We start from the raw sequence: 57,671 nt of genomic DNA on the forward strand, positions 1-57,671 counted from the left end.
CCGCAGAGCGCAACATCGCACTGCCCGCCGACCTGGCCGTCGACATCGAAGTGGACCTGGGCCAGACGGGTTCGGCCTACTTCCTTCAGGCCCGACTGACTCTGCGCGTACCGGGGCTGGCACACGATATCGCGACCGAACTGGCTCACATCGCCGATTCCATCTGCCCGTACTCCAAAGCGACACGCGGCAATATCGACGTTGCCCTGAACGTGATCACGGCCTAACGCATCGTATGCGATGCTAACGCACACGAACTACACACTCGAATAACCTGAGGAAATCATCATGAGCAAAATTGAAAAAGTACTGGCCAGCGGCAAAACCCACACCACCCTGAGCAGCGCCGGTAAAACTTCGCGCGGTCATAACGGCAACCTCGACATTGAACTGTCGTCGCCCGGCAGCGCCACACCGGCACACGTTTTCTCCGGCGTGCAGCCGCACCCGAAAGCCGAGCAACTGTTCGCCGGGGCGTGGTCGGCCTGCTACATCGCCGCCGTGGGTCTGGCCGCCCAGCAGTTAAAGGTGACACTGCCGGACGATACCGCCGTGGACATCGAAGTCGATCTGGGCCAAACCGGCGCGGCTTACTTCCTCCAGGCCCGACTGACCCTGCGTGTGCCCGGCCTGTCACACGAAATCGCGACCGAACTGGCGCACAACGCCGATGCGATCTGCCCGTACTCCAAGGCAACACGCGGCAACATTGATGTCGCCATCAACGTCCAGACCGCATAACGCAGTCCACGGCCGGTTCACCAGGGGTTACCTGATGAGCCGGCCGTCGGCTTTACCGGCCGAACATAGGTGGACATTGAGAGACCAAGGTCTGTGCCCTTCCGACACCATCGCATGCGATGTATAGTCCGGACTTGCAATCCATCCATCCTTGCCCAGAGAGAATGCGCATGAAAGCCACTGACAAGACATCCGCCCTCGACCTGAAGCTTGCAGATTTCCTGTGTTTTGCGGTCTATTCCTCCAACCTCGCCTTCGGCAAGGCTTACAAGCCAATGCTCGAACGACTCGGCCTGACCTACACGCAGTACATCACGCTCGTCGTGCTGTGGGAGCAGGATGATCAGACCGTAGGCAGCCTCGGCGAAAAGCTCTTCCTTGAATCCAACACCCTTACGCCGATCCTGAAGAAACTGGAAGCGATGGGGTATCTACGGCGCCAACGCGACCCGGAAGATGAACGCCAGGTGCGGATCAGCCTGACGAAAGAAGGACGAAAACTGCGCGAAGAATTGACCGAAGAAGGCTTCCCGCAAACCGGTCTTGATCCGGACGAATTCGTGCAAATGCAGCACGCCATTGTAAAACTGCGCGACAACCTCATTCGCTCGACGAAAGACCGTCACGACGCCGAGTAACCTGAGCTTTACCCGAACAGCTTCAACTCAAGAGAAAGTCGCTCAAATCGATCGACACCATGAGCCGCTCCCGTAGCGGCTGTCGTTTTTCGTCCCGCAGATAAGCTCTGCGCCGCGTCGGAAAACGAAGGCCCTGGGCCTCGACGTATTCACTCACGTACTGCGCCGCGGCAAACCCGCCGGCGATATCGACGTGGTAGTCATGTCGGCGCAATAGCCCGTCGTCGCCGAAATAGAAATCCTGCAAGCGGCTGTGGCTGGCAATGTCATCCGCAAACTCGACGCGCAAACCGCCCCAGGCTTCGGAGCCTTCTTGCCAAGGTGCGATTTCAGTGACTTTGAAACCCGGCATGGACATGAAAAACGGTGTCGTGAGATAGGTCCACATCGCGTATCCGCTGAAGTAAGCGCGGTGCAATGGGTCCCAGGGTGTATCCATGTCATGCCCGGCGAAGGCCTCGCGAGGGTTCAACCTTTCACGCACGATTGCACCTTGCGTGGTTTCGATAGCGATGTAGTCAGCCCTGAATGCCGTGCGCCAATCCGGGTTGCCGAACGGCGTTACCGAAGCGCGTTGCTGGTGAAGACTGACGGTCATCTCGCGGGGCGTCGCGTCCTGCACCACTCCCTTTATCCCCCACAGCTCACCGCCCGAAACGATAGTGGCCTTGACCGTATTGAAGCGATTCCAGCGCTCCACACCGCCATGGGCGTCTAGCACTTTGTCCAGCAGATCGCTCATGGGTACTGGCTCCCTAAAGGTTGGCATTCATCAAAGAATAGGCCTTGGTGTCCATTTCGTTGCTGTAGCCGACGGCAGACTCCTGGCCCTCAAAAAAAGGCACTGACGGTGATCGTCAGTGCCTTTTTTGTGCTGCAAGGAATATCAGCGCGACAACATGAACGTGTCGTACTCAAGGTCTTCCAGCGCTGTGGACAGTCGATGCAGCCCCAGCAACACGCACACCAGCAACGACAGGGTGAAGCCGTAGCCGAAGAAGCTCGGGCCAAGGTGCATGCTGAGAAGCGTCAACCCGGCGTTCAGCACCGCGAAGATCACGCAGAGTTCCAGCACCACAGCGCGCTTGTCGAGGTAGAAAAACACGTTGAGCAGCGCCATGAACACCACCTGGATGCTCACGCCGATCAGGTCGATGTAGAACAGTGGCAGGTAGTAACTGGAGATGCCCAGCCAGTCCAGCAAGCGCGGGGCGAACAGGAACAACAGGACCACGGTCAGCCCCTGCACTTTGCAGATTTCCAACAGACCCTGACGGATCGACAAAGTCATCTCGGTCTTCAGCGAACTGATGTGCTGCAACGTCTCGCCTTCGCGGATGGCCCGGAACAGTCGGTCATACCACTCGGCAAAATCGGTTTCGATACGCACCAGAAACACCGCCATGCCGGGGATGATCGCCAGGTACGCGAGGAAGATCGGCAAGTCGTACAGGATCGAGGCGCGCAATGGGCCGATGACGTTGTTCGAAGTGCCGGGGTTGAACCAGAACAGGAACTTGTCGACCCAGATGCCAAAGTTGTAGAAGAACCCGGTCACCAACAGGCTGACGAACACTTGCCGGCGCTCAAGGAAATCGAAGGCCACCAGTTTCTCGGCACGGTACTCGCGCAGGATGTCGTAGAGAAACAGGAACAGCAGCGTGCTGTGCCCGATCAACAGCGCCAGCAACAGGCCCGCAATCCCCAGGAAGCTCAGCAGATAAGCGCTGATGACCATCAGCGAGTAGCCCACCAGCATCACCAGCAGGATGCGGTTATAGGCCTTCATCCCCGAGAGGAAGATGATCACCATCCACAGGTTGCACAGCACCACGAAGTTCGACAGCACCAGCAACCGGTACATCAGCGGCTGATCGAACAACACGCTCAGCACGACGATACCCAGCAACCCGGCACCGATGGTGACCAACAGCAACACACCCACCAGGTTGGGCAGGATCTGATCGTACTTGTGCTCGAACAGCCGGTCGGATACGAACCGGGTGAAGAACAGCTGCAAGCCGCCCGTGAGGATCAGCGAGCTGGCCATCAGGTAGGTTACCGTCACCAGGAACTGCCCCACCAGCGTGTTGGGCACGACACGGCTCAGGCTGATGATACCCACCAGCATCACGCTGATGATCGACAACACCCACGGCCCGGAGCTGATCAGCCCGGCGTACACGTAGGCGTGCAAGGTTGAGGTGTAGGAATCGCGAGACAGGATCTTGCGAAGTTCGAAGCCAATACCGGCCATTTAACTGTTCTCCATGGCGGCTTGATACAAGTCGCGATAACGCTGCAGCATCAAGGCTTCGGTGTAGTAACGATTGACCCGCAACAGGCCGCTGGCCTGAGCCGCTTGCCAGCGTTGCGGGCTGCGCAGCAGTTCGAGGATCGCCACACTGGTGGCCTGCGGGTCGGCAATGGCCACGACTTTACCGGCCAGGCCGAGGTCACGGTCTTCAGGGCTGCCGCCCTCGATCATCTCGCGGCACGAGCCCACGTCACTGCTGACCACCGGCGTACCGGCGGCCCAGGCCTCAAGGATCACCAGCGGCTGCGCCTCACTGATCGAGGTCAGTACCATCAGGCCGAGCTTGGGCAGGATGTCTTGAATGCGTTGGAAGCCAAGAAAATGCACCTTGCCCTCCAGCCCCAGGCTGGCCATCAGGCTGCGGCATTCACTGACGTATTCCGGGTCTTCTTCTTCAGGGCCGACGATCCAGCCTTCGGCCTCGGGCATGGCGCTGATCACACCGCGCATGGCCCGCAGGAACGTCTTCACGTCCTTGATCGGCACCACACGGCCGATCAACCCCACCACCGGCGCAATGCCCGGCGCGCGGGATTCGAGCGCGGAAGTCCACTGCGGCAAGTCGATGCCGTTAGGGATGACCTGGGTACGCACTGAGTCGGCGCCGTCTTTGATTTGCCGCTGACGGTTGCCGTCATACAGCGAAATGATGTTGTCGGCGCTGTTGTAAGTCAGCTGCCCGATGCGCTCGAAAAAACGCACCCACAACGTCCGGATGTAACCCGAGCCGGCATCAAGGCTGCGGTTGAGCGCCTGGCCGGAACTCTCGGCGATCCAGCTGGCCTGGGCCAGGTCGATCTTGCGTTCCTTGGTGTAGATGCCGTGCTCGCTGAGCAGGTAGGTGCAGTTCCAACGTTGCTTGAGGATGCAGCCCAACAGCCCGGCATAACCAGTGGAAATCGAATGCAGTACCCGCGCCCGCGGCATACGGAGCGACGACTCGGCGAGCATCAGCAACGGCGACTGCATCGAGCGCAGCGTCCAGAAATAGTTGATGAACGACGGGTCGGCGCAATGCAGGCGATAACCTTCACTCAAGGCCTCCCAACTGGCGCGGCTGCGCAGCACGTCGTCGAGGGTCAGGCGGCCTTGCGCGATGCATTCGAGCAGGTTTTCACCCAATGCAGGCTCTGGCGCGTCCGGGTGATGCAGGAAGCGATAGAGGTCCTGCAACTGTTGCAGGTCGGCCTCGCGCGGAGTGCCCCGGGAGTCAGTGGTGTGGGTCGCGTCTTCGAGGAACACCTCTTCGATGTGCAACACGTTCGGCGGCACTTGATAGCGACGTTCGGCATAGGCCGAACGCTGCCCGCCAATGAACATCACCGAGAATGTCAGCTCCGGCAGGCCGAGGATCATCTGGTGAATCCAGCTCGACACGCCGCCACGCACGTACGGCCAGGTGCCTTCGAGCAGCAGACAGATATCGGCTATCGGCGCCTCTTCCTTGTGACTCATGTCCAGCTCCTCACCAGATCAGCGAAGGGTGGTCGCTGGCGGGTTTTCTCGGGAAGGCTTGCGAGCAACCCTGGAATTTCGTGGTAACGACCGGCCTCGAACGCCAGCTCAGCATGGAACGGCAGAATCTGCGCCGCGCCCATGCCGTTTTCCTGGGCCTGAGTCAGCAGCATTTCGGCGCGTTCGACGTCGCCGCGTTCCAGGGCAATGCGCCCGGCCAACAGAAACAGCTCACCGCCCTCGCCCGCTAGCAGGCCTTGCTCGGCATGTTCGTTGGCTTGATTGAGTACGTGATCAAGCACACTGCCCTGCGCCAGGCCCAGATACGCCAGCTCCCAGTACCAGCGCGCCAGCGTGCCATGCAGCCCACCGGCAACCTTGGCCGTGGCGCCGTGCAATTGGCCGAGGGCAATCTGGATGCGCAGGTTGATGTCGCTTTCCTGCTTGTCGAGCATCGAATACGCCAGCAGTCGTACATCGTCGCTCGGGTCGCCCAGCGCCAGTTTGAGAATCGGCACCGCTTCCTTGCCGGGCATACGCTTGGTGGCCAGCAACGCGGCCAGGCGCTGATCCGGATCCGGTGCGTGGCGCAACACATCCTGCAAGCCGCCATCGGCGAAGATCGGCGAATGCAGATTTGTCTGCGCACGATACGGCAGGCTCGGAATGCCCACCGCTTGCCACGCTTGCTTGTCGCGTTTGCGAGGCAGGTACAGCGCCGGGAAAATCGCCGCAACCACACCCACTGCACCGAGCACCGGCACAAAGAACGCCAGGCTGAAAATGAACAGCGGGCTCCACGGCAACGGCGAGCGGTAGCGCGCCGGCAACAACAGCCAGACTGCGCCACACAACATCACACAAGCCAGGCCATGAGTGAGGCTGAACACCAGCAATTGGTGCACCTCGGGGGCGTCGACCCACAAACTGGCCCAACTGCCCGCCTCTAACAACAAGGCTCCGCTAAACAGCCACTTGCTGATCATTCAGGCCACACTCGTTGAACAGGAAGTTACGCAGCCCGTTGTGTTCACCAGGCTCCAGGTTGAATGGCATGACCCGCACACCAAGGCTGTCCATGTCACTTTCAATGCCGAAGTGCTCATGCACCAGCAGGTTGATACGCGACAGATAGCCTTCGGTGCCTTGCGGGCTGGTCAACGGCAACAGCACCAACAGCAGCTGATGGTCGCGGTTGTTGCGCAGCGGCAAGTGCAAGTCCAGACCGCGCTGACTGCGTTCCAGCAGGCGCGTCAGCTCTTCGTTGGAACGGGTCATTTCGAAGGCGAACAGACCGGCCGACAACTGGTGCCGCTCTACGTCGACCAGCGAGCGCTTGAGTTGCAGGGTGAAGTGTTGCGCGTCGGCATCGGCCAGTTGCAGCACTTGCACGTCTCGCAACAGCAGGTCGGCGATGTGCCCGGCCAACAGCGCCAGCAGGCTCAGAGTTCGATCCTGGAAGGCAAAGAACGGCATCTGCCGCACGGCCAGTACCGCGAGCAGACGCCCTTCGGCATCGATCAACGGAATGCACGCCTGCAACGACGAGAATTGCGCCGAGCCGCCCGCATCGATCAGTTCCTGACGCACGCTCACCAGCTCACCGCGCGCCAGGCATAACTTGACCAGACCGTCGTCGGTGTCCAGCGACCCCATGACGCCGATGGTCGCCAATGGCGTCGGCAACACACGCTCACCACGATCGTCGACCCGGTACAACCCGGCTACACGCAATGCACCGTATTGCCCGAGCACTGCAACGATCGGGTCGGCCAAGGCCGCCAGTGCATCGCCATGCTCCGGCAACACCCGCAACTTATCGCGCAGGCCCAGCAGGGAGCTGCGCAAGCTTTGGTCGCTACCGGCTACACGCTGTTCGAGACGGTCGTGGGAGACCCGCAGAATCTGATGCGCGCGGGTGAATTCATCGAGACGATACTGGCGATAATCGTTGGCCATCTGCAGACGCTCCAGGCGTCGTTCCCACAGATCGCGAACCTCACCCACCAGCATGCCGCAGACCAAAACGCCGACAATCCACGACGGCTCAAGCTGCGCGTAGCCGGCATGGCCGCTGTAGCGCAGGGCGAATACCGCCAGGACCAACAACGCAGCGCTCAGCAGGCCGCGCACAAAACCGTAACGCACACCCAACAGCAGCGGCGCCAGAATCGGCCAGGGGAACCCACCGTGCATTTGCAACGGATCCTGCGGGGTCAGCCACATGCCGAGTCCAATGACCAGGCCGGTCACCAGGAACGTTTCCAGCCAAGACACCAGGCCGCTGGCGCGAGGCGCCAGGCTGTAATCCATGTGTGGAGAATTCATTGCGATCACTCGAACCGAAGGGCGCCAACAAGTTTGTCGAGCACCTTTTGCGCGGTGCCCGCGAGGCTTTCACGGGACCAACCGGCGCGCGCGCCACTTTTGCTCCAGAGTACCTGGCCACTGCTGGCGTCGAGCACGCGCAGGCTGATGCCCACTGCCGGCTCGCCATCCAGGCCATTCTTGTACTGCCACTCTTCAACGCTGCCGGCCACGACGTAATCGAGTTTCTGCTCACGCGCCCAATCCAGGGCACCGGCCAGACGCTCGTTGTCGTCCATCAGCGCTTGCTCACCCTGGGCGCTGGCCGGGTAAACCCGTGGCTGCAAACCGTGGCTGCTGAGGACGCTGAGCAGGATTTGCTCGCTGCGTTCACCGGCCTGAGGCGTCTGCGAATAGTTGACGATCGGCACGATGCCCCACTGCGCAGTGCGCGGCAGGCTCGGGCTGCTTTCGTCGGTGAAGCTGGCACAACCGGCGACGAACAGGACCGCCAGCGCCAGGCTCAGATTACGAATTGCTTGCATACGTTTTTCTCCCGTAGAAAATTCCATGATCAGCGTCCGAAACGCACGCCGTAGCTCACGCCCAGTGTTCCGCCAGCCTTGCCGTCCCCGCCTTGTGGCGCGGATTGGTAGCCGAAGGTCAGGGCCAGTTCGTCATCACCCAGCACCTCAACGCCGATCCCGGTGTTGATGCCGTAGTTAAAGGTTTGATCGGTCCATTGCCAGCCTGCCGTCAAATCCACCAGCCAGGTGTATTGCGGCTTGGTCCGCACTAGCGCGCCGGGTAAACCACGGCGCCAGGAACTGCCGAAATACAGTTGGCCATAGCGGCTTTGCAGCAAGTCGTCAGCGGTGACGGTCTCGATGTCCAATGGATTGATCGGATCGGGCGCACCGGTATCTGGATCGAACGTCTGCACAGGCGCCGCCCGGGTGACCGGCCCGCCAAAGTTGCTGGACAGGTAATCCAGATTTTTGTCCTTGACCCGGTTCTTCTGATAATCGACACCGCTGCGTACGGTCCAATTGGGACCGGCGAATTCCAGCGTGTGGTTGTACTCCATTTTCAGCGCGTGGCCATCGCCCAGATCGTCACCGGCACGGGTGGAAAACGACCGCTGTGCGACTTCCCAACTGAATTGATCGCGGGCCGTGAGGCTGTGGCGACCACCCAGGTACACACGGTCCTGCTGGCCGAAGGCGCGCATCAAACCGCTGTCTTCGTTTTTGCGATGCCAATCAACACCGGTCTCCAGTTCATCGCTGACGCCCAGCTGCCAGGTCCGGGACAGGCCCAGGCCGTTGCGGTCGTCATCGTCGCGCTGGCTGGTGTCTGCGAAGAGTTTGTAGCTGCCGTTATCCACTGCACGTTGCAGGGTCAGGGCCGCGTTGCGCTCCGTACCGATGCGCGATGATTCGATGTCGTCACCGCTGTAGTCGCCCTGTTCCAGCTCAAGATCGGCGTACCACTTGTCACCCAGGTTGTGTGCAATCTCCAGGCGCGGCGCGTTGAACTCAAGGCCGCCGAAGTCCTGCTCATGCCACGACAATTGCGCACCTTGCGGCGTGCGTTCGTGGATTTCCACGGCCTGGCGACGCAGCTGTTCGCGCACCGCTTCGGGCTGATCATCACCGAGCGCCGTCAGGCTGGTGTCGAGGGCTTCGTTCAAACGTCCCAGACGGCTGAGCGCCTGGGCACGCTGCGCCGGGTTCAGGTCACTGCTGGCCAACAGCGTTTCGACCTGCGCTTTGTTACGGCTGCGCAAGGCTTGCTGAATTTGCTCATAACGCTCGACCTTCAAACCCTGACTGCGTGCCCAATCGAGCCATTGGTCTTTTTGCGTTTCCTGATTGGTCGCGTCAAGACGCGCCAGCAAACGCTCAAACCACAGTTGCAGCATTGCCGGCGAACCGTCCTTCCACTTCAAGACTTCCTGCTGCGCCTTTTTCGGCGAATAGCTGCTCGCCATCAAACGCAGCCAGGTGCCATAGCGCTGGGACGACGGTTGCAGGTTTTCGCCTTCCGGGCTGCGCAACAACTTCAGGCGCAAACGCTGGGCCGCATCTTGATAACCGGCGCTGTCCAGCGCATCGGCGTAGGCGGCTTGCACCAACCAATCATTAGGACTGGACTTGAGGTACATGCGATACCAGGCCAAGGCCTCGCTGTCGCGACCTAGCATCTGGCTGGCACTGGCGAACGGCAGCCACAAGATCCGGTCTTCACGCGCCTGGGCTTTCCACTTGGTCAGCAACGGCTTGAGTTCAGCCGTGTTGCCTTGATCGACGTAAAGCCACATCAAGCGCTCACGGAACAAGTTGTCGTCAGGGAAGCGCTCCAGGCCTTCCTTGTACAAACGCTGCGCTTCGTCGGTCTGGCCTTTTTGCACTGCCACCGCACCGCGCACGGCCAATACCTGAGCTTGCCCATAGGCGTTCGGGTATTGCTCGGCGTCCTTGAGCAGCGACTCCACTTGCTTCCAGTCCTGCAATTCCTGCGCTTGTTGCAAAGCCTCGACCAAACGCTGCTGGTCATGGGTGCGCTGCCAACTGCCCACCATCAACTGCAAGGAACGCTGCGGATTGCTGGTGCGATACAGGGTGATCAACTGACTCTCATCGCCGCTGTTGAGCGACCCCTTGAGCGCCAGCATTTTCTCCAGCGACTCTTGCAGTTCATCGTCCAGTTCCAGGTCCCAGGCCAGTGCGGCTCGGGAGCGCCAGTAGTTCGGATCGACGATCTTGCGGTTGTCGACCTGCAACACCTGCCAGGCAGACTTGTTATCAAACAGCTTGAGGTAGGTGTCGACCCAATCGACGCGCTCGGTGGTGGTCAGCGCAAAGCGCTTGGAGTAGTCCTTGTAGACGTTGGCCTTGGCAGCGTATTGCCCGGTGTTTTCCAGGTTTTGCAGCAGGCGCGTCCACGCCAGGCGATGCTGGGGGTACTTGCGCAAATACGTGTGCAGCCAGGCTTCGGCCTGTTTCGGCGTGCCTCGTGATTCGTGGCCGTAGATCAACGCATCGAGTTCGATATCGGTCAGCGCACGCTGGTCCATGATCTCGGCGAGCAACGGAATCGAGCGATCAAAGTCGAACTGCTGGCTGGCCAGGCGCCAGGCGTGCTCACGGGTTTCCGCGGTTTCGCGCAGCTTCAACAGACGAATCCAGTAGCCGAGTGCCGCTTCGGTTTCACCGCGCCATTCGCCGAGCTGGGCCATTTGCTCCAGCAGGTGCAAGTCTTCCGGATGTTCAGCGAGCAGTTGCTGGCCGCTGTCCCAGGCACCCGTCAAATCGCCGAGGGCCAAGCGCATGCTGAAATCCTTCTTGAGGATTTCCGGGTTGTCGGGTTGCAGGACGCGCCACTGTTGCAGGAAGCGTTGCGCCAGGTCGAAGCGCTTGCTTGCGATGGCTACATCGACGCCCTGCTGCACCCACGCCGTATCGGTTTGCGGATTGATCAGCGAGTCGATCTCATCGTCGAGCACTTGCGCCGCCTGATCGCCCTGCCCGGACGCCAGCAGACTGTTGAATGCCAGTTGCGCATACTCACGACGCTCGCCCGCCTGATCGGTGTCCTTTTTCAGCTCCAGGTAAATCTCGGCAGCGCGAGCCGGGTTCTCACCCGCCAGGTACCACTGCGCAGCAGACTTGAGCGCTGCGGTGTGCTGCTGAGGATCACGGGCAGCAATTTCTTCATAGACGCTGGCGGCAAACGCCGGCGCCTGCAAGGTCAGTGCGAGCTTGGCCAGGTTCTGCAATTGCGGCAGCGGCAACATCCGATGATCAAAGCTTTTCAGACGCTCGACCAACGCCTGCTGAGTGATCAGGTCGCTGTTCTTGGCCGCTTCCAGCGCATCCAGCTCAAGCCGGTAATAGGCTTGCAATTGCACGTTCGGCTTGGGCCAGTTTTCCAAGTGCTGACGCGCCTTGGTGTAATCACCGAGGCGAATCAACAGGTCAACCAATTGCAGCCGCAGGTGATCGTCTTCCGGGTGGGCGGTCAGCAACAATTCGGCATAGTTGGCCGACACTGCATCCGGCTCGCGGCCATCGGGCTGGAACACTTCTTCACGCTGGAAGGTCGCCCACAGCAGACCTCCCACAGCAACCGCCACCACCGCCAATGCCCAAGGGTTGAGCAGACGGCTGCTTTTAGTTGCAGAGGAGCTGACCATTACTCACCTGCTTCATTGGTAATTGAAAAATCCACAGACCGGCAGATGCCTTGCCTGCAAAACGCTGTCCATCGACTTCAACCCGGCAAGCGCTCGCCGAGCGCACCGAGAAAGTCAGGTCGACTTGACCTGCAAAGGAAAAATTCACGCGCTGGTCATCCAGGTAACGCCATTCCAGCAACGGCAAATTGGCTTCTTCCAGCGCCGGGCGCGGGTCGCGATCCGGGCGCAAGACCAGCAAGGCGCGGTCACTGCTCAAGTGCACGTAACGCCCCTGCTTCAAATCACGCACACCGGCAATCCCCTGCGAACGCAGCAAGTCCGGCCAACCCATCTGCGGGTCGAGGCGCACGGTGCGTAATGCATCCATGCCGCGGATCTGCCAGTCGCCGTCGGCAGTACGCGCCAGGCTGGCCTGATACAGACCGTGCAGACGATCGAGATAGTCGCTCATCCACAACGACATCGGCTGCTGGTCGCGCATGTAGCCGTAGATCTCGTTCATGGCCTTGATCGAGGCCTGCTTGGTGCTCGAATAGAAGTGGTAATACAGGTGCAGGCCACGCAGACGGCGCGGGCTGTCGGTCAGCTCGAAAGTGTCGATCACGTCGCGGAAACCGTAATACGGACCTTTCCAGAGGTTGGTGTAGAGGTTCTCGTTGATGATCGGCGCGTAGTATTGCAGGCCACCGGCGGTAGGTCGCAGCAACGGGTTCAATCCGGTCAGCGACGGGTTGGCCTTGGTCAGCATGGTTTCGGCGCCGTTGACGTTTTTCAGGCCGGCGTCGTAGGCCAGTTTGATCGTCGCCGCCGATGGCAAGGCGTCGCCCGGCCAGAAGATCAGCTTCACCGGTTTTTCCGGAGTGGTCAGCTGCGAATTGATGTAGTCACGCGAGCCGAAAACCTCACGACGGAAATCCAGTTTGTCGTAGTTGGGAATAGCCATTTTCAGACCGTATTCCGCGTTGAAGCCTTCACGTTTCTGCGCCACTTCAGGCTGCATGAAAAACGGGTGACTGAAAGTATGCGTGGCCACTTCGACTTTCGGGTTGGCGAACAACTCGCGAGCGATGGGCTCCAGCTCGCGGGCCAGAAACGGAAACATCCCGCGCGGGGAAATTTCACCTTCGACGATCGATACCGAGGTCAGGAACGGATTGGGCCGAATGAAATCGTCGAGCACCTGCTTGCCCGCATAGGGCGTGCCGCGCACTTCCGCGCGGGACGGAAAACCGTCGCCATCGATGTGCACCGTGGCGATGCGGCGACCGTTTTCCGTGGTGGTGTCCGGACGCGGTTGTACCGGCAGGCGCAGGCTGGCCTGGAGGAACGCGAACGGGTCGAGAATCCAGCGGCTGCGCTCGTTGTTGGTTTCGAGAATGTACGGTGCGAGGGCCAGACCACCCCAGTTGCCGACGACCACCGGAGCAAACGTTTGACCACCTTCGCCAGTTAGAAGCAACGCAGGCTTTGGCCCGTCCGGCAGGACAGATACAGCGGTCAGGTCACGGGATCGGGGCTGCACCGGTGCTTCGAACGCCCCGAGCAGCGCCTTGTCCTGATAAGTGATGGTCAGTGCTTGAGTGGCTGGCGGTGCGCCGCGACTCAGACCCAGACGCTTGAGCAGCAACTTGTCTTCCACCGGCAGACCGGCAAAGAACACCAGCGGCACCTGCTCGTCCAGGCGCTTGCCCAACCAACGGTTGAACGCTGGAGCGTCCTGCGGCGGGCCGCTGGTCATCCAGGTCAGGACGCCGGCGTACAAACCGCTGAAACGGTGGTCGGGCAATGTCTCATCAGCAGGCAGGTAATCAACCCGATAGCCCAGGTATTCAAGCAAACCACCCAGCAACGTGTGCCCGGCGTTGCGGATCACATCGCCTTCGCGTGGGTCGTAGACCAGCGCGATTCGACGTGGCTGGACCTCGATGCTGCTAATGCCCATCGAGTCCAGATCCGGAGTACCGATGTATGGAATGAACCCTTCTTCGCGCAGACGCTTGGCCAGTTTGCGCGCTTCATCGCGGCGCTCCGGCGGCAAGTAGTCGATGGCTACCAGCGGGATGCCTTTGGCGCGCAGGGGTTGCATCTGGGTTTCCAGCCACTGGCGATCGGCTTCCGGCACCGGGCGATAACGCTTGGCGGAAGCATCCCAACCGGCGTGGATGGATTCCACAGCCACGGCGGCGGCCACGCCATCAAGCTCTGGCAGCACTTCAAAACCACGGTTGAAAAACAGCTTCAGGTTCGGCTGGGTCTTGTGCAGCTCACGCAGGAAACTGGCCAGAGCCAGGCGCTGTTTTTCGCGCTCGCCTTGCGGCAACAACTGGAAGCTGTCGAGGGTGTCGAGGAACAGGCCGGCATAGCCTTGCGCCTGAAACGCTTTGGCCTGTCCCAGCAAATGTTCACGCCACGCGGGCGAGGAAAGGTCCATGACCTGGCTGTCCCAGGCGCCGTTGCGCACCGGGCTGACAGCCTTGGCCAGACCTGCCTTGGTGATGGCCGCCTTGTTGCCGCTGAACTCGCCAACCGACAGGTAAGCGAACGGCTGGCTGCCCAACTTGCGCAGGGTTTTGACGTCGCCGTTGGTGAGATGTCCAGGCTCTACAACCGCCCAGTCAAACTGGGCCAGTTCAGAGATTGGCGGCTCATCGGCATACCAAAAAGTCACGCTGGAGGGAGGTGTCAATGCCGCGGCTTGCACGGCGGGTCCACTCACACACAACGCCAGAGCGGCGAGCAGTCGCTTGGCGACCGAGCGGACACGCGTCCTGCGAAAAACGATTTCCATAACTCACTCTTGAAATGACTTGATCAGTACTGCTTGTGCGTCGGACAGTAAAGCAGACCGAGTTACAAACTGCGGATGAGTTGCGCTAAACCGTTGCCGATTGAAGTCGGTTCCGGAAGTTTGAAGCGCTCAAGCAAGCGGGCATTGTTGGCGCGCGAATGGCGAATGTCGCCCTGACGTGGCGCTTGATGATTCACCGTCAAGGGATTGCCGGTGGCGGTCCCCAGTTCAGCGATCAGATCATTGAGGCTGGTGGAGCGGCTGAGGCCGATGTTCACTGCCCCGGCACGCGGCTCGCGGGTCTCCACGGCCTGGAGCAAAATGCTCACCAGGTCCAGCACATAGACGAAGTCGCGGGTTTGCTCGCCGTCACCGAAAATCGACACGGGCTGCTGTTTCAGCGCTCGCTCGGTGAAAATGCTGATCACACCGGAGTACGGCGAAGACGGATCCTGGCGTGGGCCGAAGATATTGAAGAAGCGCAGGATCACCGGCTCAAGATCGTGCTCACGACGATAGAAATCCAGGTAGTGCTCACTGGACAACTTGTCGCTGGCATACGGTGTGAGCGGCGATTTTGGCGTGTCTTCGTCGATGGCCGAACCTTCGCCATTGTTGCCGTAGATGGCCGCGCTGGAGGCGAACACGACGCGCTTGATCCCGGCCTTCAACATGTTTTCACAGACGTTGAGAGTGCCGACGAAGTTGCTTTGATGCGTACCGACCGGATCATCCACCGACGCTTGCACCGAAGCCACTGCCGCCAAATGAACGACGGCACTGCAATCGCGCATGGCCTGGGCCACGACAGCACTGTCGGCGACATCGCCAATGACCAGATTCAGATTGGCGTTATCCATGGGCAAATTGCTGACTTTGCCGGTGGACAGGTTATCCAGCACGCGGACTTTATAACCCTTGGCCAGCAACGCTTCTACCAGGTGCGACCCAATGAATCCCGCCCCGCCAGTGACCAATACGCGCTCAACGAACATGAAATTTCTTCCTGAATATTCAAGCGGATACCGATACTCGAAGTCCGCTGACGGTGTGGGCTTTGTCATCGTGTTGCGGTTGCGAACCATGGGAAACTGCCCAGTCACCACCGACATTTTTATGGCGCAAAGCCATCAAAACGCGGCCGATAATGGGAGATCAAACTGATACTGTCAATAGGTTGTCTATTTTGCCGCCGTACGGCAATTCACCTGCACCAATCGTCATTTTATTGACGACGATAATCGGATCCATTCTGAGCCGAAACATGCGCCAAGCCTGCTGATCATTGACGTACAACCCAGCTTCGTCCCGCCTCAGCGGTTCATCCATGGGATCAGCGATTCACCGAAACGCTACCCAGCGTAGCCACTGTAGAACGCCATGATGAAACTAAAACGCCTTTCCAGCGACAACTTGGCTGACACCCTGCGGCGGACGACAAACAGCATGATTGCAGCCGACCGTATTTTTTATCAAATACGGTTACGTTTCGGATACTCATAAAAATGGCTGACTCTCCACGCACACGTCGATAACTAGCCGAACGTCTGCGCAAAAGGTGCTGCGGCCTGTTCAATGGCACTGACGACATGAGGCGCCTGCTCACGATGTTGGGGATAACGTGCAATCACCACTTCAACTGCAGCAAGCATCTTCTGAATACGGTCTCTCGGCTTTTCAATATCACAGCTTTGCGCAAATTCCAGCAAACCTTGCCGTGAGGCAAACATCGACTTGTTGCCGGCCAGATCCAGAGCCAGCACATCGTCTGGAATGTACGCGGTGGTGTTAACAATGTCGTAAGTCGGCGCGAGGCGCGCATCGCGTTGTGTCGGCTCCGAATAGAGCAACCCGAAATTCTTCAAATGCGCATCGCCATTTCCGACGATGCAGCTCAGGGTAACGCTATCGAATAGTTGTTCAAGGGAGGAGCGCAGGTGCTTCGCCGGGCAGAACAAGCGGATGGCCTTGGCCATTGCCGCATAGCTTTTGCTGTACTTCTGATACGCGGAAAGTCCCATCAGAGAGGCCATATCTTCAAAGCCAATAGGGTTGAGCTGCTCGTCGCGATCAAAGCGCCGCATGACAAACAGCTTCGCATTATCAGACAGGTAAAACTGCGGGACAGGCAGCCCGGCTTCCTGGGCAGCCGACATGCAAAGGAACTCATTGATCGCCAGCCCCGGAAACTCGTCACGACCACTTTTAATGATCAACTCCGAGGTCTTCGATGTCACCCGTGGCAAGTCAGCTGCTTGCTGCTCTGGTACCAACACCTTGGGTTGAACACCTGAAATACCGGCCCGCAGGATATAGCGGTCGAGAAGTCCGGCAAAGATATCTTCCGTGCCGTCCCAGGTCAGAATCTCTTCGAGTTTTTCTCCCGGAAACTGCTGCTCCCGCAACAAGGCGTCGACCGCCTCGGAGCGCACATGAACCCGACCAATCGGTGAGCTGCTACCGGAAAGCGCCAGCAATAACATGGGATCGACGTTGACCGTTTTAGCCAGGCGATTTCGCAGTTGCTCCAGCACATAGCCTTCTGGCAGGTTCATCTGAAAAACAGGGTGCAGATCGCGTCGGCGAAATTCGTCAGCCCGCACCGGCATCGACAGGCTGATAGCCATACCGGGCAACGCCTTTTCGTGGTAACGAAAAATGTAATCGTCAGCGCTGGTGAGGATCCTGCCACTGCGCCCTTCGGGTGTAGTGACTGCAAGAGAAGTCATTTTCATTCGAACAGCTCCCCAAGCTCTTCAAGGGTTGGCATCGCCGCTGGAATAACCGCCAACTCACAATCCAGCGCGCCCAGGACGCGCGCGTAGGCAACCATGGCCACCGATTGCTTGCCTTGCTCTACCGCAATGATTTTCTGTCGAGTCAGTCCCGCAAGCTCGGCAAGCTGCGCTTGCGTAAGGCCGCGATTTATACGCTTATCGCGTATTTGTTTTCCAAGTCGGGCAATCAGCAGTGAATGATCCATGTTCTGTTACCGTTACATCGTTCAATCAATGTTTCGCATACATAACATATTAATCACGATGGCGCCGCGAGTTTTCGACGCATAGCATTTACGCTGCCTTATCCAGACAAAATCGTACTCGCCTGAAGTGCGGATTGATCGCTGTACAAACTCGTCTTATCGAGGTCAAAAGCCCTTCTACACTCAATCGGCAAACGCCCCTCTCCACCCGCCGAACGAGCCCCCATGACCTCCCTCAAAGATCGCCTCAAACAAGGCCGCGATGCGCGCAAGAAGTGTCCCCGCAGTTCCCACGCGGCACTAGGTAAAACCAACCGCGACCCGATTCCGCTGATCAAGGCGTCGAGTGAGGGGCGTGTCAAGTCGCTGGTCGAGTTGCGTTATGGCCGCATGCTGGTGTCGCCGTTCACCTTTTACCGTGGCAACGCGCTGCTGCAGGCGCATGACCTGGCTGGCACGCCGAACATGGGGCTGGTGTCGCCGGTCTGTGGTGATTGCCACCTGATGAACTTCGGCGGCTTTGCCACGCCCGAACGCAATCTGCTGTTCAGCGTCAACGACTTCGACGAGGTCCATCCCGGCCCCTGGGAGTGGGATATGAAACGGCTGGTGGCAAGTTTCCTGGTCGCCGCCCGTGATCTGCGCCATGGCAGTTCGGTGGAGGAAACGGTCTGCCATCAATTGGTGGGCGCCTATCAGGAGACCATGCTCGAATGCGCCGAACAAAGCACGCTGGAGACCTGGTACGAGTCCATCACCTACGACGATTTGCGCGCGCAGGCCAGTAAAAGCACCTTGGAGCATGTGCAACGCGCAATCGAAAAAGCCGAGCGTCGTACCCATGCCGAACTGCTGCCGAAAATCAGCGAACGTGACAAGCACGGTCGCCTGATCATTCGCGATGACTTGCCGGAAATTTTCCATCTGCACAACAACACCACTTTGCTGGACGCTGACGATGACTGGCTGCGTCTATCGGACTGGCGACCGTTGTTCGACACGTTCATGCGCGACTACCGCGCAACACTGCAAGCCGACCGTCGCGAATTGCTGTCGCGCTTCAACGTGCAAGACCTAGCATTCAAAGTGGTGGGTGTTGGCAGTGTCGGCACCCGCTGCCTGGTGGCGCTGCTGACCGACAAACAGGAATTCCCGCTGTTCCTGCAATTCAAGGAAGCACGCCGCTCCGTTCTCGCCGGGTATGTGAAGGCCAAGTCACGGGCACGGCATGAAGGCCAGCGCGTGGTCGACGGGCAACGCTTGATGCAATCGGCCAGCGATCTGTTCCTCGGCTGGACCACCGGCCCCAGCGGTCGTCACTTTTACGTACGCCAGTTGCGCGACATGAAAGTGTCGGCCGAACTCGAAACCTTTGATGGCGAAGCATTCGCCGCCTACGGTCGGCTCTGTGGTCGCGCCCTCGCCCGTGCCCACGCTAAATCTTCCGGATACGCCGCACAGATCAGCGGCTACATCGGCAAAGGTGACGCACTGGCCGATGCGCTCTACAAATATGCCCAAGGCTACACCGAGCAGAACGAACGCGACTTCGAGCGCTTCCAACTGGCTTGCCGCAAGGGCCGTTTGCGGGCGCGTTCGGAAGCCGATTTTGCGGCGGATCATTTGCCTTGATAGCCGTTGGCAACACATGACTCCTGACTCTGCCGGCCCTCGTCCGTCGGCAGAGTCGACGCATTGCATGCAAATCACCGCACACTCTTCTTGCAGCCACGCCCAGCCGATCTATATGATAAGTATTATCATTTGTGATATTTACTCATTCGGCGCCTTCCCACAATGCTCCCATCCTCCCAAACCAGCTTCTGCGACGTGGCCATGCTTTACCGCCAACAGCACAGCTGGCTACAGAACTGGCTAAGGCGCCGGCTGAACTGTTCGCAAAGCGCGGCGGACCTGGCTCAGGACACGTTCATGCGTCTGCTGACCAAGGATCAGGTCCCGGAGCTTCACGCCCCGCGCACTTTCCTGGCAAAAGTGGCGCAGAGCGTTTTATCCAATCACTACCGTCGGCAAAAACTTGAACGCGCCTACCTTGAGGCGCTCGCCGCGATGCCTGAGCAGGTAGCGCCGAGCCTGGAAACCCAGGCAATTCTGCTGGAAACCCTGATCGCCCTCGATGCCGCTCTGGAAAGCCTGGAGCGTCCGGTGCGCGAGGCATTTCTCTGGTCTCAGGTCGATGGCCTGGGCCACGGGGAAATCGCCGAGCGTCTCAACGTGTCCATCACCACGGTCAAGCGCTACATCATCAAGGCCGGCGCGATGTGCATCATGCTTGATGAAAGTCTGGACTCACTGTGAACGGCAACGACAGGCCATCGATCTCGGGCGACATCGCTGAGCAGGCCATGCATTGGCATCTGGAGCTACAGGAGCACGACATCAGCGAAGCGACGCTGGCGGCCTGGATGAACTGGCGTCAAGCGCATCCTTTGCACGAGCGCGCCTGGCAACGGGCCGAAGCGTTCGCCCAACGCATGAGTGACATCCGCAGCCCAAGCCAACGTGCGCTCGCACAGGCAACGTTGCGACCGACGCTGTCGCGGCGCGCGGTCATCAAGCAACTCAGTGTTTTGCTGGCGGCCGGTGCCGGTGCCTGGACTCTGAAAGATACTGCGCTGGTGCAAGACATGACCGCCGATTACCACAGCCGGATCGGCGAACAACGGCGTATCGCGCTGGCCGATGACACGCAGGTTCAACTCAACACCGACAGCGTCATCAACGTCGTCTTCGAGCGCGAAAGCCGGCGGATCAAACTGCTGCGTGGCGAAATACTGATCACCCGCGACCACAGTGCCGATGGCCGTCTGCTGTCGATTGATACCGCCGACGGTCGCCTAGAGGCCGCACTGGCGCAGTTCAGCGTCAGGCAACGTGTGGGGTTCACGCAAGTGAGCGTTTATCAGGGCACGCTGCTGCTCAGCCCCTCGCTGCAACGCCGTGAGCCGGTTGTGCTGAAGGCTGGCGAGCAGGTCAGCTTCAACGACCAGGGCTTGATGCTGCGGCAAACCGTGGCGTTGGCTGCACCGGCCTGGACACAAGGCATGCTCGTTGCCCAAGGCCAACGGCTGGCGGATTTCCTCGATGACTTGAGCCGCTACCGGCGTGGGCATCTGGCTTGCGACCCGACGATCGCCGATGTTCGCGTGTCCGGTACGTTCCCCCTGGCCGATACCGAACGAATCCTCTTCGCCGTCGCCGACACCCTGCAGCTCGACGTTCAGCAGTTCACCCGCTACTGGGTCACGCTGAAACCCCGAATGGCCTGATGCTCAAATTATTTTGCGCTTGGGTGGTCCGTTTTCGATTCTCGCGAGACTTAAACCCCAGACACTCAATTCAATGGGGAACAACTCGTGGACTTCACCGCACGCAAACGCCAGGGCTGGCATTTTTCACTCAAGCAAAACCTGGCTGGCGCAGTGGTTCAAGGCATCGCCTGCATGACGGCAACCGCTCCGATGCTGATGCTGCCGAACTGGGCAGTCGCCGCCGAACAAACGCAGCAGGACTTCGACATTCCCGCCGGACCGCTCGCACCGGCACTGGCCCGTTTTGGCCAGACCGCGCACATCCTGCTTTCCTACTCCACGTCACTGACCGACGGGCGTACGACGTCGGGGCTCAAGGGGCGTTACGCAACGGATCATGGCCTGGCGATCCTGCTTGCCGGCACCGGGCTGGAGAGCAGCCAAGGTGACAATGGCAACTACTCGCTGCACGCCAGTGTCGGCGATGCATTGCAGCTGGGCGCGGTGTCGATTTCCGGTAAGGCGCCGGGTTCGATTACCGAAGGCACCGGCCTTTACACCACCTACTCGTCCAGTAGCTCGACGCGCCTGAACCTCACCCCGCGGGAAACCCCGCAATCGCTGACCGTCATGACTCGCCAGCGTCTGGACGACCAGCGCCTGACCAACCTCACCGATGCCATGGAAGCCACGCCCGGCATCACGGTCGTGCGCGATGGCCTGGGGTCCGAGACCGACGCCTACTGGTCGCGCGGCTTTGCGATCCAGAACTATGAAATCGATGGCGTTCCCACCAATACCCGCCTGGACAACTATGCGCAAAGCATGGCGATGTACGACCGCATCGAAGTGGTACGCGGCGCCACCGGCTTGATCAGCGGCATGGGCAACCCGAGCGCGACCATCAACCTGATCCGCAAACGCCCGACCGCCGAAGCGCAGGCCAGCATCACGGGCGAGGCCGGCAATTGGGATCGCTACGGCACGGGGTTCGACGTGTCCGGGCCGCTGACCGAAACGGGCAACGTTCGCGGACGATTCGTCGCCGACTACAAAACCGAAAAAGCCTGGATCGACCGCTACAACCTGCAATCGCAATTGATCTACGGCATCACCGAGTTCGATCTGACCGAAGACACGTTGTTGACCATGGGTTTCAGCTATCAACGCACCGACGTCGACTCGCCGTTGCGCTCCGGCCTGCCCACGCGTTTCAGTACCGGCGAACGCACCAACCTCAAACGCTCGATCAACGCAGCACCGGACTGGTCGTATAACGATCACGAGCAGACCAGTTTCTTCACCTCCATCGAGCAGCAATTGGGCAATGGCTGGAGCGGCAAGATTGAACTGACCCACGCCGAAAACAAATTCGACGAGCTGTTCAACTTCGCCATGGGCGATCTCAACAAGGATGGCAGCGGTCTTTCGCAATTGCCGGTGCGCTTCTCCGGCACGCCGCGCCAGGACAACCTCGACCTATACGTCACCGGCCCGTTCGGCCTGTTCGGCCGCGAGCACGAACTGATCACCGGCATGACCTTGTCCAAGTACAAGGAGAACGTACCGGGCTGGGGTGGCTGGCGTTACGACTACGCCGGGTCCCCGGCAGGTGCCATCGACAACCTCTACAACTGGGACGGCAACTCTGCCAAACCGGCCTTCACCGAGAGCGGCAAATCGTCGATCGACGAAGACCAGTACGCCGCTTACCTGACCTCGCGTTTCAGCGTCATGGATGACCTGAGCCTGATCCTCGGCAGCCGCGTGATCAACTGGAAGCGCGACACTTCGGACCGCCCTTACGGCGGCGAGGAAACCGAGGTCAATCGTGAAGAAAACGGTGTGTTCATTCCCTACGCCGGTGTGGTCTATGACCTGAACGACACCTGGTCGGTGTACGCCAGCTACACCAAGATCTTCAACCCGCAAGCCTCGTGGGTCACCGACGAAGACAACAAACCCCTCGACCCGATGGAAGGCAAAGGCTACGAGATCGGCATCAAGGGCACACACCTGGACGGCAAGCTCAACTCCAGCCTGGCGCTGTTCAAACTGGAGCAGGACAACCTGGCGATCTGGCAACACGACAACGTCTACAGCGCCGAACAGGACACCACCTCCAAAGGCATCGAAATGGAGCTGAACGGCGAACTGGCCGAAGGCTGGCAGGCGTCTGCCGGGTATGCGTACTCGGTCACCACCGATGCCGACGACCAGCGCATCAGCACCAACCTGCCGCGCAATAGCGTGAAGACCTTCAGCACCTATCGCCTGCATGGGCCGCTGGACAAAATCACCCTGGGTGGCGGCGTGAACTGGCAGAGCAAAGTGGGCGCCGACCTGCACACCTTCAGCCAGGGCAGCTACGCGGTCGCCAACCTGTTGGCGCGCTATGACATCAGCCACAACCTCAGTGCGTCGGTGAATCTGAACAACGTATTCGACCGCGAGTATTACAGCCAGTCCGGCCTGTACGGTGTCTACGGCGCCCCGCGCAATGTGATGACAAGTTTCAAGTACAACTTCTGATATCCGGTGGATTCGCTGGGTGCACGCAGCGCTTCTGGCTTGCGCCGCCCATCGGCAGGCAGATGAACTTTTCTTCACCCCACCGCCGCGCGCCAACCTGTACATTTGCCTCGCTCATTCAAGAAACTACGGTTTGCCCGCCCTCCCGCGGGCTTTTTTTTGCCTGTAGATTGCTCGTCATTCGCAACCTGATCCGGAGCGCCGAATGACGATCTTCACCCTACCCTGCAAACGCCTGAACCTGGCCGTCCTCAGTCCGAGCCAGGCTTCGCTGGAAGGCGACTTCTACCTGCGAAACCAGGCACACCTCGCGCCGTGGTCACCGATCCGTGCAGACGATTACTACACACCGGAAAAAATCCGCTCACGCCTCGCGCAGCAAGCCATGGCGTTTGAAGAGGGCTATGCGGTGCACTTCGCTGTGCTCGATCGCGACAGCGGCCAGATGATCGGCGCGTGCAATTTCAGCGGTATCGTTCGCGGGGCGTTCCAGTCCTGTTATCTGGGCTATCACATCGACCATGGCCATCAAGGCCAAGGCCTGATGCACGAAGCCGTGGACGCGGGCATTCGCTACATGTTCGAAACGCTGAACCTTCACCGGATCATGGCCAACTACATCCCCGGCAACGAACGCAGTGCGCGGTTGCTGGAGCGTCTGGGATTTGCACGTGAAGGCTATGCCAAGGCGTATCTGAACATCGATGGACGATGGCAGGATCACGTGCTGACGGCGCGGGTCAGCACGGTGTGGGAAGACCCGGACCGGCAATGGTCGCGCAGCCTGGGTTGATTCATCTGTGTGCCGGGGCGCCCTACTGTAGGAGCGAGCCTGCTCGCGATGGCGTCGGCTCAGTCGATAAAGACCTCGCCTGAATCACCGGCGTCTCCAGCCGCGTCCGTCCATAAAACGCCAGCGCTGTCAGCAAGCATGCCAGCCAGACGACGATGCCGGCCCAGAACGTGTGGGACATGTAGTGCCAACCCTGCAGCACCCGCGTAGTGCCGTAGACGAATCCCAGCGCCAGCGAGCCGTAAAGGACGGCCTTGGAATAACGCCAGCGATAACGCCGCGCCACGAAGTACAGCGCCAACATGGTGAAACCACCCGACGCATGCCCACCCGGCCAGCAACGGCCGTCACCGGCGACCTTCAGCAAATCAAAGTTTTCGTACCATTCCTTATGTTCGATCTTGCCGCCGTACTGGGTCGTTTCAATCGGGCAGTACACGCTGGTGTGGCCCTTGAGGTAGTGGATCACCCCAGTGCTGATGGAAAACGCGAACACCACGTAGAGAAAATCCCGCCGATGCTTGCTGGCGAACCGCAGCACGGGTGCCACTTTGATTCGCTCCAGAAACGCGATGATTTTCGGATGTTTTTCCGCCTTCAGGCGTGGCCAGAGAAACGACAGCAAAGCGCCAAGGATTGCGATCTCGCCGGTCCAGTTCGGAATGATCCTGGCCCATTTGTGCGTGATCTTCTCGAACAGGTGCACATGGTCCAGCGGGAACGTTTGCGTCACCGGGTCAAAAAAAAGATTGTTGAAGGCGATGTCGATTCTGGTCAGATCGAACATCAGGAACACCACCACCGCACAGGCCAACGGGATGCCGAAATTGACCGCATAAAAGTCAACACGCGAGCGTGAATTCATAGGATCCTCACCGATCGCCAGTCCGAAGCTTCGATCAGGCCGAGCATGCGCGGCGCTTGCTCCTGCGCCGCCGTGATGAACATCGCTGCGCCATAGCCCGGTGTCGAGTTCGACAGCTTGAGGTCTTTTTCCAATTGCCCCATGCATTCGCTGTGGGTCACCAGAATCAGGTTGCGCCCGGCGACCTTGTGCGCCAGCGCATCACGCAACATCGTGCCCTTGCAATTGACCAGCCAGTCGTCACCGCTGCCGACCTTGTTGAACATGTACCCGGCCGTTTGCGCCGTACGCATCACCGGGCTGTTGTAAATATCGGCATGGTCGAGCCCCAGTTGTTCGAATCGAGCACCGACGGCCACCGCTACGCTGCGCGAACGGTCGGTGATGCCATCGTGGCCGACCAGGCAAGCGGCACGGGAGTGATCACAGCGCTCGACGTGGCGCACCAGCACAATCACGTCGCCCTTGGCCCATTCCGACAGCATGGCGCGGGCACCCGCGACATTGCCGTGGGCCAGGTCCGGCACGCCGGCTGGCCGCAACAGAAACACCGTGAGCGGGACCACCAACAGCGCCGAGGCCAGTACCACCGCCGCATTGCGATAACGGGCAAAACGGCTCAGATCGATCGAGCGGCTTACACCGAACAGACTCAGTCTCAATTCCACATCAAGCCGCCTCACCGGCATGCAACCTTTGATTCAATGCCACGAGGGTAAAGAGGCCGACGTCGGTAGCCAGTGAAACGCATGTGAAAAAAACCTTGTTACACAACCCCGCCGACAAAATCCTTTCAGCTCTCGCGATTGCTGCCGATACAGACCGTCTACACCGCATGCTGGCCCCCAAAAACAACAATCTTCCAGCCAACCGACGATCAAGAAGCACACGTTCCTGGAGGAATTTTGATGAATAGCTGGTTCGGCAATATCAGCGTGAACCTGAAACTGGGCCTGGGGTTTGGCCTGGTACTGGCCTTGACCTGCGTGCTCGCCCTGACCGGCTGGACCAGCCTGGGCAGCCTGATCGACCGTAGCAACTGGATGAGTGACATCACCCAGCTCAACGCCGGCCTGACCAAGCTGCGTGTGGTGCGCCTGCAATACATGCTGGCCAACGGCGACGAAACCATCGCACAGAACGTGCAAACCACTCTCGAAGCGTTTTCGGCTCAGCAGCAAGCGTTGCTGGTGAAGTTCAAGAGCCCGGAAAACCTCAAGCTGCTCAGGGAGCAAGGCACCGTCATCGATGCCTACAAAACATCCCTGAACAAAATGCGCGGCGCCTACCGCGCCGGCAACAGCGCGCGCGACGTCATGACCGACAATGCCGAAACGGCCAATACGCTGATCAACGACATCAACACCCGCGTACAGCAAATGCCGCTGAGCGACCAACGCTTCGAACAGTTCCAGGCCATCACTGCTGCCAAGGAAGCTTTTCTGCTGGCACGCTACGAAGTGCGTGGCTATACCGCCACCACCAACGCCGAGACTGAACAAAAAGCTGTCGCGCAACTCGACCGGGCGATTGCCAGCGTGAAATCCCTCAACGCCCAGTTCGCTGATGTGCAGCCAGACGCCTTGCGTCAATTGGAAAGCGCCTTGGCCAGTTACCGCAGCGCGTTGCAGGCCTACAAGACCGCAAACAGCGATGTCGTGCAGGCGCGCAAGGAAATGACCGACCAGGGTGCGGCCATCGTCAGCCTGAGCGAGCAGCTGTATCAGATCCAGCTGGACCGTCGTGACGCTGAAAGCGCCAAGGCCCGCACCCTGCAATTGGGCAGCACGCTGCTGGCCTTGTTGGTGGGCATCATTGCGGCCGTGCTCATCACCCGACAGATCACCGGCCCATTGCGTGACACCCTGGCGGTGGTCGATCGCATCGCCAGCGGCGACCTGTCCCAGGACGTCAAGGTCACCCGCCGCGATGAACTCGGCGTATTGCAGCAAGGCATTGCGCGCATGGGCGTGACCCTGCGCGACTTGATCAGCGGCATCCGCGACGGCGTCACACAGATCGCCAGCGCCGCCGAAGAACTGTCGGCCGTCACCGAGCAAACCAGCGCCGGGGTCAACAGCCAGAAAATCGAGACCGATCAGGTCGCCACGGCGATGCACGAGATGACCGCCACCGTGCAGGAAGTCGCGCGCAACGCCGAGCAAGCGTCGCAAGCTGCCGCTGCGGCCGATGGCGAAGCCCGTGAAGGTGACAAGGTGGTTGGCGAAGCCATCGCGCAGATCGAACGCCTGGCCAGCGAAGTCGTGCGTTCCACTGAAGCCATGAGCGTGCTGCAACAGGAAAGCGACAAGATCGGCAGCGTTATGGACGTGATCAAGGCCGTGGCCGAACAGACCAACCTGCTGGCGCTCAACGCAGCGATTGAAGCGGCCCGCGCCGGTGAAGCCGGACGTGGTTTTGCCGTGGTGGCCGACGAAGTCCGTGGCCTGGCCCAGCGCACGCAAAAATCCACCGAAGAAATCGAAGGCCTGGTGGCCGGTTTGCAGAATGGGACGCAGCAAGTGGCGACGGTGATGAACAACAGCCGCACCCTGACCGACAGCAGTGTCGCGCTGACCCGCAAGGCTGGTGCCTCACTGGAAAGCATCACCCGCACGGTGTCCAACATCCAGTCGATGAACCAGCAGATCGCCGCTGCCGCCGAACAGCAAAGCGCCGTGGCCGAAGAAATCAGCCGCAGCATCATCAACGTGCGCGACGTGTCGGAACAGACTGCCGCCGCCAGCGACGAGACCGCCGCGTCCAGCGTTGAACTGGCGCGGTTGGGAAATCAGTTGCAGCAGATGGTGAGTCACTTCCGCGTTTGACGCTCGGTCAGCGCTGAATCACAAAACCAATCGCGGGCAAGCCCGCTCCCACAGGCTCAGTGAGTACCTTGTGGGAGCGAGCCTGCTCGGATAGCGGTCTACAGGGCAATGAAGGGACTCAAGCTTCCCACGGATTAATGACCTCCAGCCCGGAAAACTCAAAGTCCCGAACATTGCGGGTGGCAATCGGGGTTCCATGGCTTCGGCAAACAGCGGCAATTTGCGCATCAGCCATTGACGCCGCGCGCCCCTTCGCCTCACAACTCGCCACCAGCGTCGCGTACTCGACCGCAGCATGAACATCGAAAGGCAATATCCGACCGGCAAAGTCTTCTTCGAACATCGCCATTGCATGGGATTCAAGTTTTTGTTTGCGTTTGCCGGACGGAAGTCGAGCTATACCGTGAAGGATTTCTGCCACGGTCACAGCGCTGATGGCTAGTTCCATTGCAGGCTGGGCATCCACCCAGGCAAGCACCTGAGCGTCAGGCTCGACCCGCATGAACTCTGAAAGAACATTGGTATCGAGCACTATCATTCAGAGAAGTCCACTGCAGTCGCTTTCTCCTGCCGTGCAGACAACTCAAGCTCAACGCCACCGCAAGCACTGAACCTGCTACGAATTCTGCTGCCCAGACCTCCGGCACGGTCGACGGTAGCCAAGGCTCTTCCGAGAATCAGGCGAGCTTCCTCTTCCATTGAATGCCCGTTGTGGGCGGCCGCAATGCGTAGCTGCTCTTTGATCTGATCATCGAGGTTTCGAATTGTGATACTGGCCATGATGCCTCCTGCAATCAGTGAAATCATTGATTGCAGGCTAGCACACCAAGGTTCGATAAAACTCATTCAGGTGCCGAACGGCCAATCATGCCGCTTTCAAGATATGAACCCGCTATTTGACCAAGTTTGGCGCGAAGTTAAAAACAACTACAGATTATTCAGTGTGAGAAATTTTCGATCTTGAACTGCCCCTCGGAAAAGGTCGCAATAATTTCCAATTCGCCGCCCATGGCTCGAATTTGGCTGCGTAAGGTGCTGATGTACAAATCTGTTCGCCGCTCCATTTTGGCGATCGATACCTGGTTAACGTGCAGCGCTTTGGCCAATGTGTTTTGGCTAAGTGCTTGTGCCTGACGCAGCTGGTGCAATGGCATTTCCGCCCGCAGTTTCTTGATCAATTCTTCGACGCGTGCTTGAGATTCAAGAGAACGATGCGCCACCAAGTCAGAGAATTTTTTAGCCATTTCCGTAGCTCTCTTTCTTCAAAATAGACCAAGAGAGCAACTGTATGGGTTGCGGGGCTCGTCGAACCGCCCTGATAACGGACTCAAATGTTAGCGATGATTTCGGGTCGGCGCTGGACGTAATCGAGTGTCCGAAAGGGAATTACCTGCCGAAGGAAAACTTGATGGCGATGCGAGTAGCTGCTCCTGATTGCCCCTTGTAGGAGGCCAATGTGAGCTTGCTTGAAATGATATCCACCAGATCATTCCCACGCTCCCGCGCGGGAATGATCAATAGCTATCTAAAGCTCAAACACTAATCGCATTGGTAAACACCAACCGATTACCAAACGGATCGCTAATGGTCATGTCCTGGCTGCCCCAAGGCATGGCCTGGATTTCTGGCCGGGCGAACGTGTATTCCTTGGCCAGCAGTTGCTGCTGGAAGGCTTCCAGTTCGTCGGTCTCGATGCGCAGGGCCGAGCCCGGTGTGGCGTCGCCGTGGTGTTCGGACAGGTGCAACACGCATTCACCGCGGGAGATTTGCAGGTACAACGGGAAGTTGGCTTCAAAGCGGTGCTGCCAGTCGATCTTGAATCCGAGGAAGTCGACATAGAATTCAACGGCCTTGATTTCATCGAAGATACGCAGGATCGGGGTGGTTTTGCCGAAGCTCATCGAGTTGCTCCCAGACAGAAATAGCCCAGAGTGTAGCCGGGCTGTACGTCAGCAATTCGGCTTGTTGATGGCTTTCTTTAATCTCAATGTGCCATCACTGTGACGCGCTGCACGAATCTTCAATTAAAGCCGTCACGCAGATCCCCTTCCCGTGCCAGGAACCGTCCTTCCCGGCGTCCATTGGCCTGACCGTCCTGATAACTCAGCACGCCGTTGACCCACACGCCCTCGATGCCTTCGGCCGCTTGTTGCGGATCATTGAAGTCCGCCACATCACGAATGGTCGCCGGATCGAACAACACCAGATCGGCCCAATGGCCTTCACGGATCTCGCCGCGTTCCTTCAAGCCAAATCGTGCCGCCGACAGCCCGGTCATTTTGTGCACGGCGGTGTGCAGTGGAAACAATCCTACGTCGCGACTGAAATGCCCGAGCACCCGTGGAAACGCGCCCCACAAGCGAGGGTGCGGAAACGGATCTTCCGGCAATCCATCGGAGCCGACCATCGATAACGGATGGGCGAGGATTCTGCGCACATCGCTCTCGTCCATGCCGTAATACACCGCACCTGCCGGTTGCAGTTGGCGGGCGGTATCGAGCAACGACAGGTTCCATTCGGCAGCGATGTCCATCAAGTCGCGCCCGCCCATTTCCGGGTGTGGCGTCGACCAGGTAATGGTGATGCGATGGGCATCGGTGACTTGCTTGAGATCCAGCGTCGAGGAGCTCGCCGCATAGGGATAGCAATCGCAGCCCACCGGATGGGTTTTCGCAGCGTGTTCAAGCGACGCCAACAGTTGTGGACTGCGCCCCCAGTTGCCGGCGCCGGCACACTTGAGATGGGAAATGATCACCGGGGATTTCGCGTGACGGCCGATCTGGAATGCCTCGTCCATGGCCTCCAATACCGGTTCGAACTCGCTGCGCAGATGGGTGGTGTACACCGCACCGAACGCCGTCAGCTCTTCGGTCAATTGCATGACTTCATCGGTGGAAGCCGAGAAGGCGCTGGCGTAGGCCAGGCCGGTGGACAAGCCCAACGCACCGGCCTCCAGGCTCTCGCGCAATTGCTCGCGCATCGCCGCAATCTCTTCAGCGGTGGCGGTGCGGAACAGGTCGTCGAGGTGGTTGCTACGCAGCGCGGTATGCCCGACCAACGCGGCAACATTGAGCGTGGTGTTCGCCGCTTCGACCGCTGCGCGATAGTCGCTGAACGTTGGATAAACGAAGGCTGCGGCCGTGCCGAGCAGGTTCATCGGGTCCGGCGGATCGCCGCGCAAACTTACCGGTGAAGCGCTGATCCCGCAGTTGCCGACAATCACCGTGGTTACGCCCTGACTGAGCTTGGGCAGCATCTGCGGCTGGCGGATCACCACCGTGTCGTCGTGGGTGTGCACATCAATGAATCCCGGTGCCAGCACCTTGCCCGCCGCGTCAATTTCTTCATTGGCCTGGGCATCGTGCAGGTCGCCGATGCGCTCGATGCGCCCGTTCAGGATCGCCACGTCAGCCGGGTACGCGGGGCTGTTGCTGCCATCGATGATCAGGGCATTGCGGATCAGCGTGTCGTACATCATGTCAGTCTCCCAGCGGCAGGTGATCATCGCCGCCTCGGTAATCGTCCAGGGCGAGTTTGATCCGCCGCAGACGTTCTTGATTGTCTTGAGGATTGGCCAGTGCCAGCTCGGTGGCAAGCACGTCAATGGCCAGCAGCATGCCGTAGCGCGCTGCCGTGGGTTTGTAGATGAATGAGGTCTCGGCGCTTTGCAGTGGCAGGACGATGTCGGCCAGTTGCGCCAGCGGCGAGTCGGCGCGGGTGATGGCCAGAATGCGTGCGCCGTAGTTGCGCGCCAGCTCCACCGTCTCTACCAGCTCCGGGGTGATCCCGGTCAGCGAGCAGACGATGACCACGTGTTCCGGGCTGAGGCTGGCAGCGGTGACGCGCATCATCACCGCGTCGTGGCACACCGCGATCGGGTAACCGAGGCGCACCAGACGCACCTGCAATTCATCGCTGCACAGGGTCGAGCAACCGCCCATGCCGAACGCGTGAATCATTCGCGCCTTGCCCAGCAGTTTGACCGCATCGGCGAAACGCGACTCGTCGAAGGCCGACAGGTGCTGACGCAGCGTCGACTCGATATCGCCGACGATCTGCCCGTAAAACGCCGACTGATCCGGTGTACCCGCCGGGTCGAGAAAGCGGCTGCCGACGCCGTTGGCTTGGGCCAGTTGCAAGCGCAGGTCACGCAAATCCTTGCAGCCGACCGTGCGCGCGAAACGCGACAGCGTGGCGGTGCTGACCTCCGCCCGCACGGCCAATTCATCGAGGCTGGCGGACGCGGCAAAACCTACGTCGTCGAGCATCAGGCGAGCGATGCGTCCTTCACCGGCGCTGAAAGAATCCTGGCGGGCACGAATCTGGTAAAGGATGTCCATGACGGGCGACTCCGGTTAAATCAGGTAAGAAAGGCCGACGGTCAGACCGAAAGCAACAAGCGAGATCAACGTCTCCAGCACCGTCCAGGTCTTGAAGGTCTGTGCGACCGTCATGTTGAAGTATTCCTTGATCAACCAGAAGCCGCCGTCGTTGACGTGAGAAAAAATCACCGACCCGGCGCCAGTCGCCAAGACCAACAGCTCCGGATGCGGGTAGCCCAGGCCGATGGCCACTGGTGCAACCACGCCCGAGGCCGTGGTCATCGCTACCGTGGCAGAACCGGTGGCGATGCGCATCAGCGCGGCAAACAGCCAGCCCATCAACAGTGGCGACAGGTGGAATTCGTGGGCCAGACCGACGATCTGGTCGGTGACACCGGCGTCCACCAGAATCCGGTTGAGGCCACCACCGGCACCCACCAGCAGTGTAATGCTCGCGGTCGGCGCCAGGCATTCGTTGGTGAACTTGAGGATCGATTCACGGTTGAAGCCCTGTGCCAGGCCGAGGGTCCAGAAGCTCAGCAAAGTCGCCAGCAACAGTGCAATCACCGAGTTGCCGATGAACAGCAGGAACTGGTTGAACCCCGTACCCGGCGTAGAAATCAGATTAGCCCAGCCGCCGATCAGCATCAGCACCACCGGCAACAGAATGGTCGCCATGGTGAGACCGAAACCCGGCAGTTTGTCGCGCGGTTCGCGTTCGAGGAACTGACGCTCCAGCGGGTTTTCCGCCGGCAATTGAATACGCGGCACAATGAACTTGGCGTACAGGGGACCGGCGATGATCGCTGTCGGAATACCGATCGCAATCGCATAGAGCAACGTCTGCCCCACCGACGCCTGATACACCTGCACCGCGAGCATCGCCGCCGGGTGCGGAGGCACCAGCGCATGCACCACCGAGAGCCCGGCGACCATCGGCAAGCCGACCATCAGGATCGACACACCGACCCGACGCGCCACGGTAAACGCAATCGGCACCAGCAACACGAAACCGACTTCGAAGAACAGCGGCAAGCCGACCAGGAACGCAATGCAGACCATCGCCCAGTGCGCGTTCTTCTCGCCGAAGCGGTCGATCAAAGTCCGAGCCACCTGCTCGGCGCCGCCGGACTCGGCCATCATCTTGCCGAGCATCGTGCCCAGCGCCACCACCAGCGCGATGTGCCCCAGGGTCTTGCCAACGCCGGCCTCGTACGCCCCCACCACACCCGACGGCGGCATGCCCGCCACCAGCGCCAGCCCAATGGAAATCAGGGTGATGACAATGAACGGGTTGAGCCGGTAACGCGCGATCAGAACGATCAAAGCAATGATGGCGATGGCGGCATACACCAGCAGCCAATAGCCGAAGGACAGGGTCATGCGGTACTCCTCGAGAGGGTCACGTCGAAATATTTGTGAAACTCTTAAAACATTTCGAGGCGTGATTATCAAACGAGGTGAAAGTAATTTTCGTGGAGAGGTAAGGCGTGTCGCTAATGGATATGTCGTGTCGCGAATAATGAAAATCGGCCAGGCGAATTTTCATCCGCCTGGCCTGTTGCCGGCTCAGTCGTGGTGAACCCGGGCGCGCCTGAGCAACTTCTTGCAACGCTCCGACAAATGCAGCACCCGCAGGTGCTTGCCGGCCTTGCTGTAGCGTTCGCGCAGGGTGTCCAGTGCGGCGATGGCCGAGTAGTCGACGAAGCTCAGATGGCGACAATCGAGCGTCACCTGCGCCGGATCGTTGGCCGGGTCGAATTGATTGAGGAAGGGCGTGGTCGAGGCGAAAAACAACGTGCCGTGGACCCGGTACAGCTTGCTGCCGTCATTTTCCAGATGACTGTCGGCGTACAGCTGCCGAGCCTGTTGCCAGGCGAAATTCAGCGCCGCGATGATGATGCCGCACAGCACAGCGGTGGCGAGATCGGTGAATACCGTGATCGCTGTCACGGCGATGATCACCAGCGCATCGTTCAGCGGCACCTTGTTCATCACCCGCAGCGAGGCCCAGGCGAAGGTCTGTTGCGACACCACGAACATCACCCCGACCAGCGCCGCCAGCGGAATGCGCTCAATCAGCGGCGACAGAAACAGGATGAACAACAGAATCGAGACCCCGGCCACCACACCGGACAAGCGCCCACGCCCACCGGAGCTGAGGTTGATCACGGTCTGGCCAATCATCGCGCAACCGCCCATGCCGCCGAACGCACCGGAGACCATGTTGGCCGCGCCCAATGCCACGCACTCGCGATCCGGATAGCCACGACTTTCGGTGATTTCATCAGTCAGGTTCAGGGTCAGCAGGGTTTCCAGCAGGCCGACCAGCGCCATCAGGATCGCGTACGGCGCGATGATGCGCAGGGTATCCAGGTTCCACGGGATGTCCGGCAGCGCCAGGGTCGGCAAACCACCGGCGATGTGCGCCATGTCACCCAGGGTGCGGGTTGGCAAACCCAGCAGATAAACCGCCAGGCCCACACCAAGAATGGCCACCAGCGCTGGCGGTACTGTGCGCGTCAGTCGCGGCAGCAGGTAGACAACCGCCATGGTCACTGCGACCAGGCCGATCATCATGTACAGCGGCGTGCCACTGAGCCAGCTCTCGCCATTTTTGAAATGCTCCAGTTGCGCCAGCGCGATGATGATCGCCAGGCCATTGACGAAACCGAGCATCACCGGATGCGGCACCATGCGCACCAGTTTGCCGAGCTTGAGCAAACCGAACGCCATCATGATCAACCCGCCCAGCAACACCGTGGCCAGCAGGTACTGGACACCGTGTTGCACCACCAGCGCGACGATCACCACCGCCATCGACCCGGCCGCACCGGACACCATGCCCGGGCGCCCACCAAACAGCGCGGTCAGGGTGCAGATGATGAATGCGCCATACAAACCCATCAGCGGATTGAGATGGGCCACGAGGGCGAAAGCGATGCATTCGGGTAACAAGGCGAAAGAGGTGGTGAGCCCGGCCAGAAGGTCGGCTCGCAGATGTCTAGGTTTCATGAGGACCGCATACAGGGCGAAAAGAGTGTGCAGATGTTACGGAATCGCAGCCAACCCGGCCAGTTGCAGGGACGTTGAAAACGCCATCGCGGGCAAGCCACGCTCCCACAGGTATTTTGCCGCTCACAAAATTATCGAACGACGCAAAACCTGTGGGAGCGGGCTTGCCCGCGATGGGAACAACGCGGTCTAAAGCGAACTCACACCATTTCGTCGCGAATCCACTCCACTACCGACGTCCGCTTCGGCACCCAGCCCAGCAATTCACGCGCATGCTTGCCGCGAACCCGGCTGTTGGAGCCCAGGCCATAGTTGGCCATTTCATAACCCCACTCGGCCTCGGCATCCTTGAGCGGCCAATCCTGCGACTCGCCCAGATTCAACGCCTGCGCCATGGCCGTGGTCATGTCGATGAACGACGCTTCGCCGCTTTCGACAAAATAGAACGTGCCCGGTACGTTTTTGGTCAGCGCCAGCAGGTACAAAGCAACTACGTCTTCGATGTGTACGTTGGACCAGATGTTCTGGCCCGTGCCCACATGACGCACCACGCCACTTTTACGCGCCTGTTTCAGCAAACGCGGCAACTGTACGCTGTCGCGATTGACGCCCAGGCTGTGGCCATAGATCAGCGTGTTGCAGATCACCGCCGAGTTCACCCCGTCTTTCGCTGCGGCGAGGATCAGATTATCGATAGCCACGCGTGCGGCCTTGTCGACGGTGGGTTCCGGCAGGTTGTCTTCGAAGTAGATGACATCGCTAGATTTACCGCCCGACGCATCGCCAACGATGCTCGAACCGCTGGTGTGCAGAAACACTTTGTTGGAACCGCGCAAGGCATCGAGCAAGGCTTCGACTGCGCCACGATGGTCGCTGCTGGCGGCGTTGATCACGGCATCGGCGGCGCGGGCCTGGTCAGCGAGCAGTGCGCTGTCGTCAAGCGTGCCGATGACTGGCGTGATGCCCAGCGCTTTCAGTTCATCCGCCTGTTCGGCGTTGCGCACCAGGCCTTTGACGCTGTGACCTGCCTGGATCAAGCCTGTGGCGATGGAACCGCCGATAAAACCCGCTGCACCGGTAACGAATACGTTCATGGAGAAACTCCCTGCGTGAATAAGTGATGCAACGAGTATCAAGCACTGTTCCTTGACGAAAAATCCCCGCTGACCCAATTCACTCTTGCGCAGTAATCACGAATCAGTCGTTGAAATCGTCGGTGGCGTACAGCGCCAGTTTGCTCTGGATAAAGTCCAGAAAGCACTGAATTCGCAAGGCCAGTTGCGAGTTACGGTAGTACACGGCGTTGATCGGCTGGCGATAGCCGCTGTTGAACTCCGCCAGCAGCACCTTTAAACGCCCGGCGCGAATGTCTTCGATGGTCATGTAGTGCGACAGGCTGGCGATGCCCTGCCCTTCCAGCGCCAGTTGGCGGATGGTTTCACCGCTGGAGGCACTGAGCGACGCCTGAATCGGCCAACGATCGCCGTGCACATAACGCAGCGGCCACTGGTTGAGTCCTTCGTTCTGGGTGAAGCCCAATAGCGTATGCGCGGACAGGTCGGCCACCGCCGTTGGCGTGCCGTGTTTTTCCAGATACGCGGGGCTGGCGACGATGTGTAACGGACTGCATCCCAGGGAGCGGGCGTGCAGGGTCGAATCGGCCAGGGTGCCGATGCGAATGGCGATGTCGGTACTTTGTTCCAGCAAATCGATGATCAGGTCGTTGCTGTTGAGCTCAAGCTGGATATCGGGATAGAGCCGTCGAAACTCATCGATGTACGGCACGATGGCGTGCAGCATGAACGGCGAGGCGGCGTTGATGCGCAGGCGCCCGGACGGCGTTTGCTGGCGCGAGGTCAAGCGCTCTTCGAGCTCGTCCATCTGATCGAGAATCAGCTTGGCGTGCTCAAAAAAATACTTGCCCTCTTCGGTCAGGTCCATGCGCCGCGTGGTGCGATTGATCAGCGTGGTGTCGAGCTTGGCCTCCAGCCGCGAAAGCGTGCGGCTGACCGCCGACGGCGTTTGCCCGACCTGCTCGGCCGCCGCGGAAATCGACCCGCACTCAATCACGCAGACGAAAATCTGCAACTCATCGGATCTGGCTTTCACGTGTGTCCTCTTTCGCTAATCGGCGTGGCATGGATCGTTAGGATCGCAGCCTGCGGCAGCTCCTACAGAGTATTGCGTACACGCAGGAGCTGCCGAAGGCTGCGATCTTTTTAGCCATTGCGACCGATAGTAGCCGAGCGTTACGCCTTAAGGCCAAACACCTCGGTCAAGTGCTGCTCATAACGCGCCACGTCGCCTTCGATGTTCGGACGTTTCATCACGTCCACACTGAGGAAAGTCGGCAGACCGCTCATGCCGAGGAACTCGTTGGCTTTGTGGAACGGGAAATACACCGCGTCCACGCCTTTGCCTTCAAAGAAATCAGTCGGGTCGTCGAAGGCTTGCTGCGGGGCGTTCCAGGTCAATGACAGCATGTATTGCTTGCCTTGAACCAAACCGCCGCTGCCGTACTTTTGCGAAGCATCGGAGCGGGTGCGGCCGTCGCTGGCGTACAGGCTGCCATGGCCTTCGGTGAAGACTTCGTCGAGGTACTTCTTCACGGTCCAGGGCGCGCCCATCCACCAGCCAGGCATCTGATAAATGATTACATCGGCCCAAAGGAATTTGGCGACTTCTTCAGCCACATCGTAGCCCTCGTCGATGAACGTGGTTTTCACGTCCACGCCGCCGCGATCCAGCACGCTCAACGCGGCTTCGTGCAAGGTGGTGTTGTAGCGGCCATCGGAGTGCGCAAACTTCTTGCCGCCATTGAGCAACAGAACTTTTTTCATGGGAGGTCTCGGGAAGGTCAGGAATCGGATGGCGGCAGAGTAACGATGCGCCTCGCGCGGAAAAAGCACCCGAACGGCAAAATACATTTGACCTAAACGCACGAATCAACTGGCAATTGTTGCCTTAGACTGGCGCCGATTCTGACTTGAGGAGCGTTTTTCATGAGTGATATGCAAGGCTTCATCCTGCACGCCAAGACCCGCCCGGAAAAATCCGACGCCTTCGAAGCGTTTTTCAGCGGTTATGTGGAAGCGAGTCGCGCTGAACCCGGCTGCATCGAGTACCACATGCTGCGCGACAAGCAGGATCCAACGCTGTTTATCTTCTACGAAATCTGGCAATCCCAGGCCCACCTCGACGTGCACTCGAACCTGCCGCACATGAAGCAGTTTCTGGAACAACGCGACGAATACCTGGAGCGTGACTTCGAAATCCGCGCAATCGAAATGATCAGCCCGTCGTCTGCTAGCCGCTGATCAGCAAATGGCCGCCGAGCAATCCCAGGCCAACGAAAAATACCCGTTTGAACAGCACGGCGCTGATCCGCTGGCGTAGCCATTGCCCGAGCAACATGCCAAGCACCGCCGGAATCAGCGCCAGCATCGACGCACTCAACTCCCCCCCGCCCAGCGCCCCGCGCCATAGCAGCCCGCCCGCCAGGGCCAGGGTCGAGACAGTGAACGACAGGCCCAATGCCTGCACCAGTTCATCCTTACTCAAACCCAGCGCTTGCAGGTACGGCACCGCTGGAATCACGAACACCCCGGTCGCCGATGTGATGACGCCGGTCACCAGGCCGCAAAGCGGACCGAGCCAACGCTCAGCACGAGCGCCCATGTGCAGGGTCGGCAGGCACAACCCGCTCAACGCATAGAGCAACAACGCCGCCCCCAAACCGCGCACCACCCAGTGCCCACCGGCCATGCCGATCCACAGCGTGCCGGCGCCGGTGCCGAGGAAAATCGCCAACAGCATCGGCCACAAGCGTTTGATCAGGGCCGACAGATGCCCGCCGAATGCCAATTGCCAAACGTTGGTAACTGTTGCCGGGATGATCAGCAACGCCGCAGCCTGCGACGGGGCCATAGCCAGACCCAGCAAGCCCATGGCAATGGTTGGCAGTCCGAGACCGATCACGCCTTTGATCATACCGGCTAGCAAGAAGGTGCCGATGACCAGCAGTGAAAGGGCCAATCCGAGATTCTGATAAAACGCCGAGAGAGTATTCATGGGGCCATGGTGAGCCCTCGGGGTTCGATTGAAAATCTGCCATATACTGAGGCTGCCTCTCTTCGGGCAAGAGGCTGAGTAATCGGGTGGGTTTACACAGCTAGCGCCTACCGGGGATTGGTGAACGACACATAACCACTGTGGGAGTCAGCCTGCTAGCGATGGCGCCCTCCCAGACACCACACTTCCAGAGGCTGCCCAAATGCACTTCGACCTGACCGACCTGCGCCTCTACCTGAACATTCTCGACACCGGCAACATCACCGCTGGCGCCGCACGCAGTCATCTGTCCCTCGCGGCAGCCAGCGCACGAATTCGCGCCATGGAAGCCTCGCTGGGCGTCGAGTTTCTTCAGCGCAATCGTCGAGGGGTCAGCCCCACCCCGGCCGGCAATGCCCTGGCCCGGCATGCCCGGGTTCTGCTGCAACAGGCCGAACGTATGCAGCAGGAACTGGCCGAATACGCCCAAGGCGTCAAAGGCCAGGTGCGCCTGCTATGCAACACCACAGCCATCACCGAGTACTTGCCGGAGTTGCTCGCCGACTTCCTGCACCAACACCCCAACCTCGACATCGAGCTGCAGGAATTGCCCAGTGCACGCATCACCCACGCGCTACGTCAGGGCGCGGCGGACCTCGGTATCGTCTCTGATGCGGTGGACACCACGGACCTGCAGACCCGTGCATTTCGCGACGATCCCCTGGTGCTGATCATGCCCTTCGATCATCCGCTGGCAAGCGCCGCCAATGTCAGCTTCACCGACACACTGCGTCATGACTACGTCGGCCTGAACGCCAACAGCGCGCTGGCGGTTTACCTGGAAGAGCAGGCGCTGCACGCAGGCTCACGCATGCAAATCCGCATCCGTGCCGACGGCTTCGAGGGTGTGATGCGCATGGTCGCCCGCGGGGCGGGGCTGGCAATCGTACCGCTGGCGGCAGTCGAGCGTGGGCCAGCGACATCCTCGATCCTGCGAGTTGATCTGCAAGAGCCTTGGGCCCAGCGCAAACTGCTGCTCTGTGCCCGAGACCTCACGGCGCTGCCCGCATACGCCATGGCATTGTTCCAGGCGCTGACTCTCGGCTGAAGCTGTGCGTTTCTGGACAGCTCAGTGTCGAGCACAGACAACTGAGGGTCGGGCAGGCGCTATAGGGTGCCACTTCAGTTCCAGAACCCACTGCCCGGAGTCATCATGACCGCACCGATTACCGTTCTTCGCGACACCCACCCGCTGCCCGTACTCGATGCCTGCAAATGGGAAAAACTCGAAGGCGACCCGCACACCGTCAACCTCAACGCCTACACCAGCGAAGACGGCAGCAAGATCATGGGCACCTGGATCTGCACGCCGGGCAAGTGGTACGTGGAATATGTGAAGTGGGAATACTGCCATTTCCAGGAAGGCTACTGCATCATCACCCCTGAAGGCATGGCGCCGATCCACCTGCGCGCCGGTGATATTTTTGTCATCGAACCGGGGATGAAAGGCACTTGGGAAGTGGTGGAAACCGTACGCAAATATTTCGTGTTTGCCTGATAAAGCAAAAGATCGCAGCCTTCGGCAGCGCCTGCTGGATGAACTCAATCCAATGCAGGCGCTGCCGAAGGCTGCGATCTTTTCTGTCTGACAAAAAAACCGGGAACCCGCCCGACGCGGATCCCCGGAAACAGCCCCTATTGGGGCTTGCGATAGCTATTGATGATCGCCGAAAAGTCGTTGCCACCTTCCCCACGCAAACTCATCGCCTGATACAACTGCTGGGCCACTGCGCCAAGCACCACCGGTTGGTGAGCCTGCCGCGCCGCTTCCGTCGCCAGCCCCAGATCTTTGAGCATCAACTCGGCACCAAAGCCACCGGTATAGCCGCGCGAAGCAGGCGCCGTTTCGACGATGCCCGGCCACGGGTTGTACATCTCCGAACTCCAGCAACGCCCAGTGGAGCTGTTGATGATGCCTGCCAGCACCTTGGTGTCGATGCCTAATGCATCGCCAAGCGCCATGGCTTCGCTGACGCCGACCATGGAAATCCCCAGCAGCAGGTTGTTGCAGATTTTAGCGATTTGCCCGGTGCCGACCTCACCACAATGGACGATGTTGCGGCCCATTTGTGCCAGTACCGGTTGCAGCGCGGCGAACAGTTCCGGGGTGGCGCCAACCATGAAAGTCAACGTCCCGGCCGCCGCACCGCCGGTGCCGCCGGAAACCGGCGCATCGGCCATGGCCACGCCTTGCTTCGCAGCCGCGGCGGCGACGTCTCGTGCGGTCTGCGGATCAATGGTGCTGCAATCCACCGCCGGAACGCCTTTGCCGATCCCGGCCAGCACGCCGTCTTCACCCAGCCACACGCTACGTACATGCACAGCCGCCGGCAGCATGGTGATCACCAGCTCTGCCCCGTCAGCCGCTTCACGGGCCGACGCGCTGATGCTGCCGCCCAGTTGTTCCAGCTCTGCCAGCACGGCTTTGTTCAGGTCGACCAGACGCAACGAATGTCCGGCCTTGATCAGGTTGCGCGCCATCGGCGCGCCCATGTTGCCGAGACCGATAAAAGCGATTTTCATGTCCGGCTCCTTATCGCAAATTGATGGTGGTGTTCACACCGTCGTTGACGCTGTCATCGTCGAACCAGCGACTGGTGACGGTCTTGGTCTGAGTGTAGAACTGCACCACTTGCTTGCCATACGGGCCGAGGTCGCCGAGTTTGGAACCGCGCGAACCGGTGAAGCTGAAGAACGGCACCGGCACCGGAATCGGGATGTTGATACCGACCTGGCCGACATCAATTTCAGTCTGGAATTTACGCGCCGCCGCACCACTCTGGGTGAACAGGCCCGTGCCGTTGCCGAACGGGTTGGCGTTGACCAGGGCAATGGCCTCGTCGAGGGTGTTCACTTCCAGCACCACCAGCACCGGGCCGAAGATTTCCTGGGTGTAGATCTGCATGTCGGTGGTCACACCGGAGAACAGGGTCGGGCCGACAAAGTTGCCCTTCTCGTAACCCGCCACTGAGATCTCGCGACCGTCCAGCTCAAGCTTGGCGCCTTCCTTGATGCCGCTTTCGATCAGTTCAAGAATCCGCGCCTTGGCCTTTTTCGAAATGACCGGGCCGACATCAGTGCCTGGCTCGCTGCCGGCATTGACCTTGAGCTTCTGCGCCAGCGCCTTGAGGTCTGGCAGCCACTGCTTGGCCGCACCCACCAGCACCACCACCGAGGTGGCCATGCAACGTTGACCGGCAGCACCAAAACCGGCGCCCACCAGTGCATTCAGCGCTTGCTCACGATTGGCGTCCGGCAGGACCACGGCGTGGTTCTTGGCCCCCATCATCGATTGCACACGCTTGCCGTGCTTACCGGCCAAGTCGTACACGTGAGTACCGACGGCAGTCGAACCGACGAAGGACACCGCTTTGATGTCTTTGTGGGTGCAGAGCGCATCCACCACGTCTTTACCACCGTGCACGACGTTCAGCACACCCGCCGGAACCCCGGCCTCGATGGCCAGTTCAACCAGCAGCATCGTCGACATCGGGTCCTGTTCGGACGGCTTCAGTACAAAGGTGTTGCCGCAGGCGATGGCCATCGGAAACATCCACAGCGGAATCATCGCCGGGAAGTTGAACGGGGTAATGCCGGCGCACACACCGATCGGTTGGCGCAGGGTGTAGGTGTCGACACCGCCCGCCACGTTTTCCGCGAACTCGCCCATTTGCAGGCTGCCGATGGAGCAAGCGTGCTCGACCACTTCCAGACCACGGAAAATGTCGCCTTCAGCGTCAGCAATGGTTTTGCCCTGCTCGGCGCTCAACACCACGGCGATGCGCTTGGAGTGTTCGCGAATCAAAGCCTGGAGCTTGAGCATGATCCGCATCCGCGCACCGATTGGCGTCAGCTTCCAGGTCTGGAAGGCGCGATGGGCGGCGCTGATGGCGGCGTCAACTTCTTCGGCAGTGGCAAACGGTACTTTGGCCAGCACTTGCTGGGTCGCCGGGTTGACGATGTCGTGCCATTCGGTGGATCGGGACTCGACCCACTCGCCGTCGATCAACAATTTGACCTTTTGTACGGTGGTGTCGTTGGGCGTGAGCGATGCGTTCATGTGGGTCTCCTGGACTTGTTGTTATCTAGAGAGCCAAGGCGAAAAAGTCGCCTTGCGATGAGGCGTGTGCCGCGAATTGGTTGTCGGGCTGTTTTTGGAGTATAGATGTGCAAACTTCTAATAAGAACGCACATAAAAGCCGGTCCATCATGCAAAAAAACATCACGTCTTTAGGCTCGCTGAATTGGGATGACCTCAAGTTTTTCCTTGAAGTGGCCCGCACCCGCAAGGCCAGCACTGCGGCCAAACGCCTGGCCGTCGACTACACCACCGTGTCGCGGCGCATCAGTTCGCTGGAAGCGTCATTGGGCACGCTGCTGTTCGAGAAGTCCCGGACCAGTGGCTTTGTCCTGACCGCTGAAGGCCAGCGTCTGCTCGGTTATGCGGAGTCCATCGAGAGCACGCTGCACATGGCGTGCGAACAGGTTTCCGGGTCCGGGGTGGCGTTGTCCGGGCATGTGCGCATGGGCTGCACCGAAGGCTTCGGCAGCTTCTTCATCACGCCGCAACTGAGCCACTTCGTCGACACCTACCCCGCCATCTCGGTCGACATCCTGCCGCTGCCACACTTCATCAGCCTGTCCAAGCGCGAGGCCGATATCGTCATCGCCCTGGAACGTCCGGAGCATGGCCCGTACGTCTGCTGCAAACTCTGCGACTACCGTTTGCAGCTGTACGCGACCCAGGACTACCTGGACAACCACCCGCCGATCCGCCGTCCGACTGATCTGGCCAAGCATTCCTTCATCAGTTACGTCGACGACCTGGCGTTCAGCTCCGAGCTGTTGTACCTGGCCAACGTACTCCCCGGCGCGAGCGCCAACCTGCGCAGCACCAGCGTAATTGCACAGTTCGTAGCGGCGCAGCAGGGCCGATCACTGGCAATCCTGCCATGCTTCCTCGCCGCCCAGGATCCACGCTTGCTGCCGGTGTTGCCGCAGGAGATCAACATCACCCGACAGTTCTGGATGTACTGCCGCGAAGACCTGCGCAAGCTCAAGCGGATCACCCTGTTGTGGGATTACATCAGGGAGGTGACTGAGCTCAATGGCCCGTTGTTGCTGGGTGAAACGAGGGAAATGAGGTTTGCCGATTGAGCTGAAGCAACTGGAATCCCACCCACTGGCATTACTGGAGCGGGGCTCCATAGGTAACGAGTGTTGTTTACGGTCGACTCTCTGGCAGTCAAGGCAGAGCCTGGGAATAGCTTGCTGGTCTTCACAACGGCAAGCACGCCAAAATATTGATTGCGTATGCACCACGAGGGAACCAGTTGCTGCCTCGATACTTTGTTGGATTTGTAGAATGGAAAACAAAGTTAGAATGGAGCTAGGTGCTTGCTGTAGCCGAACTTAACACCTGATGCGAAGAACCCTCCGCACTCTTGCTGTTTAGTGCAGCTCCGACATTCGGGCGCGTACTCATTCTTCCAGTCGCTGATTGACTTGCGGTAGTAGGGCTGAATATCCGGATTCACCAAGCACAGCTGATGGTTATAGACAGAGATATTCATACCGTATTTGGCCAGAATGCCAACCGATTTGCTGAGCGTGTCTTTGTACTCGATCGGGTCGATCCACAGCTCATCAAGATTGGCCCTGGTGAAGCCCATCATCTCAAGGCCCATCAGCGCCACATGGTCAACAAACAGCAGATTGCGTGCGATGAACTCACATAGTTCAGGCAGGCGCTGCACCGATAGTTTGTGAATGACGACTCGGATCTCAACCTTCTGACCCAAGCGCTTCAGATTGAGGATGCCCTGAATGGTTTCATCGAACGCGCCTTGGGCCTGGACGATGTAGTCATGCAGCGTCGGATCGTCTGAATAGACAGGGATTCCGATCATCGCGTCGGGCAATTCAATCCGCGCATACTTTTCAGCGAACGCTGGGTCTTTGAAGCTGCGCCCGTTCGAGAGAATATGGATTGCGGTTCTCGGCAGATAACTTTTTGTCAGGCTGATGATCTTAAGGAAGCGCTCCCGATTGGTCGTCGGCTCGCCCCCAGTAAACCCCAGCTCGCGGGTATCTTTTGGAATAAGCGGAATCAGACTCTCGATTTCGTCAAGCATCCACGAGTCATCAGCTGCCTTAGGCGGTTGTGAACACATTAGACAGTAATGATTGCATTGCTCGGTGACCAGGATGCTGTTGTGCGGCGACGATGCTCGAAACAGCACGCTAATGCTCTGACGATCAGCTGAAAGCCGGATGATGTCACCATCACCGATGTAGCTGTAGTCATTCGGTAGGAGCGAGTAATCAGAGTCGGGAGGCAGTACCTCAACCAACTGTCGATGCTTCTCAAGCAGAAGGTAGTGCGCGAATCCTCGGGGAATCTCCTGATCGGAAACCAAGTAGGCTATTTCCCGTCGCAAGACTTCTGGCAAATTCCGGCTGGTCGACACCTTGAGCAGAGTAAGGTCCCTATGAACATCAACCGCATGGATGCGGATAATCTTTCCGCCGAGTTTCAGCATCGGTTGGCCCAACCCATAAAAATCCGTTTTGTTTGCTCATCACTTCCCATCAGCTCAATGAGATGCTTGAAAATAGCCATATTTCGCTTGCAGAAAGAGGACTCAGGTTTTCTTGCTACAACGTCTTTGTGAATGGCGTGATGGTAGACAGGCTCCGCTCCACAGTAAGGTTCAAATGCACAGTCAGAGCACATTGGAGCGCTTAAGGTGAAAGAGTTTTCCAGTGCATCCAGAAGCTGATCAGAGAGGATGATCTCCTCATATGAGTGTTCAAGAATGCTGCCCAGACGGAACGTATGATCTCCCATTTCGGCAAGCATACGGCTTTCATCTGAGGCGTAGACCGATCCGTCGTAGTTGAACACGATGGCTGCGATACCAGCACCGGCAGGGTTCATCAAATCAACGAACCCAGGGTCCCCTGATGTCAGCATTTTTGTCAGCACGAGCGAAGAATATTGCTCTACAAATCGTATGCCGGACTTGTTTAGCTCAATGATGTACTCAAGGCCCTCCTTGTAAAATTCCAGCCAGCGCTCCGTGTCATACGACATGAATTTTTTGGTCTTGATCGCAAAGCCGTAAGGGGAGAGTGTGCGGAGGAAGATGCCATCAAAGCCCAGGCGCAAGTATTCATCAATGATGTCGCGTGCTCGTGGCAGGCTCTTATCTGTGGTTGTCATCAGGGCTGACACTTGGTCATAGCCGAGGGCTGCACGGGCTTTCTTCAAGCCTTCCTCGAAACGCTGATGACTATCTCTGCCCGGGCGTGGGCGATTTGCATTATGCAGATCCATTGGCCCGTCGAGCGAAGATGAAAGAACGATGTTGTGCTGCTTACAGAAGTCGAGCACGTCATCGGTCAGTAGCGAAAGCGTGGTCGCAATGACGAACTGTAGGTCACGTCCTTCCTTGACGTTACGTTTTTTGGCCTCAAGAACAACGTACCTCACCATCTCGAAGTTCAGCAGCGGCTCTCCACCCTGAAATTCAATTTTGATGGCGGGATTGGGAGACATAAAGACGAAATCCAACGACTTGTCTGCCATCTCTGTGGTCATGTCGAATTCGCCTTTGCTCTCCGACTGCCTTGAAACCTGGCAATACGGGCAGCTATGGTCACACCGAAGAGTCACTACAAAGATATGCAGATTGGTGAACTCGGCCAGCCTGGACAATCGCGTACGAATTTTGAGAGCCAGAAGCTGAAGTGGCGCTTGCTCATTGGTGAAGCGAATGAACTGCTTGGATCGAAGCGTAGGGATCAGCTCTGATGTGAGCGGAAGCGTCTTGCTAATGATCGGTTCAAGCATCGGCACCGGTATGACATGAAATTCGCCTGCCATGTTGGTAATGACGTACTCGTCGTCATTCAGACGGTCGAACTTAAAGGGCAGCAACTCGTAGGGACGTTGCTGCGCGTAGAACTCCAGCTTTTGGAATTTACTCACTAATCAGTCCGGTTTTTGAAAAGGCCAGTCCGAGTATCAGGTTCTTGATCGGTTGCGTCTCAACTGCCAGCCGGTGGCGAAGCTGATAATCGAGCGCATCCTTCTTGAACTCTTGGACCGCAGACAGAAAGGACTGCTCGTCCACGCCGATATTCGATGACAAAGCGCAGACAAACTGCCCCCCATCGGGTGTGATATCAACCGTCAGGGCATTGATCGATCGATATGCAGCTTTCTGCAAAACCTGCGCGTCATAAAGCCGCTCATCAAAAAGGAGCTTATGAGAGAAATCCATTATCGACCCGAATAGTGGGAGCTGTGGGAACTGTGCGAAGAGTGGGAGCTATGGGAGCTGTGATAAGCCATCATCTGCCCCTGGTCCCCGCGTTTGAGAACAAAGGCGAACAGATCGTTGCCACCACGAACCGAAAGGTTCTCGCTTTGGGCTTCAGCTTGAAATGTGTTCTTGGCTTCCGAGTTGGGCTCGACAACTTCATAAGTAGTTAGAGCGGCAGCCTGTTCCGTAGCAACGGCTGCAGCCAGGGTGGCCAGAGGAACCAGAAAGGAGCGCTTTTTCATTGCAGATATCCCTATCGAATTGATGGTTAATCGCTCGAGTGTCGATGCCTGCATCGATGATGTCAATGTGGAATCGACTGATGGCGATTAACTCATTCACAATTAGATTGCCATCACTCCTTCACGCTCGGGTCTGCTCGACTCAACGTCGCTCGTTGTCATTTGAAAAAAAGTTCAAACGCTTACCAGCTATAACTCAAAGACTGAGCTGCCACCGTTGCCGGATGTACTGCCGCGAAGACCTGCGCAAGCTCAAGCGGATCACCCTGTTGTGGGATTACATTAGGCAAGTGACCGAACTGAATGGCCCGTTGTTGCTGGGTGAAACGCGGGACATGCGGTTTGCCGACTGAGCTGATCTGGCGATATCAGGCGGGCAGTACGCGACAGCCTTTTCGGCTGACTTCCAGACGCTCGTAACTCGCCAGGTGGTTGCTGCGCGCGTCCATCAGTTCAGGCAAAGCGGCATCCGGATCGTCCAGGCGCAAGGTCAGCAGGTAGTCGACATTGCACTCCCACCACTGGCTGTTCAACAGCGCGGATACACGTTCAGGCGGGTGTCGATACTTGATTACTTTCGCCGGAGTGCCTGCGACGATGGCGTAGGGAGGCACGTCATGAAGGACCAGTGCACGCGTGGCGATGATGGCTCCCGTGCCCACGTTGACCCCTTCCATGATCATGGCGTCATGCCCGATCCAGACGTCATCGCCAATGGTGACGTCGACAATTTCCGGCTCGAATGACAATGAGGTATTTGTGAACTGAAAGGGGTGCGAGCTCACCCAATCCGAAGGGTGGGTGTTCTTATCCTGGCCGATGTAGCAGTTGTTCCCGATGGAGCAGAACCGGCCAATGGATGAAACTGCGGAAAGCACGCAATCGCTTCGAATGTAAGTGTGAGCGCCAATGCTCAATTGCTTGGCATTGATCACCAGATTGCCGAGTGAGACGTTTTCCTCAAGCACCAATGTGGTTCTGCCGCCGAGCGAGGTCACTCCGCCGCCCAGCTTGCATTTATGCCGGCGAAGCCATTTCTTCCAATAGTGGTTCTGGCAATAATTTATTATTTTTTTCATTGAGAACTCTTCGACTTCCGCATAAACCCTGAAACGCCCAGACCGTAAAATCGACTCAGAACCCAAGCGGGTTCGAATGATCGTCGAGTTTACGTCGGCTCATGTGTCAGAAGTCATGTCGGAAAAAATTGCTAACGCATTAATCGGCACTGACCACAATCGATACCCTGCGGTTCTCGGTGCGGCCGGTGGCGGTGTTGTTCGATGCCACGGGCTGGCTGCTGCCAAGGCCGCGTAACTGGATGTTTTCCTGTTTCATGCCGGCGGCGGCCAGAACGCTGCCGACACTTTTGGCGCGACGCAGGGAAAGCTGTTCGTTGTAGGCCTCTTTACCCGATGCATCCGTGTGACCATCGACCCGTACGCGCTCGATCCCGACGCCCAGTAGCGACTTGGCAATGCGCTCGACAATCTGGGTGCTCTGCACATTCAAGCTGTCGACGTCACTGCCGAACAGCACTTTGCCCGACAGACCAAAAGCCCACCCCTCATCGGTCAACTCGAAACCTTGCTGCTTCAAGACCGCAATTTGCGCCGGGGTCAGACCTTTTTGCGGTGCTGTCTGGCAACCGGTCAGGGTCAATACGGCCATGAGCAGCGTGATGGTGAAAAGTCGCAGTGATCGAGGGATAAAAGAAAACACGGAATTAAGCTCCTGGGTTAAACGTCGGCGACAGGGTGCTCCGACCCTGCCGTGTGCTGTGCGCCTCGGGCAAGGCGCTTGGCTTGGTACATTGCTTCGTCCGCTGCATTGAGCAGCGTACCCGGGGTAACGCCATGATCGGGGTACACGGCGATGCCGATACTGAGAGAGGTCAACGTCTGGTGATCGCCTGGCAACACAATGGGCGCGTCCATGCTGGCAATGATTTTGTCGGCAATCCGCTCAGCGTCTTCGGTCTTGTGAAGTGGCGTCAGCAATACCGCGAATTCATCACCGCCCAAACGCGCCACCAGGTCCTCTTCGCGCAGTTGCGCCCGCACCCGTTTGGCCACCGCCACCAACACCGCATCGCCGGCCGCATGGCCGAAGTTGTCGTTGATTTCCTTGAACCGGTCGCTATCCAAAAACAGGACGGCCACCCGCTCGTTGAGCTTGTTGGCGTTGCGCAATGCGCGCATCAGGCGACCTTCGAAAAACGCCCGGTTCGGCAGGCCCGTGAGACTGTCATGACTGGCCTGGTGGGCGAGGGTCTCGTTCTCGTTTTGCAGGTGGGTCTGCCAGGATTCGAGTTCATCGAGCAGGGCATTGAAGTCGCTGCCGAGGTTGTCGAGTTCGGCGATGGTGGCGGGCGGTACGCGCCGATCGAAAGCCCGTTCACTGCGAGCCGCGTGGGCAACAGACGCCAAGCTGCGCAACGGGCCGATAATGCCGCGAAGTTGTCGACGCGCCAGATAAAGTGCGACCCACGCACTGATGGCGGTGCACAGGACAATCCCCATCAGACCACTGAGCAAAAAGCGCATCAGACTGGCGCCATGCCCGATGAGCACAATGCTGCCGATCTCCCGGCCCTGATGAACGATTGGCATGTTGATCGGCTTTTCCAGAAAGGCTTTGGCCAACTGTATTTCAAGATCGGATATCAAACCGGTTTCCGGGCGCTGCCAACGGGCCAGCAACCGGCCCTGCCTGTCCAGAACCTGGGCGTCGGCCACCTCTTCGGTAGAGGCAATAAGCGCCAATGCTTCGGTGGCTGCGGACTTGTCGTTGAACACCACCGCGGCCTCCACGGTGTAGTTGATCGAGCGCGCGATCAGGTGCAGGTTGTGATCGGCATACACCCGCAAGGCCAGAACACCCAGCAGCGTCAGCGACACACTGGCCATGGCCACACCCACCAGCGCAACGGTCAAATGACCGCGACCGATGACCGAGCGCAAGGTCGGACGAGTACCCCGTTTGAACAGGCTCATGGTGCCGCCGGCTTGCGACGGGACAATTGCAGCACGCTCGGATGAATGCGCACACCGCTGCGGGCAACCGAGTCGAGATTGACCTCGAAAGACACTTGATCGTCGGTGACTCGCAAACAGAAAAGGCTGCCAACGGTGCACTGATCATCGCTTTCGCTGATGCTCAACACCGGTAGCCCTGTGAGCGAGGCAAACAGCCGGCTGCGCTCTTCATTGGTCAGTTTGCCGATGTACACCGCATTGCACTCGCCTGCAATGGACGGGTTGTCGGCCAACAACCGCTGCACCGTCACAGGCCGACCTGTCGCCTGGGTCGTGCCTTTGACCAGGTCGTCCGTGTACTCAGTGGGGCCAACGATACAGAGGCGAAGTTGCGCAGGCTCAACGGGCCAACGGGCGTAACTGAGAATCCCGAGCACCACCTGAGTCACCGATTCGGCACGCTGGTCGGCCATGCTCGAGGGGGTTTGCGGCTGAGCAAAAGCCACTGCAGGCAGCAAACAGAAAAGTCCGGCGAGCAGTGCTTGTTTGCAGTCAGCGATACGCTCTGCCGCCCGGACAGCCACCTTCATGCAGGGATACTCTTCGATCGTTACCAAATGATGCCGCAACGATAGCATAGCGCTGGTACACCCGCGAGGCCGCGAACTACGGCACTTCGGACAGTTTACGTAACCTCGCGCGTCCTCTTCAGTCCGCCGGATCGCTGCCCTCTTTCAGCTCCAGCATCAACCCGCTCAAGCGCTTGACCTTGCGCCTCACCGCCTCCTCGAATACACCGGCACGCGGCTCGATCAACGTGAAGCAGTCTTTGGCCCGGGTTATTCCGGTGTAGATCAGCTCCTTGGTCAGCACCGGGTTCAGCGCGTCAGGAAGAATCAACGCGGTATGGGTAAATTCAGAGCCCTGGGATTTATGCACGGTCATGGCATAGACGGTTTCAACGTCATTGAGCCGGCTCGGCAAGACAAAACGCACGCCGCCCTGCCCGTCGTTACGCGGAAATGCCACTCGAAGCACCTGCCGACCGGCTTGCGTCGCCTCACGCTCAGGAAGTTTGAGGGCAATGCCGATGTCGCCGTTCATCAAGCCCAGGCCGTAATCATTGCGGGTCATCAAGACTGGCCGGCCCTCGTACCACTGCTGGTCACTATCAATCAAACGCGCCTTCAACAGTGCATCGGTGACACGCTGGTTCAACCCCTCCACACCCCACGGTCCCTTGCGGACAGCGCACAATAACTGAAAGGCATCGAAAGCTTGCAGCACCTGACGCGCCCACTCCATCCAGCGCGGATCATCGTACGGGCTATCAAGTGCTGGCCGCTGATTGCGCAGCAGGCCCAGATAGTGCCGGTAGCCTAGCGCGCCCTCACCATGGCCTTCGAGCAACAAACGCTCCAGCGCCCGGTCCTGTTCATTCTTGAGGGGCAGGCTGAAAACATCGTCGTGGCTTCGCACAGCCAACAGCTTGCGGGCTTCCTCAGGCTGTTGCTGGTTCACCCAGCGCGCCAACTGGCCAATGCCGCTGCCCTCGCCGAACCGCCGCGAGTGGCGAAGCATCACCACTTGCTGGGCGAGTGGATGCGTACCTTGAGTGTCTTCCTGCAAGCCGCTGGCCTCCAGGTTTTCACCACTGACCGCTTCCAGCCATTGACGTGTCTGCGGGCTGTACCAGCCAGCCTCGGCATCACGACACAGGTCGCCCAACACGGCACCGGCCTCCACCGACGCCAACTGGTCCTTGTCCCCCAGCAACACCAGACGCGCATGGGTCGGCAATGCGTCCAGCAGATTGGCCATCATCTCCAGGTCAATCATCGAGGCTTCATCCACCACCAACACATCCAGCGGTAATCGATTACCGGCGTGATGTCGGAAATGCCGCGTCCCCGGGCGACTGCCGAGCAGGCGGTGAACGGTGGTGACATCGGACGGAATTTTTTCGCGAATGGCTTCAGTGACTTTCAGCGTTCGGACTTGCTGACTGATGGACTCCGTCAGCCGCGCGGCGGCTTTGCCGGTCGGTGCGGCGAGACGAATGCGCAACGGCTTGCCCGCCTCGACCGCAGGCGCCTGGAGCAACGCCAACAAGCGCACGACCGTGGTGGTTTTGCCGGTTCCCGGACCACCGGTGACGATGCTGAAAGCGCTGCGAGTGGCGAGGGCACAGGCGAGTTTCTGCCAGTCAATCACCTCACCCGACCTGGCCGGCCCGAACAAACCCGTGAGGCGTTCAAGCAAGTCATCCGGGGCGGCCTCGTGTGTTGCCAAGCGCTCACGCAAAGAGTTGTCGATTCGTCGCTCGTAGGCCCAATAGCGGCGCAAATACAGGCGCTTGCCCGATAAAACCAATGGCCGCGATTGCACGGCCTCTCGTTCATCAGCCGCCAACGCAACCAGACGGCTTGCAGCCAGCACCTTGCACCAATGGGCGCCATCCAGCGCTTCCAGTAACTGCGACGGCAGCACCATCACACCATTTTGCACATCACCTTCCGGAGGCAGCGACAAGGCGAAGTCGGGCTCTTTCAATGTCTCGAACAAATCGAGGCAAACATGCCCGTGTCCCAACTGGTGGCTGGTCAACGCAGCCGCCAGCAGCACCAACGGGTCATCCTTCGGTGCCAGTTCATGCAGAAACGCCACGAAGGCCTTGTCCAGTGCCCGTAGCCAGCCACGCTCGACCCAGCGAGTCAGCAACAGCAACAGGTCGCCTGCATCATTCAAGGGTGCAAGGTCCGCGAGGCTGTCCTCCGCCAACGACGTGGGCAGCAAATCGGCGAAGGTGCGGCTCATAGCAATACTCCCTGTTCCCAGGCGGGTTCTGTCCGGGGCTCCGGTTTACCCTGGAACATCCGGTCCAGCCGCTCGATCAACTCTCTGGGCGGGCGGGCGAAATAGACACCCTGACCGGGCGCTCGCGTGCCCCGCAGGAAAAGGTACAACGCGCCGCCGACATGGCGGTCGTAATCGTAATCGGCCAGCCGGGCCTTGAGCTGACGATGCAGGGCCAGCAGGTACAACACGTATTGCAGGTCGTAACGATTGTCGAGAATCGACTGTTCCATGGCCTGTTCGGTATAGGCCAGGTCGTCAGCCCCGAGCCAGTTGGATTTGTAGTCGGCGACGTAATAACGGCCATCGTGCTCGAACGTCAGGTCGATGAAACCCTTGAACATGCCATTGAGCAACACCGGCTCGGCAGCCACTCGGGCCACGCCGTTGTGCGTGTACTGACGCACCAGCGCATCGAGCTTGAGTACATCGACCTTGTGGCTGGCAAACCAGAATTCCATTTCGACCTGATACTGGGTCAACTGCTCGAAAATCACCGGGGCTTGTCCAGCACCCACGGGCAGCGGCGATTTGAGCAGATGCACCAGCCAGTCACTCAACGTGGTGATCCACCCTTCCCAACCACGGCGATTGCAACGACGGGCAATCGCATCCTCCACGGCTTGTGGCGAGGCCGAAAAACCCTCATCACCCGCCCATTCGAGCAGACCATGAAGAAAGGTGCCCGGATTCGGGCCACGTGGGAACCGATGAATATCGGCACCGCCAGCTGCCATCTCGCGGGGCGCTTGTGGATCGAGGCGTTCGTCGTCGAACAGTTTCTGCGCTTGCGGGCTCTCTGGCGCTTCGTCTGTGCCAATGCTCAAGGTGTCGCTAATGCGCAAGGCGCTATAGGAAGCAATCCACCAGTTTTCGCTGGCCTTGCGCTGCGGGATCAGAGGGGCCAGCAATGCCGCAGTGTTCAGCGGCGGGTGGTAATGCTCACTGGTGATCTCCGGCACTTCGCCGCAGCTGATTGCCGGACAGTTCTGTTGCAGATCTCGCAACCAAATGCTCAAACCTGCCGACTCACTCAATACAGCACCGCCGCCCAACAGATAACCCAGCGCCGAGAGGTGCAGCACCGAGCTGTTGTTATTGCCACGTTTGAGATCCGTCACCCCCAGCCAGCAAGCATGTTGCGCCCGGGTCAGGGCGACATAAAGTAAACGCAGATCTTCCGCCAGACGCTCTTCATCGGCCAGGGCGATCAACTCGGGCGTGGGGCTCAAAGTTACCTGAGCCTTGCCGTTGGCATCGTGGTAATGCAACGGCAATCGGCTGCCATCCACCGGTTTTGCCGAGCAAATGAACGGCAGAAAAACCAAGGGATATTCAAGCCCCTTGGACTTGTGAATGGTCACGACCTTGACCAGTTGTTCGTCACTCTCCAGACGCAGAATCTGCTCTTCGCCGGCCTGCCCGGACAACGCCAGATGCTCGGACAAATGCCGGATCAACGCCTGCTCACCGTCCAGTTCGGCGGCGGCCTGTTGCAGCAATTCGGACAGGTGCAAAAGATTGGTCAGCACCCGTTCGCCGTCGCTGCGGGCAATCAATGTTTGCGGGAGCTGGAAGTCGTGGAGCAGGCGGCGCAGCATCGGCAACACACCTTGCTTGCGCCATAACTCGCGATAACCGCGGAACTGCATGACCCGGGATTCCCAAGCGAGTTCGTCCTGGTTCAACTGCTCAAGATCTGCCAGTGACAGATTGAGGGTGATGCTGGCCAGCGCGGCGCGAAGCGGTCGCTCGACGTCGGGCTCGGCACAGGCTTTGAGCCAGGTCAGCACATCGTGCGCTTCCTGCGCGGCGAACACCGAGTCTTTGTCCGATAGATAAACGCTGCGCACGCCCCGGGCAGAAAGCTCGGCGCGCACGGCCTGTGCTTCCTTGCCATCGCGCACCAGAATGGCGATGTCCGCCGGCATCAGGCCAACAAATTCCCTGCCTTCTCGCACGAAGCCCGCGTGACCTTGTTGCCCGCCATTGAGCAGGGCGGTGATTTCACTGGCACATGCGCCGGCCAGTTGTTGGCGGTACACGGCACCAGACAAAGGCTGTTCGGCAGACAACTGCCAAACATTCAGTGCCGGGACTGCTTGCCCGTTGATGTGCAGGACTTCCTTGCGCCCCTGCGATGCCACGGGCAGGAACGGTACCGGGTTATCGCCATTGCTTTGACGAAACAGGAAAGCACCCCGCCCCGACTCGCGCGACTCGGCACATTCGAATACATGGTTCACCGCACGGACCATGCCGTGGCTGGAGCGGAAGTTGGTGCCCAGCGTATGCAGGCGACCGGTGGTGGCCTGTCGCGCGCGAAGGTAGGTGTAGATATCGGCACCGCGAAAGGCGTAAATCGCCTGCTTAGGATCGCCGATCAGGAACAACCCGCTTTCTGGATTGTTGTCTTCAATTCGATAGATACTCTCGAAGATCCGGTACTGCACCGGGTCCGTGTCCTGGAATTCGTCGATCAACGCCACCGGAAATTGCTCTCGGATCAAGGTCGCCAGCCGCTCACCACCCTCGGACTGCAATGCCGCATCGAGGCGCAGCAACATGTCGTCAAAACCCATTTCCGCACGGCGACGTTTTTCCTCCTCGAACCGCACGCCGACCCAATGGGCGGCGTGTTGCAACACGGCGGCATCAGGCGTCGGCAAGCTGTCGAGGCAGGCTTTCAGTCCGGGCATGGCATCCAGCCCCGGATGATTGGGCGCGTCACCCTTTTTCCAGGCCTCGGCCATACCATCGGGAGTCAGGCGGGTGAACCCAGTGCCGATGTCCAGTTGCTCAAGGTTTTCGTCTTCGGCCCAGGCTCTGATCTTTTCGAACCAGGGCTCGAAATACCGCGCCTGCATCTTGCGACCATCGACACTTTTACTGGCTACACCTTCGTGACAAATCAGTAGTAACTCGTCCGCCCACTGACGCCAGGGCAGCTTGAGTTCGACCAACGCCGCCCGCCGCTCTTGCAAGCACTCGGTAATCAATTCAGCAGGGGCTTTGCCTTCAACGTTTTCTCGCTCGCTGGCAAACAATCCGCGCACACGGGGTAACAACGCCGCTGGCCCACCCCAATTGCTGCGGACCCAGTTCAATGCATCGCCCTGCATCGGGTAACAAAACAATCGCCAGTAGTCGCGCAATACTTCGCCCAACAAGTCGCTGTGATCGGTCTCCAGGGTCTGGGTAAACAGACTGCCACTGTCGAATGCGTGCTCGCGCAACATGCGCTGGCACCAACTGTGAATCGTCGAGACAGCGGCTTCGTCCATCCACTGAGCTGCGATGTCCAGGCGATTTGCACAGCCGGACCACTGCTCGGGCGGGTACTGGTCACGCAACTCGGCAATCAGGCCATCAGGTGCCGCGGTTTCCTCGCGGAAAAACCGCGCAGCCTCAGCCAAGCGGGTACGAATGCGCTCACGCAGTTCTTTGGTGGCGGCATCGGTAAAGGTCACGACGAGGATCTGTGGCGGCAACAGCTCACGCCCGAAACCGCTGGATTCCACGCCATGGCCAAGCACCAAGCGCAGATAAAGCGCAGAAATGGTGAACGTTTTCCCGGTTCCAGCGCTGGCCTCGATCAACTGACTGCCGCGCAGCGGAAACGCCAGGGCAAGAGGTATCTGGGGACTCATGAGCGCGCCTCCTCGGCGGACAAAGAACGCCAAGGCGCTTCAAGCAGTGGTCGATACAAAGCGTCACACCAATCGGAAAATGTTTCGTCGGCAACCAGCGCGTCGTAATCGGCGAATTGCCGTGCAAGCGCCACGCTTTCCCGTCGCTCCCCGTCAGTGGTCAACCCGTCACCTTCATAGGCCTTTCGGGCTGCGGCCTCGGCTTTGACCGGGTCGCTCTGACCAAGCCAGGCAAACGCTGTTTTCACTGCAACGGGAAGGGGCTGGCGCATGCCCGATTGCCAGGCCAGCAACAGGTCTCCCAGAATTTTCCGTGCTGGTTCCGCGTCCATTGGCGCGAGCACCAGACTGTCATCACTGGCCACCAGCGCCGTGGTTATCGACAGACCGCTAGCGCAAGCGACCAGATGATTGACCCAGGGCCGAGTCAGGCGATGCCATTTTCGAG

General features: G+C 59.2%; 52 protein-coding genes and 2 pseudogenes (2 of these 54 running past the window's edge). 15 read left to right on the top strand and 39 right to left on the bottom strand.

The window, feature by feature from the left end; genetic code table 11:
- The 3 genes from KVG88_RS10445 to KVG88_RS10455 form a co-directional block, all read left to right on the top strand.
- Positions 1–227, top strand: the 3' portion of a protein-coding gene (locus KVG88_RS10445; protein ID WP_217871281.1) for an Ohr family peroxiredoxin. Its footprint begins 226 nt before the window's first position; only the last 227 of its 453 coding nucleotides appear in the window; the start codon falls outside the window, past its left edge; its stop codon occupies positions 225–227.
- A 61-nt stretch (positions 228–288) separates the two neighbouring features.
- Positions 289–741: an Ohr family peroxiredoxin gene (locus tag KVG88_RS10450; protein WP_150703905.1), complete on the top strand. Its 453-nt coding sequence runs from the start codon at positions 289–291 to the stop codon at positions 739–741.
- A 170-nt stretch (positions 742–911) separates the two neighbouring features.
- Positions 912–1,379, top strand: a complete 468-nt coding sequence (locus tag KVG88_RS10455; RefSeq protein ID WP_217871282.1) for a MarR family winged helix-turn-helix transcriptional regulator — start codon at positions 912–914, stop codon at positions 1,377–1,379.
- 22 nt (positions 1,380–1,401) lie between these two features.
- Here the strand turns inward: KVG88_RS10455 and KVG88_RS10460 are convergent, their stop codons facing one another.
- From KVG88_RS10460 to KVG88_RS10515, 12 genes are all read right to left on the bottom strand, one after another.
- Positions 1,402–2,121, bottom strand: coding sequence for a hypothetical protein (locus KVG88_RS10460; RefSeq protein WP_217871283.1), 720 nt, complete (start codon positions 2,119–2,121; stop codon positions 1,402–1,404).
- Between the two features lie 144 nt (positions 2,122–2,265).
- Entirely contained in the window at positions 2,266–3,636 is a 1,371-nt protein-coding gene (gene pelG / locus KVG88_RS10465) for an exopolysaccharide Pel transporter PelG (protein WP_150703902.1), read from the bottom strand.
- A complete protein-coding gene (gene pelF, locus KVG88_RS10470) occupies positions 3,637–5,151 on the bottom strand; it encodes a GT4 family glycosyltransferase PelF (protein ID WP_150703901.1) in 1,515 nt (504 codons plus the stop codon).
- Complete coding sequence (locus tag KVG88_RS10475; protein ID WP_217871284.1) at positions 5,148–6,137, bottom strand: HEAT repeat domain-containing protein; 990 nt, start codon at positions 6,135–6,137, stop codon at positions 5,148–5,150. The genes pelF and KVG88_RS10475 overlap by 4 nt, the downstream gene beginning before the upstream one ends.
- Positions 6,115–7,479: a PelD GGDEF domain-containing protein gene (locus KVG88_RS10480; RefSeq protein ID WP_225933913.1), complete on the bottom strand. Its 1,365-nt coding sequence runs from the start codon at positions 7,477–7,479 to the stop codon at positions 6,115–6,117. The genes KVG88_RS10475 and KVG88_RS10480 overlap by 23 nt, the downstream gene beginning before the upstream one ends.
- A gap of 5 nt (positions 7,480–7,484) precedes the next feature.
- Positions 7,485–8,003 carry a penicillin-binding protein activator LpoB gene (locus KVG88_RS10485; protein WP_217871285.1) on the bottom strand — a complete coding sequence of 173 codons (519 nt, stop codon included), beginning with the start codon at positions 8,001–8,003 and terminating at the stop codon, positions 7,485–7,487.
- Between the two features lie 29 nt (positions 8,004–8,032).
- Positions 8,033–11,656 carry a tetratricopeptide repeat protein gene (locus KVG88_RS10490; protein ID WP_217871286.1) on the bottom strand — a complete coding sequence of 1,208 codons (3,624 nt, stop codon included), beginning with the start codon at positions 11,654–11,656 and terminating at the stop codon, positions 8,033–8,035.
- Positions 11,634–14,447: a bifunctional glycoside hydrolase/polysaccharide deacetylase family protein gene (locus tag KVG88_RS10495; protein WP_217871287.1), complete on the bottom strand. Its 2,814-nt coding sequence runs from the start codon at positions 14,445–14,447 to the stop codon at positions 11,634–11,636. Before KVG88_RS10495 ends, KVG88_RS10490 begins: the two co-directional genes overlap by 23 nt.
- Positions 14,448–14,509: 62 nt before the next feature.
- Positions 14,510–15,442, bottom strand: coding sequence for an NAD-dependent epimerase/dehydratase family protein (locus tag KVG88_RS10500; RefSeq protein WP_217871288.1), 933 nt, complete (start codon positions 15,440–15,442; stop codon positions 14,510–14,512).
- Between the two features lie 160 nt (positions 15,443–15,602).
- Positions 15,603–15,776: a hypothetical protein gene (locus KVG88_RS10505; protein WP_217871289.1), complete on the bottom strand. Its 174-nt coding sequence runs from the start codon at positions 15,774–15,776 to the stop codon at positions 15,603–15,605.
- A gap of 206 nt (positions 15,777–15,982) precedes the next feature.
- Complete coding sequence (locus KVG88_RS10510) at positions 15,983–17,182, bottom strand: type II toxin-antitoxin system HipA family toxin (RefSeq protein ID WP_217871290.1); 1,200 nt, start codon at positions 17,180–17,182, stop codon at positions 15,983–15,985.
- A complete protein-coding gene (locus KVG88_RS10515) occupies positions 17,179–17,430 on the bottom strand; it encodes a helix-turn-helix transcriptional regulator (protein ID WP_217871291.1) in 252 nt (83 codons plus the stop codon). Before KVG88_RS10515 ends, KVG88_RS10510 begins: the two co-directional genes overlap by 4 nt.
- Positions 17,431–17,655: 225 nt before the next feature.
- Here KVG88_RS10515 and KVG88_RS10520 point away from each other — a divergent pair, with 225 nt between their 5' ends.
- The 5 genes from KVG88_RS10520 to rimJ all read left to right on the top strand — a co-directional run bounded on the left by KVG88_RS10520 (position 17,656) and on the right by rimJ (position 24,027).
- Positions 17,656–19,062, top strand: coding sequence for a DUF2252 domain-containing protein (locus KVG88_RS10520; protein ID WP_217871292.1), 1,407 nt, complete (start codon positions 17,656–17,658; stop codon positions 19,060–19,062).
- A 165-nt stretch (positions 19,063–19,227) separates the two neighbouring features.
- On the top strand, positions 19,228–19,749 hold the full coding sequence (locus KVG88_RS10525; RefSeq protein WP_217871293.1) for a sigma-70 family RNA polymerase sigma factor: 522 nt from the start codon (positions 19,228–19,230) through the stop codon (positions 19,747–19,749).
- Positions 19,746–20,720, top strand: coding sequence for a FecR domain-containing protein (locus KVG88_RS10530; protein ID WP_367616836.1), 975 nt, complete (start codon positions 19,746–19,748; stop codon positions 20,718–20,720). The genes KVG88_RS10525 and KVG88_RS10530 overlap by 4 nt, the downstream gene beginning before the upstream one ends.
- Positions 20,721–20,894: 174 nt before the next feature.
- Positions 20,895–23,234, top strand: coding sequence for a TonB-dependent siderophore receptor (locus KVG88_RS10535; protein ID WP_217871325.1), 2,340 nt, complete (start codon positions 20,895–20,897; stop codon positions 23,232–23,234).
- Positions 23,235–23,439: 205 nt separating this feature from the next.
- Positions 23,440–24,027: a ribosomal protein S5-alanine N-acetyltransferase gene (gene rimJ, locus KVG88_RS10540; RefSeq protein ID WP_217871294.1), complete on the top strand. Its 588-nt coding sequence runs from the start codon at positions 23,440–23,442 to the stop codon at positions 24,025–24,027.
- A gap of 22 nt (positions 24,028–24,049) precedes the next feature.
- Here the strand turns inward: rimJ and KVG88_RS10545 are convergent, their stop codons facing one another.
- Entirely contained in the window at positions 24,050–24,892 is an 843-nt protein-coding gene (locus tag KVG88_RS10545) for a phosphatase PAP2 family protein (protein ID WP_217871295.1), read from the bottom strand.
- Complete coding sequence (gene pmrG, locus KVG88_RS10550; protein ID WP_150705261.1) at positions 24,889–25,560, bottom strand: lipopolysaccharide core heptose(II)-phosphate phosphatase PmrG; 672 nt, start codon at positions 25,558–25,560, stop codon at positions 24,889–24,891. Before pmrG ends, KVG88_RS10545 begins: the two co-directional genes overlap by 4 nt.
- Before the next feature lie 375 nt (positions 25,561–25,935).
- On the opposite strand from pmrG, the pseudogene KVG88_RS31315 reads away from it, so the two are divergent.
- Positions 25,936–26,814: pseudogene (locus KVG88_RS31315) on the top strand (methyl-accepting chemotaxis protein); the annotation flags it as partial.
- A gap of 201 nt (positions 26,815–27,015) precedes the next feature.
- Positions 27,016–27,720, top strand: a complete 705-nt coding sequence (locus KVG88_RS31320; protein WP_412071309.1) for a methyl-accepting chemotaxis protein — start codon at positions 27,016–27,018, stop codon at positions 27,718–27,720.
- Between the two features lie 118 nt (positions 27,721–27,838).
- On the opposite strand, the gene KVG88_RS10560 is transcribed toward KVG88_RS31320, so the two are convergent.
- From KVG88_RS10560 to mdaB, 11 genes are all read right to left on the bottom strand, one after another.
- Positions 27,839–28,258, bottom strand: coding sequence for a type II toxin-antitoxin system VapC family toxin (locus KVG88_RS10560; RefSeq protein WP_150705263.1), 420 nt, complete (start codon positions 28,256–28,258; stop codon positions 27,839–27,841).
- Positions 28,255–28,500, bottom strand: a complete 246-nt coding sequence (locus KVG88_RS10565; RefSeq protein ID WP_150705285.1) for a FitA-like ribbon-helix-helix domain-containing protein — start codon at positions 28,498–28,500, stop codon at positions 28,255–28,257. The genes KVG88_RS10560 and KVG88_RS10565 overlap by 4 nt, the downstream gene beginning before the upstream one ends.
- Before the next feature lie 158 nt (positions 28,501–28,658).
- A complete protein-coding gene (locus KVG88_RS10570; RefSeq protein ID WP_217871297.1) occupies positions 28,659–28,964 on the bottom strand; it encodes a helix-turn-helix domain-containing protein in 306 nt (101 codons plus the stop codon).
- Between the two features lie 288 nt (positions 28,965–29,252).
- Positions 29,253–29,621 (bottom strand): glyoxalase superfamily protein, encoded by a 369-nt coding sequence (locus KVG88_RS10575; protein ID WP_150705265.1) that lies wholly within the window; start codon positions 29,619–29,621, stop codon positions 29,253–29,255.
- A 119-nt stretch (positions 29,622–29,740) separates the two neighbouring features.
- Complete coding sequence (locus KVG88_RS10580; protein WP_217871326.1) at positions 29,741–31,198, bottom strand: N-acyl-D-amino-acid deacylase family protein; 1,458 nt, start codon at positions 31,196–31,198, stop codon at positions 29,741–29,743.
- A 1-nt stretch (position 31,199) separates the two neighbouring features.
- Positions 31,200–32,060: a MurR/RpiR family transcriptional regulator gene (locus tag KVG88_RS10585; RefSeq protein ID WP_150705267.1), complete on the bottom strand. Its 861-nt coding sequence runs from the start codon at positions 32,058–32,060 to the stop codon at positions 31,200–31,202.
- A 15-nt stretch (positions 32,061–32,075) separates the two neighbouring features.
- Positions 32,076–33,425: a GntT/GntP/DsdX family permease gene (locus tag KVG88_RS10590; protein ID WP_150705268.1), complete on the bottom strand. Its 1,350-nt coding sequence runs from the start codon at positions 33,423–33,425 to the stop codon at positions 32,076–32,078.
- A 186-nt stretch (positions 33,426–33,611) separates the two neighbouring features.
- Positions 33,612–35,057: a SulP family inorganic anion transporter gene (locus KVG88_RS10595; RefSeq protein ID WP_217871298.1), complete on the bottom strand. Its 1,446-nt coding sequence runs from the start codon at positions 35,055–35,057 to the stop codon at positions 33,612–33,614.
- Positions 35,058–35,257: 200 nt separating this feature from the next.
- Positions 35,258–36,151, bottom strand: a complete 894-nt coding sequence (locus tag KVG88_RS10600; protein ID WP_150705270.1) for an NAD-dependent epimerase/dehydratase family protein — start codon at positions 36,149–36,151, stop codon at positions 35,258–35,260.
- A gap of 103 nt (positions 36,152–36,254) precedes the next feature.
- Complete coding sequence (locus tag KVG88_RS10605; RefSeq protein WP_150705271.1) at positions 36,255–37,166, bottom strand: LysR family transcriptional regulator; 912 nt, start codon at positions 37,164–37,166, stop codon at positions 36,255–36,257.
- A 140-nt stretch (positions 37,167–37,306) separates the two neighbouring features.
- The gene (gene mdaB, locus KVG88_RS10610; protein ID WP_217871299.1) at positions 37,307–37,897 is read right to left on the bottom strand and encodes an NADPH:quinone oxidoreductase MdaB; all 591 of its coding nucleotides are present in this window, start codon (positions 37,895–37,897) and stop codon (positions 37,307–37,309) included.
- Positions 37,898–38,059: 162 nt separating this feature from the next.
- On the opposite strand from mdaB, the gene KVG88_RS10615 reads away from it, so the two are divergent.
- Positions 38,060–38,374 (top strand): putative quinol monooxygenase, encoded by a 315-nt coding sequence (locus tag KVG88_RS10615; RefSeq protein ID WP_150705273.1) that lies wholly within the window; start codon positions 38,060–38,062, stop codon positions 38,372–38,374.
- Here the strand turns inward: KVG88_RS10615 and KVG88_RS10620 are convergent.
- Entirely contained in the window at positions 38,364–39,128 is a 765-nt protein-coding gene (locus tag KVG88_RS10620; RefSeq protein WP_217871300.1) for a sulfite exporter TauE/SafE family protein, read from the bottom strand. The two genes, KVG88_RS10615 and KVG88_RS10620, sit on opposite strands and share 11 nt — an antisense overlap.
- A 202-nt stretch (positions 39,129–39,330) precedes the next feature.
- Here KVG88_RS10620 and KVG88_RS10625 point away from each other — a divergent pair, with 202 nt between their 5' ends.
- Both KVG88_RS10625 and KVG88_RS10630 read left to right on the top strand, forming a co-directional pair.
- Complete coding sequence (locus tag KVG88_RS10625; protein WP_150705275.1) at positions 39,331–40,215, top strand: LysR family transcriptional regulator; 885 nt, start codon at positions 39,331–39,333, stop codon at positions 40,213–40,215.
- A gap of 105 nt (positions 40,216–40,320) precedes the next feature.
- Positions 40,321–40,665 carry a cupin domain-containing protein gene (locus tag KVG88_RS10630; protein ID WP_007900627.1) on the top strand — a complete coding sequence of 115 codons (345 nt, stop codon included), beginning with the start codon at positions 40,321–40,323 and terminating at the stop codon, positions 40,663–40,665.
- A gap of 137 nt (positions 40,666–40,802) precedes the next feature.
- On the opposite strand, the gene mmsB is transcribed toward KVG88_RS10630, so the two are convergent.
- Positions 40,803–41,690, bottom strand: a complete 888-nt coding sequence (gene mmsB, locus KVG88_RS10635; RefSeq protein WP_217871301.1) for a 3-hydroxyisobutyrate dehydrogenase — start codon at positions 41,688–41,690, stop codon at positions 40,803–40,805.
- 10 nt (positions 41,691–41,700) lie between these two features.
- Complete coding sequence (locus KVG88_RS10640; RefSeq protein ID WP_150705277.1) at positions 41,701–43,227, bottom strand: CoA-acylating methylmalonate-semialdehyde dehydrogenase; 1,527 nt, start codon at positions 43,225–43,227, stop codon at positions 41,701–41,703.
- 149 nt (positions 43,228–43,376) lie between these two features.
- On the opposite strand from KVG88_RS10640, the gene KVG88_RS10645 reads away from it, so the two are divergent.
- Entirely contained in the window at positions 43,377–44,324 is a 948-nt protein-coding gene (locus KVG88_RS10645; protein WP_217871302.1) for a LysR family transcriptional regulator, read from the top strand.
- A gap of 221 nt (positions 44,325–44,545) precedes the next feature.
- On the opposite strand, the gene hxsC is transcribed toward KVG88_RS10645, so the two are convergent.
- Genes hxsC through hxsA2 form a run of 4 tightly spaced genes read right to left on the bottom strand, consistent with a single transcriptional unit; the run spans position 44,546 to position 47,739 of the window.
- On the bottom strand, positions 44,546–45,709 hold the full coding sequence (hxsC, locus tag KVG88_RS10650) for a His-Xaa-Ser system radical SAM maturase HxsC (protein WP_217871303.1): 1,164 nt from the start codon (positions 45,707–45,709) through the stop codon (positions 44,546–44,548).
- Complete coding sequence (gene hxsB / locus KVG88_RS10655; RefSeq protein WP_217871304.1) at positions 45,703–47,160, bottom strand: His-Xaa-Ser system radical SAM maturase HxsB; 1,458 nt, start codon at positions 47,158–47,160, stop codon at positions 45,703–45,705. Before hxsB ends, hxsC begins: the two co-directional genes overlap by 7 nt.
- Positions 47,153–47,455, bottom strand: a complete 303-nt coding sequence (hxsD, locus tag KVG88_RS10660; protein ID WP_124368346.1) for a His-Xaa-Ser system protein HxsD — start codon at positions 47,453–47,455, stop codon at positions 47,153–47,155. The genes hxsB and hxsD overlap by 8 nt, the downstream gene beginning before the upstream one ends.
- Positions 47,455–47,739 (bottom strand): His-Xaa-Ser repeat protein HxsA2, encoded by a 285-nt coding sequence (gene hxsA2 / locus KVG88_RS10665; RefSeq protein ID WP_217871305.1) that lies wholly within the window; start codon positions 47,737–47,739, stop codon positions 47,455–47,457. Before hxsA2 ends, hxsD begins: the two co-directional genes overlap by 1 nt.
- A gap of 218 nt (positions 47,740–47,957) precedes the next feature.
- Between hxsA2 and KVG88_RS31175 the strand changes: the two are divergent.
- Positions 47,958–48,092, top strand: a pseudogene (locus KVG88_RS31175) (LysR family transcriptional regulator); the annotation flags it as partial.
- 15 nt (positions 48,093–48,107) lie between these two features.
- Here KVG88_RS31175 and KVG88_RS10675 read toward each other — a convergent pair.
- From KVG88_RS10675 to recC, 7 genes are all read right to left on the bottom strand, one after another.
- On the bottom strand, positions 48,108–48,818 hold the full coding sequence (locus tag KVG88_RS10675; protein ID WP_150705474.1) for a CatB-related O-acetyltransferase: 711 nt from the start codon (positions 48,816–48,818) through the stop codon (positions 48,108–48,110).
- Positions 48,819–48,957: 139 nt separating this feature from the next.
- Positions 48,958–49,461, bottom strand: coding sequence for an outer membrane lipoprotein YfiB (gene yfiB / locus KVG88_RS10680; RefSeq protein ID WP_437179940.1), 504 nt, complete (start codon positions 49,459–49,461; stop codon positions 48,958–48,960).
- Between the two features lie 17 nt (positions 49,462–49,478).
- Complete coding sequence (gene dgcN, locus KVG88_RS10685; RefSeq protein WP_150705472.1) at positions 49,479–50,735, bottom strand: diguanylate cyclase DgcN/YfiN; 1,257 nt, start codon at positions 50,733–50,735, stop codon at positions 49,479–49,481.
- A complete protein-coding gene (yfiR, locus tag KVG88_RS10690; protein WP_150705471.1) occupies positions 50,732–51,307 on the bottom strand; it encodes a regulatory sequestration protein YfiR in 576 nt (191 codons plus the stop codon). The genes dgcN and yfiR overlap by 4 nt, the downstream gene beginning before the upstream one ends.
- A 118-nt stretch (positions 51,308–51,425) precedes the next feature.
- Entirely contained in the window at positions 51,426–53,534 is a 2,109-nt protein-coding gene (recD, locus tag KVG88_RS10695) for an exodeoxyribonuclease V subunit alpha (RefSeq protein ID WP_217871306.1), read from the bottom strand.
- A complete protein-coding gene (recB, locus tag KVG88_RS10700) occupies positions 53,531–57,223 on the bottom strand; it encodes an exodeoxyribonuclease V subunit beta (protein WP_217871307.1) in 3,693 nt (1,230 codons plus the stop codon). The genes recD and recB overlap by 4 nt, the downstream gene beginning before the upstream one ends.
- On the bottom strand, positions 57,220–57,671 hold the 3' portion of the coding sequence (gene recC, locus KVG88_RS10705) for an exodeoxyribonuclease V subunit gamma (protein WP_217871308.1). It continues 3,001 nt past the right edge of the window; the window shows 452 of its 3,453 coding nt (coding positions 3,002–3,453); the start codon falls outside the window, past its right edge; its stop codon occupies positions 57,220–57,222. The genes recB and recC overlap by 4 nt, the downstream gene beginning before the upstream one ends.

This window comes from Pseudomonas azerbaijanoccidentalis (assembly GCF_019145495.1).
Lineage (GTDB): Bacteria > Pseudomonadota > Gammaproteobacteria > Pseudomonadales > Pseudomonadaceae > Aquipseudomonas > Aquipseudomonas azerbaijanoccidentalis.

Excerpts from the sequence above, each read along its gene's own strand:
- KVG88_RS10450 (WP_150703905.1), top strand. The coding sequence starts at position 289 with ATGAGCAAAATTGAAAAAGTACTGGCCAGCGGCAAAACCCACACCACC.
- KVG88_RS10455 (WP_217871282.1), top strand. The coding sequence starts at position 912 with ATGAAAGCCACTGACAAGACATCCGCCCTCGACCTGAAGCTTGCAGAT.
- KVG88_RS10460 (WP_217871283.1), bottom strand. The coding sequence starts at position 2,121 with ATGAGCGATCTGCTGGACAAAGTGCTAGACGCCCATGGCGGTGTGGAG.
- pelG (WP_150703902.1), bottom strand. The coding sequence starts at position 3,636 with ATGGCCGGTATTGGCTTCGAACTTCGCAAGATCCTGTCTCGCGATTCC.
- pelF (WP_150703901.1), bottom strand. The coding sequence starts at position 5,151 with ATGAGTCACAAGGAAGAGGCGCCGATAGCCGATATCTGTCTGCTGCTC.
- KVG88_RS10475 (WP_217871284.1), bottom strand. The coding sequence starts at position 6,137 with ATGATCAGCAAGTGGCTGTTTAGCGGAGCCTTGTTGTTAGAGGCGGGC.
- KVG88_RS10480 (WP_225933913.1), bottom strand. The coding sequence starts at position 7,479 with ATGAATTCTCCACACATGGATTACAGCCTGGCGCCTCGCGCCAGCGGC.
- KVG88_RS10485 (WP_217871285.1), bottom strand. The coding sequence starts at position 8,003 with ATGCAAGCAATTCGTAATCTGAGCCTGGCGCTGGCGGTCCTGTTCGTC.
- KVG88_RS10490 (WP_217871286.1), bottom strand. The coding sequence starts at position 11,656 with ATGGTCAGCTCCTCTGCAACTAAAAGCAGCCGTCTGCTCAACCCTTGG.
- KVG88_RS10495 (WP_217871287.1), bottom strand. The coding sequence starts at position 14,447 with ATGGAAATCGTTTTTCGCAGGACGCGTGTCCGCTCGGTCGCCAAGCGA.
- KVG88_RS10500 (WP_217871288.1), bottom strand. The coding sequence starts at position 15,442 with ATGTTCGTTGAGCGCGTATTGGTCACTGGCGGGGCGGGATTCATTGGG.
- KVG88_RS10505 (WP_217871289.1), bottom strand. The coding sequence starts at position 15,776 with ATGGATGAACCGCTGAGGCGGGACGAAGCTGGGTTGTACGTCAATGAT.
- KVG88_RS10510 (WP_217871290.1), bottom strand. The coding sequence starts at position 17,182 with ATGAAAATGACTTCTCTTGCAGTCACTACACCCGAAGGGCGCAGTGGC.
- KVG88_RS10515 (WP_217871291.1), bottom strand. The coding sequence starts at position 17,430 with ATGGATCATTCACTGCTGATTGCCCGACTTGGAAAACAAATACGCGAT.
- KVG88_RS10520 (WP_217871292.1), top strand. The coding sequence starts at position 17,656 with ATGACCTCCCTCAAAGATCGCCTCAAACAAGGCCGCGATGCGCGCAAG.
- KVG88_RS10525 (WP_217871293.1), top strand. The coding sequence starts at position 19,228 with ATGCTCCCATCCTCCCAAACCAGCTTCTGCGACGTGGCCATGCTTTAC.
- KVG88_RS10535 (WP_217871325.1), top strand. The coding sequence starts at position 20,895 with ATGACGGCAACCGCTCCGATGCTGATGCTGCCGAACTGGGCAGTCGCC.
- rimJ (WP_217871294.1), top strand. The coding sequence starts at position 23,440 with ATGACGATCTTCACCCTACCCTGCAAACGCCTGAACCTGGCCGTCCTC.
- KVG88_RS10545 (WP_217871295.1), bottom strand. The coding sequence starts at position 24,892 with ATGAATTCACGCTCGCGTGTTGACTTTTATGCGGTCAATTTCGGCATC.
- KVG88_RS31320 (WP_412071309.1), top strand. The coding sequence starts at position 27,016 with ATGACCGCCACCGTGCAGGAAGTCGCGCGCAACGCCGAGCAAGCGTCG.
- KVG88_RS10560 (WP_150705263.1), bottom strand. The coding sequence starts at position 28,258 with ATGATAGTGCTCGATACCAATGTTCTTTCAGAGTTCATGCGGGTCGAG.
- KVG88_RS10565 (WP_150705285.1), bottom strand. The coding sequence starts at position 28,500 with ATGGCCAGTATCACAATTCGAAACCTCGATGATCAGATCAAAGAGCAG.
- KVG88_RS10570 (WP_217871297.1), bottom strand. The coding sequence starts at position 28,964 with ATGGCTAAAAAATTCTCTGACTTGGTGGCGCATCGTTCTCTTGAATCT.
- KVG88_RS10575 (WP_150705265.1), bottom strand. The coding sequence starts at position 29,621 with ATGAGCTTCGGCAAAACCACCCCGATCCTGCGTATCTTCGATGAAATC.
- KVG88_RS10580 (WP_217871326.1), bottom strand. The coding sequence starts at position 31,198 with ATGATGTACGACACGCTGATCCGCAATGCCCTGATCATCGATGGCAGC.
- KVG88_RS10585 (WP_150705267.1), bottom strand. The coding sequence starts at position 32,060 with ATGGACATCCTTTACCAGATTCGTGCCCGCCAGGATTCTTTCAGCGCC.
- KVG88_RS10590 (WP_150705268.1), bottom strand. The coding sequence starts at position 33,425 with ATGACCCTGTCCTTCGGCTATTGGCTGCTGGTGTATGCCGCCATCGCC.
- KVG88_RS10595 (WP_217871298.1), bottom strand. The coding sequence starts at position 35,057 with ATGAAACCTAGACATCTGCGAGCCGACCTTCTGGCCGGGCTCACCACC.
- KVG88_RS10600 (WP_150705270.1), bottom strand. The coding sequence starts at position 36,151 with ATGAACGTATTCGTTACCGGTGCAGCGGGTTTTATCGGCGGTTCCATC.
- mdaB (WP_217871299.1), bottom strand. The coding sequence starts at position 37,897 with ATGAAAAAAGTTCTGTTGCTCAATGGCGGCAAGAAGTTTGCGCACTCC.
- KVG88_RS10615 (WP_150705273.1), top strand. The coding sequence starts at position 38,060 with ATGAGTGATATGCAAGGCTTCATCCTGCACGCCAAGACCCGCCCGGAA.
- KVG88_RS10620 (WP_217871300.1), bottom strand. The coding sequence starts at position 39,128 with ATGAATACTCTCTCGGCGTTTTATCAGAATCTCGGATTGGCCCTTTCA.
- KVG88_RS10625 (WP_150705275.1), top strand. The coding sequence starts at position 39,331 with ATGCACTTCGACCTGACCGACCTGCGCCTCTACCTGAACATTCTCGAC.
- KVG88_RS10630 (WP_007900627.1), top strand. The coding sequence starts at position 40,321 with ATGACCGCACCGATTACCGTTCTTCGCGACACCCACCCGCTGCCCGTA.
- mmsB (WP_217871301.1), bottom strand. The coding sequence starts at position 41,690 with ATGAAAATCGCTTTTATCGGTCTCGGCAACATGGGCGCGCCGATGGCG.
- KVG88_RS10640 (WP_150705277.1), bottom strand. The coding sequence starts at position 43,227 with ATGAACGCATCGCTCACGCCCAACGACACCACCGTACAAAAGGTCAAA.
- KVG88_RS10645 (WP_217871302.1), top strand. The coding sequence starts at position 43,377 with ATGCAAAAAAACATCACGTCTTTAGGCTCGCTGAATTGGGATGACCTC.
- hxsC (WP_217871303.1), bottom strand. The coding sequence starts at position 45,709 with ATGCTGAAACTCGGCGGAAAGATTATCCGCATCCATGCGGTTGATGTT.
- hxsD (WP_124368346.1), bottom strand. The coding sequence starts at position 47,455 with ATGGATTTCTCTCATAAGCTCCTTTTTGATGAGCGGCTTTATGACGCG.
- hxsA2 (WP_217871305.1), bottom strand. The coding sequence starts at position 47,739 with ATGAAAAAGCGCTCCTTTCTGGTTCCTCTGGCCACCCTGGCTGCAGCC.
- KVG88_RS10675 (WP_150705474.1), bottom strand. The coding sequence starts at position 48,818 with ATGAAAAAAATAATAAATTATTGCCAGAACCACTATTGGAAGAAATGG.
- dgcN (WP_150705472.1), bottom strand. The coding sequence starts at position 50,735 with ATGAGCCTGTTCAAACGGGGTACTCGTCCGACCTTGCGCTCGGTCATC.
- yfiR (WP_150705471.1), bottom strand. The coding sequence starts at position 51,307 with ATGAAGGTGGCTGTCCGGGCGGCAGAGCGTATCGCTGACTGCAAACAA.
- recD (WP_217871306.1), bottom strand. The coding sequence starts at position 53,534 with ATGAGCCGCACCTTCGCCGATTTGCTGCCCACGTCGTTGGCGGAGGAC.
- recB (WP_217871307.1), bottom strand. The coding sequence starts at position 57,223 with ATGAGTCCCCAGATACCTCTTGCCCTGGCGTTTCCGCTGCGCGGCAGT.